The organism is Nitrospirota bacterium, from assembly GCA_023229435.1.
Taxonomy (GTDB): Bacteria; Nitrospirota; UBA9217; order UBA9217; family UBA9217; genus JALNZF01.
The window spans coordinates 1-57,671 of record JALNZF010000004.1; the positions used below are offsets into that span (position 1 = coordinate 1).

Sequence of the window (57,671 nt, forward strand, 5' to 3'; positions counted from 1 at the left end):
GTGTATGAAAATGCGCTGGCAAACCGGCTAAGAAAAACCGGACTCGACGTAAAGCAACAACATCCTCTCACGGTCTATGATGAGGATGGCACGGTGTTAGGCGATTATTTCGCCGATTTACTGATAGATGACCGTCTTATCGTCGAACTGAAGGCATGTCGTGCGTTTGCGGACGAACACATATCTCAATTGCTGGGTTATCTCAAATCGGCCCGAATTGAGCACGGACTTTTAATCAACTTCGGCAGCTACAAATTTCAGATTAAGAAATACGCGTTAAACAAAGACGATAATAAATAAAGCCGCTAAAGACTGTATTTGCATGAATTTCAGGTTTCTCTTTGCGTTCTTTTGCGGCCAACCTTAGCAGTTACTACAGTTCAAGGTTGTAACTGCTGAACCCTGAACCTGTACAATCCTTACAGCTCTATCTCATTTAATGACGTATACACATAGAGGGTAAAGTCGTTCTGTATCAGGTCGTGCCGGAGGGCGATGAAGGGTGACAGGTTTTCGATGGAGAACTTCACCATCTCTTCGGGGGAGGTGAAGTGGAGTTCGGGGTCTTTGACGGGCGTATGCGACGAGAGGGCGTTCAGCGCCAGGCCCTTATTGCAATGTCCAAAGAGCGTGACCAGGGCGTTCTTCATGTCTTCGTCGACACCGGGGACCTGCAGATTGAACACGCCGCAGATGAAGATATAGTCATAGAACCCTTCCAACGGGTCGTCGTCCGCGTTCATGACATGGAATTCGCACTCGGGGTACTTTTTTTTCGCCAGGGTGATGAAGTTTTCGTTGATGTCCACGCCGGTATACTGTACGGAGATGCCGCGACGCTTCAGGAATTTGTAAAAGTCCCCGGTCCCGCACCCGTAGTCGAGCACCGTTGCGTTGTTCAGGTCCCGTGCGGGTGCGATGTCCGCGAGCGTCCGGTATCGCTTGAGCTGGCCTTGCGGCGTCCAGCGGAGCGCCTCGGGCCTGTCGCCGAACTTTTTCAGGTGAAAATTATAGAATGACAGCAGCTGGTCTCTGGAATAGGGGTCCATGTTCTCCTCAATGGCGAGTGATATTCTACTGTATTAATGGAATAAAAACAAGGAGGAAGGAAACAAGAGTTTACTTGACAAAGCAAAAAATAAATGTAAATATGACGACATATGATCTGTTGTTGCCCCTTTTTCTCAATTTTTGCCTGTCAAGACACAGTTAATGTTTTCGTTGTATTAAGAACACGTTGGGCATATTTTACGCTATAATAAAACAGCAAACAACGTAAAGCGAGAAAATAACTTATTGTATACATTTAATTTAGAGAGGCTAACTGTAACTGAATAAAGTGAATGGATTCATGAGGAACGAAGAGGGACAGTGCCTGGTGTGTATGTGTTGGCTATCACTTTAGTGGCGGTTGTCGTAATTCTGCCTGAAGTTCCGGCGGGACTGTTGATAATAAATATAAAAATTTTGGAAACGCAATGCCCAAATGAGCAAACAAAGTTGCCGATTTTATAAAAAGAAGGGAGGTGAAACAGAATGAAGAAATTAATGGAGAAGGTAAAAGGATTTATGAAGAATGAGGAGGGACAGGGACTGGTGGAGTATGCGTTGATTATCGCTTTAATAGCGCTTGTTGTAATAGCAGCCCTGAGGATATTGGGTGGGAGTGTTAATACTAAATATACGGAAATTAATACTCAACTCACTGCAACTCAGTAGTACCAGCACCATAATAGAAATATTATTCGGAGTTGGTTGCCCCTACCGAAAGGTGGGGGCAACACATTATAATCAAGAATTCTGCCATACGCTGAATCATACCATCATAGTATTGAGTATTATTTGTTCACTCCATAGCACAACTTTAATGTGCTGACCGGACAATGAAAATAAACGCGAATGCGATATTGATAGTTGTAATAATTATTGCGGCCATCTTTGATTATAGATTTAAAAAGGTCCCGAATATTATTACTTTTCCAGCTATGGCGGCAGGGATATTCATGGCTTTCATGGAGAACGGTTTTATAGGAATTTCGGTTTCAATAGTGGGGCTTTTTATCGGGATGGCACTGCTCTATCTCCCGTATGCCGCAGGCGGGATGGGGGCGGGAGATGTGAAACTGTTGGGGGCCATAGGCGCTATCAAAGGACCGTGGTTCGTCTTTATCACATTCCTTGCAATGGCAATAATAGGCGGGCTCATGGCTATCTTCAGGATAGCTTTTGTATTGAAGAGGGCTGATATGAGGACATTAGGCGAGTCTGTCAGGACCGCTTACTATACCCGGAGCTTATCGGCCCTGGAAATTTCTGAGTATGCGAGGAAGGAAAAGATTCCCTATGCATTGGCAATTTCAGCAGGGGCAGCGGTGTCAATGATGTTGGTTTAGGGTTTAGGTCATTCGACTTTCGCTCATGATGGTGAGCGTGAGTCGAACCAGTTCAAGGTTTAGGGTTTAAGGTTCAGCGGTTACAACCTTGAACCGTGAACGACTCGACTGAGTTCGTCGAAGTCTCGCCGAAGTCTTTGAACCCGAGAGGTTTCCATTTATGAAAGACTTACTCTCAACATTGAAAAATGAAAAGGGCCAGAGCGCGGTGGAATTTGCTCTTGTAGCCATACTGCTGTTCCTTTTGGTTTTCGGCATCATGGAATTCGGCAGGGCATGGTACAGGGCGGACCTTCTTAAGGGGGCTGCCAACATTGCGGCGAGGAGCTATGCCGTGACAAAGGATACTAGTAAAGCATTAAGTGCAGCCCAGACAGTAATACCGACGTTGTCGTTGGCTAGCGTCATAATAGATACTACGATTCCAGACCAGGTGACCGTTACGGTCACGGAACCGTTCATACCTGTGGTCCCCGTTTTGCTTCCGATGCTGAAAAACATAACGCTAACGAGGACAGCAACGTACCGTATGGAGTAATGAAATAATCTTCATTGACAATACAACAGAACTTATATCAAGGGGGATACTATGGACCGACGGAGAATGTTAATAGTGGTACTGATCGTAGCTATTGTGCTTGCCGGCATAGCTACTTTTTCTATCTGGAGCTATCTTCAGTCCAAGCAGCAGGAGGTGGCAAGTGCGAAGGTAGATCTGATGGAGGTTGTGGCGGCGTCTGAAAATATCCCCCTTGGTTCAACCCTTGAGCAGAGGCAATTAAAAAAAGTCCTATGGCCCAGGGCTAACGTCCCGCCAGGGTACTTCCAGGACCCGGGTCTGCTGGTCGGAAGGACGGTTGTGAGCAATATCTTCACGGGAGAACCTCTGATGGAGGCAAAGCTTGCTTCCGGCGATTCCCGGTCAGGCGTCATGGCATACATCATTCCGGAAGGTCACCGGGCCATGGCGGTCGCGGTGAACGACGTGGCAGGAGTGGCGGGTTTCGTCCTCCCCAATAGCACGGTTGATGTTATCGTTACCACCACATCACCCCAGGGACAGCGAATCAGCAAGATCGTTCTTCAAAACCTGAGGGTTCTGGCCGTGGGGCAGAAGATGGAGGAAAAAGAAGGGAAGGCCATTCAGGTCCCGACCGTCACTGTTTCCATTACTCCGGAGGAGGCTGAAAGATTGGCCCTGGCAAGTAATGTCGGGACCCTGCAACTCCTTTTACGCGGCGCAAAGGACAATACCCCTGCATCAACAAGAGGCGCTTCGACTGCCAACCTGCTGAGCGGCAGCAGTCGGCCTGCCGCGGCTGGCCGCGGGACCAAAGCCGTATCTGTTCAGGAAAATGAAGAAGTGAATATCACCTTGATAAAATCCGGCAAGGACGGGACACAGCGGACCCAGGAAAGGCTTGTTGAAGAGAACGGCTTCTGGAGAAGAAGCGAGGTGTCAAAATGAAACGTGAAAACGTCTTGAACATAACGGGGGTGGATATGGCGGCGAGGCAAACATTCAACTATGTCAAGTGGCTGAAAACCGTGTTCTCGACAGGGGCGCTTGTCATCTTCTTGTCCGGTCAGTCTTCGGCCGAAGCCCCGGCTATAAATGTTGCCGTGGAAACAGGGCAGTCCCAGATACTGACAGTCGGGACCGATATAAGAAAGGCGGCCATCAGCAACAGGGAAATAGCGGATATCGAGACAATAACTCCCCGGCAGTTGTTGATCATCGGGAAAAATCCCGGCAGTACAAATCTCATTATATGGGACGCCGCGGGTCAGCATACCTTCTTTAATCTGGACGTGGCCGCCCACCAGCACCAGCAGGTTGTGCTGCAGGTGAAGGTGGCCGAGGTAGGCAGGTCCGCCCTGAGAGATCTCGGCATAAACTTCAGCGCTCTTGGCAAGGACTGGGGCGGGGCCAGCTTCTCCGGTGGAAATTTTGCGGCTCCGAGAACGGTGGGAGCAACCTCTGGTTCGGCTATAGGTGATGTTGTCAGCCCGGGACTTACGTTGGGTTCTGAAGTAACAGCGGCCCTCGTTCAATACCCGTCAAATATTAATGTAATGATAAAGGCACTGGACAAGAAAGGGCTTTTCAAGACCCTGGCAGAACCAAATCTGGTAGTTAAGAGCGGTGAAAAGGGGAAATTTATTGCCGGCCAGAAGATACCTTTTTCTATGTCGGCTGTTGGTGCCACCGGTGGAAGCACATCCGATATTCGGTTTGAGGAGGTTGGTGTGAAGTTGGATTTTGCACCGACAGTCCTCAGGGACGGATATATAAATCTGAAGATCGATCCCGTGGAGGTGAGTACCATAGATCCTTCAACTCCGACGGTGCTTTCACAGGGACAGTTCCCGATTATCAATAAACGTTCCACCAGCACCGTGGTGGACCTGAAAGAGGGTGAAAGCCTGGTCCTTGCGGGATTAATATCAAGTGACGCCAGCAGGGCAATATCCAAGTTCCCGTTGCTCGGTGACATACCGATCATCGGCGCTCTTTTCAGGAGCAAGAATTTTCAGAACCGTGAGACTGAGCTTATCGTGATCATCACCCCATTCCTCAAAAAACCCCTTGGCAAGGGTGAGGAGCCGGATCTTAAGGCGATGACGACCATAACACCCGGCGAAGAGAACAAGATGCGCTGGATTCCCTTACTGCCGGATATGAGCGAAGATGTTGTTAAGGAAGAGAAGTAAGAGGAAGGGGAAAAAGAAGAAGTGAAAAAAGAGTAATTATCAACGGTCTCATAATAGTGTGTACATCCATATATCATAAAATCCCTCCTAACCTCCCTTTTCCAAAGGGAGGGATGCCCCTCTTTGGCAAAGAGGGGATGGGGAGATTTTTGATTATGACGTTTCTATTTTGAGACGATTTCTAATATTTGATTCGCAGCAACAGCTTTTGTGGTTTCTCGCTCTCTTTTCTTCGTGAATGAGGGATGTTACATGGTTAATCCAAAAAATAATAGAGGTCAGATACTGGTCCTTGTGGCCCTTTCCCTGATCGTTCTGCTGGGCTTTGCCGCTCTGGCCATTGATATTGGTTATTTCTACCACACAAAAAACCAGCTCCAGGGCGCGGCGGATGCGGCGGCATTGGCGGGGGCCGCCAAGCTGGATATATATAGTACTCCAACTTCAATAGCTCCAAGGGCAGAGGCCCTCAAATACGCCAATTTAAACAGCGCATCTGGAAGCCCGGTTCAGTTAATTATTGATTATAACAGCAATGCATTATCCAGTAGCAATGATATTACTCTTGGTTCTTGGGTTTCAAATATGTTTGACCCGGAAGGAACACCCGTAAATGCTGTACGGGTGAAGGCGCGAAAGACAGATAAGGATACTGCCGGTTTCCCGAGGCTTTTTGGCAAGATATTCGACAGCACAAATCAAAACATAAGCGCCGAAGCTATCGCCACGGTCCAGATCCTAAAGAAACCGACCATCGCCCTATGCGATAGCATCTGCGGAACCACGACGCCGCTCACGAGTACCCCGCCGGGTACACAATTTTGTATATCAAATGGCGCGTGCCCCTCTGGCTTGCCGCGCACCGCATGGACAGGATGGGAGGCAGGACACGGCGCTTCGCACATAAGCGATTACTGGAAAGGGGAAGGTGATGTTACGAACAAGAACTTGCCTGCACAACAGTATTGTGAAAAGCATATTGATACAAACAATGGTGAAGTTGCCTCGGTATTCGATACGGTAAGCGACATCGTTTTAACAGGCAGCATGACTTACCTGGTCAATGGAGTAGATGTGATAGGGTATAAGGTCCTGATTCCGGTCTTTTCCGAGTGTGCCGATCCCGGAAGTCCAAGCGGCTATCATCCCATTACAAAGCTGACCGTAGGTATATTCACCAAAGTTGAAAAAAGTGGTAGTGATGCCTATTTTTATATTGTCGGAGCAGAAAACGCAGACCCGGGTTATTCGGTTTTTACTTGTTATGAGTGCGGCACACCTGAAGGAAGCAAATTGGAATCCACGGCGGTCCGACTGGTGAAATAGTGGGCATGGTTCCCATGTGCGCCCAACCGGCGCGCTTGCTCACCATTTGCTGTTGATGAAAGGCCCTCGTGCCGGCGGACTCCACCGGCAGCGGGCGGGCCAATGTAAACGAAGGAGATTAAAATATGTCTCATCTCTCAGCGCTGATAATAGACCGGGACTCAACATCCATGGAGGTGATCGCAGGATACCTGAAAGGCATGGATATCGATCAGGTACTGAGGGCATCGGATCTGAAATCAGGCGACGTGATGCTTTCCCATCGCAGGCCGACTGTTGCGCTTCTGGTCATTGTGGAGATGAAGCTGTCCGATAAAGGCAATATCCTCGCATTTGTAGAGAGCGTAAAGAAAAAATATCCTCTCACCTCAGTTTTTATCACGTGCGATGAAAAAGAGTCGGACCTTATCCTCGAAACCATGCGCGCGGGAGCGGATGATTACCTGCCGAGACCCGTCAACAAGCTCGAACTTGCCAGGGCCATCGAGAAGGTGACCCGGCAGGTCCTTGTCAGCAGGTCTGCCCCCGAACCCGGGGCGGTGGAAGGAAAGACGATCTCCGTATTGGGCAGTAAGGACGGGTACGGCAAAACCACTGTGGCGGTGAATCTGGCGGCCTGCATGGCGCTGCGGAAAGACCGGCCGGTGATGATCATCGATCTGGACCTGCAGGGAGGCGACGTTTCGACCTTCCTCAATATACAACCCAACTACACCATAGCGGATGTCGCAAGGAACGTGAACAGGATCGACGCCAATTACGTTAGAGGCGCCATGTACAGGCATGAATCAGGCCTGTATATGCTCGCCGAGCCCAAGAATGTTTCAGAGGTTGAAGAGATCACCGCGCCGAAGATAAAGGCGGTGCTGAACCTCCTTAAGGGGATGGGCGGGTATATCGTTGTGGATGGCGGATATTCCTTTGATGAACGGGCACTGACGGTCATGGATATGTCCGATATGATAATACTGGTGGGGGTCCTGACCCTCCCGGCCATCCGTACTATTCAGAAGAGCCTTTCGGTTTTCCGCGACCTGGGTTACGGAAAGGACAAGGTAAAGCTGATCATAAACAGGAATGGGGCGAACGAGGACATCAAGGCGGATTATGCGGAGAAGGCGTTAAATTATCCGATCTCATGGCTGATCCCGAACGAATACCAAACCGTGGTTACCTCCATAAACCGGGGCATCCCGCTGGTGACCCTTGCCCCGGCGTCCAATATAACCAAAAGCATAGAGGACATTGTCAGGGGCATAAATAAGTCGTTTTATCCGCAGTTGGTTGAAGAAGGAAAAGAAGAAAAAAAGTCATTGTTCAAGAACTTTTTTAAAAAAGACTAAATTTAATTTTGATGGATCCGCAATAAGTCGAATTTAACCGCCGAGACGCAGAGGCGCAGAGAAGGTCCTTATTGTTTTCAGTATGCATTTTTCAGTGTCTCCACGCCATGGCGTGGTAGATTATGATTTTTTTACGAGATCGGCAAATTTTATCTGTGTGCTCTGTGGTAAATCTTTTCATTATGGGTAGATAAGGCAGAAGGAGCGAACATGAGTCTAAAAGATCGCCTGATGGGGATTAAGAGGTCGGAGGATACAGCCAGAGAAGCCGCGAAAAAAGAAGATGGCTCCTCCACTCTGATATTGAAAAGGCCTGTTCAGACGGACCCGTACCAGGAGCTGAAGGCAAGGATCCACAGAAAGCTGGTGGAAAGGCTGGACCTTTCCGCTTTGAACGATATCGGCAGGGACAGGCTTGAAGAGGAGATAAAACTTATAACCGAGGACCTGATCAATGAGGAGGGCGTTCCCTTGAGCGGGACGGACAGAGATCGCCTGCTTATGGAGATCCTCCATGAGACCCTGGGTCTCGGACCGCTGGAACCTCTCTTGCACGATATGGACATAACCGACATCCTCGTGAACGGACCGGGCAGCGTATATATAGAAAAGTTCGGGAAGCTTGAGAAGACGAACACCGTGTTCAGGAATGACGCGCACCTGATGCAGATCATAGACCGGATCATATCCAAGGTCGGCAGGAGGATCGATGAGGCGTCTCCTTACGTTGACGCGCGGCTGCCCGACGGGTCACGGGTCAACGCCATTATCCCTCCGATTGCCCTGGACGGCCCTTCCATTTCAATACGACGGTTCGGCAAAGAATATCTGACGATGAGCGACCTCCTGTCCTTCGGGTCCCTGAGTCCCCAGGCGGCCGAGGTGTTGACCGGGGCTGTGAAGGCCAGGATCAACATGATTATATCGGGCGGCACCGGGAGCGGCAAGACCACCATGCTGAATATCCTGTCCGAAGGCATCCCGAGCAGGGAGAGGATCGTAACCATTGAAGACTCGGCTGAATTGCATCTGAAGCAGGACCACGTGGTAAGGCTTGAGACGAGGCCGCCCAATATAGAGGGAAGGGGAGAGGTTACGCAGAGAAATCTTGTTAAAAACTCCCTCAGGATGAGGCCCGACAGGATCATCGTGGGCGAGGTCAGGGGTGAAGAGGCGCTGGACATGCTGCAGGCCATGAATACAGGCCATGACGGTTCCATCTCCACGGTCCACGCAAACAGCCCGAGAGACGCCCTCTCCCGTCTGGAGACCATGGTGCTGATGGCCGGGATGGACCTGCCGCAAAGGGCCATACGGGAACAGATCGCTTCGGCCATAGGCATCGTGGTACAGCTTGCCAGGCTGAGCGATGGGGCCAGGAAGGTAGTCGGCGTTTCAGAGATAGTAGGCATGGAGGGGGACGTCATCTCCATGCAGGAGATATTCCACTACCATATATCCGGCGTCAATGAAGAGGGGAAGGTACTGGGCGAATTCAAGTCGAACGGGATCTGGCCCAAGTTCGCGGACAGGCTGGCGAAGGCGGGGATCCATCTCTCGCCAAAGACATTCGAGATCTAGCACACGAATACAGGTTGTCGGGTTCACGGTTCAAGGTTCACGGTTTATTGTTCAGAGTTCAGGGGAAATGGCTATTCTTCACAGTTTTTTCCCAACCTTGAACCGTGAACTTGGAACCCTGCACCCTTAATTAATAATGAGGCTTCCATGAACATAGTTGTGATCATAATTCTCACTTTCATGGCAATCGCGACAGGCATCATCTCCCTTTACTTGATGATTGGCGGATTCAGGCAGTCGTCGAGGTCCGCGATAAAAGCGAGGCTGGCGAATATGGAGACCGGTCATCCCGGGAGCTTGAGCATGCCGGGATTGTTGCGTGAAGAGCTTTTGAGCGAGATCCCCGCCGTGAACAGGATACTGTATAAATTTCCAGTAATGGAGAAGCTTGCTGTCCTTATCGAGCAGGCAAACGTGCAGATAAAAGTGGGGCAATTGCTATTCCTTACCCTTACCATAGGCATGACCGGTTGGCTTACAGGCATTCTTATCAACAGGGGAGTGTTATTTACCATCGGCCTGGGTCTCTTTCTGGCCGCAGCGCCGTACCTGTACATAAAATGGCGCAAAAAGCAGAGGATCATCAAATTTGAGGAACAGTTCCCGGAAACCCTGAATACCATTGCCAGGTCTCTCAATGCAGGGCACTCTTTTACCGCTGCCCAGCAATACGCCGCGCAGGAGTCGGCTGACCCTGTCGGCACCCTCTTTACCACCGCCATCGAGGAACAATCTTTAGGCCTCAGTCACTATGACTCTCTGAGAAGGATGGCTTACCGGATGGACAGCATGGATCTGGTCTTCTTCATAACCGCGGTAAACATCCAGAGGGTGACAGGGGGGAACCTGGTGGAGATATTGAGAAACCTTTCCGATATCATTAAGGAGAGGTTGAAGTTAAAGAGGCAGGTGCGGGTATATACCGCGCAAGGACGCTTCTCAGGATATATCCTGGCCGCCCTCCCGATCGTAATGATGTTTCTCCTGAACATGCTGAATCCTGATTATATCAGCCTCCTTTTTCGGGAGACGGTGGGCCATTATCTTTTGGCTGCCGCGGTGATCCTTCAGGCCATAGGTTTTCTGTTCATACGAAAGATAGTAAATATCAAGATATAGGTGACTACTCAGGGTTCATGGTTTGTGGTTCAGGTCATTCGACTTTCGCTCATGATGGTAAGCATGAATCGAACCAGTTCATGGTTCACGGTTAAGAAATGTTTTTTAAAATTATTAAATCTTCACGGCTTTCCAGCCTTGAACTGTGAACTTGGAACCTGTTAAAACCTATCAAAAAGAGGGAGAGACGGCATGTCTGTCTATATATTATTACTGTTATTTGTCAGCATCGTGGGGATCATATGGTCCATTGCCCTTCTTATGCCGGGCAGAAAAGATGTGGTGGCCGAGCGTTTGGAGCAGATGAAAACTTCCCGGCCGCTTCCGAAGAAAAAAGAAGGATTGTCGTTATTGAAGTATATCGTCAAGTTTATTGCCGACATTTCACCTTCTCCAAGGGAGAAGCAGAAGTCCCGCTATCGCACTCTCCTTACTCATGCCGGTTTCAGGCAGGAACAGAGCTTGATGTTTTGTTACGGTCTTAAGCTGATCCTTACCGCAGCCTTGCCCCTGCTCTTCCTGTCAATTGGTTTCAGATTTTTTGATTTTAATATGGGAGTTGTAGCGACCGTGCTTCTTGCCGTTGTGGGCTTCCTTATCGTTGACGGCTATCTTGCTTATAAGGCCCGAACGAGGCAGGAGGAGATATTCCATAACATGCCGGATGTGCTGGACCTTCTTGCGATCATCGTGGAGGCCGGCATGGGGATCGACTCGGCCATAAGGAAGGTGAGCGAAGAGCAGGTCCTTGCAAAGACCCCCCTTGCCCTGGAGTTAAAGCAGATAGTCAGCGAGATCGGGGTAGGCCTGCCGAGGACCGATGCCTTCAGGAACCTTTACACCAGGACGGGATTGCAGGATATAAAGTCATTTACCGATATGATGATCCAGTCGGAGAAGTTCGGAACAAGCCTGGCTCAGGCCCTCAAGGCTTTTTCCGAAGGCCTGCGCACGAGAAGGAGGCAGCTTGCGGAGGAAGCGGCGGCAAAGACAACGATAAAGCTGGTGTTCCCTCTGGTCTTATGCATCTTTCCCGCCCTCTTTATCGTGATCCTCGGCCCCGCCGTGATATCTATATTCAAGGCGTTTTGATAGATCATACTATTGATGACTGGAAGGAGGTGAAGATTATGACGACATTTGAAATGCTGAATCTCGTTTTGCTTGTAGCCGCTAATATTCAACTTGCTCTTATTGTTCTGAGAATGGCGGCCAAGAAGGGATAAGTGGTGAGGGCGCTCAATGTTTCAAAGGAAACCATCATAGCCTCTGACTTGAAAGAGGCGGCTGGTTTTCTCCCGAGGCTTCTGGGGCTTATTGGACGGGACAGCCTGGAGGAAAATGAAGGCCTGTGGATGGCCCGATGCAGGGCCATCCATACATTTTGGATGAGGTTTCCCCTGGACGTGGTTTTCCTGGACAGGGACGGAATCGTAAAAAAAACAGTAAAGGGTCTGCGCCCTTTCCGTCCTGTGGTCTCATGCCGGCATGCGCAGGGCGTCCTTGAGTTGCCCGAAGGGACCATTGAAAGGGCACGAATCCAGATAGGAGACAGGGTAAAAATAATCTGAAGTTCCATTGTGAATATTATGCGAGATACGGCAGCGCCTGATGATGACCTGTTTTTCCCCACGTTGCTCTTTCTGTTGACCATCATTACAAGAGTTCCCTTTACGAGCAAGCTTCTGTATCATATGGATTCCGTCCAGCCTACCCTTGCCTTGGGGAAATAGTCCGTGACCGTGCATCAGCCCGATAAAAAAGACCAAATTACTTTATGACAAACGTTTATATTATTATATATATTGTTTGCCTTACTGCACACATCGGGGTAGTTTGGTTATTGCCCTATATCCCGACGCAGGACGGCCCCAGTCATATTTATAATCTTGTCATTCTCAAGGATCTGTTAAACGGGGGAAGGGAGTGGGGCGATTATTTTACAGTGCACTTGCGTGCCGTGCCCAATATGGGATTTCATCTTATTGCTTATCCGCTCCTGTCCGTCTTTCCTCCATTGATTGTGGAAAAGATATTCATCTCCTGCTATATGGTTCTCATGGGGGTGAGTGTCCCTCTTTTACTGCGTACCTTCAACAGGCCTGTACTTCCCCTTGCATATCTTGTCTTTCCCGTTCTCTTTAATTTCACCTTATTGATGGGGTTTTACAGTTACGCAATAACCGTCCCCCTTTTCATCCTTGCATTCGCCCTGAGTTGGGAGATTCGCAATAGATCGATATATGTAAAATTTATTTGTCTCAATGCTGCAGGGTTTGTACTCTTTTATTTTCATCTGATCCCGTTCATCTTCTTTCTCATGTCCCTGGTGACCATCATCATGGCCGAAGCTGCTGGTTACAAAAGAAAAATCCGTGAGCTATTCATGTTGGCAGTTTTAATACTTCCGTCTTTACTGAATCTATTTTACTACCTGGGCCAGGGAACAGGAGGCTTTTCCCCCGATTCGTTGTATCTCTTCTCCATTTCGCGTCTTCTTGAGCTGATCGTGGATCTTTCATTCTTTTCCACGGTAAATGTATTGCCCTGGCAACTGGTCCCTGCTTCCCTTTTTATGTTTCTGATCGTTGTGTTTGGCCTTGTATCATTAAAAGATATCCGGACGAAGTGGTCGCGGTCCGAGGATATCCCGACGTCGGAAAAAACGCTCATCTATCTGGCGGCGGCCCTTATTGCAATCTATCTATTTGCACCATCTTATATTGGGGCAGGTGCCTACTTGAACCAGCGTATCCCATGGGTGATCCTCTTGATCATGGTGCCCCTTCTGCAAATGCCCGACACGGTGTTCTTTAAGCGTTTCGGCCAAGTCGTGATAGTAAGCGTTGTTGTTATTTTTTTTGTATTCAACTCAGCCCTCCTGTGGAACCAGAATCTCGAGGTAAAAAAGTTTCTCAGCGGATTGGATGCGCAGATGCCGAGAGGGGCTTTTGTGATGACCTTCAAGCCTGAGGTTTCCGAAAAGTTTCGTGTCGATGTCTTGCTTCATGCGGCTTCGTATTATGGAATTTTTAAAGGGTGTGTAGATATAGGGAATTATGAAACAGCTTTTTCTTATTTTCCCGTGCACTACAAAAAGGGTCTGCCAGCATTTCCTTCTCAATATCAAATATTCTACAATCCGACAAGCATAGATTGGTCTCTCTATCCATCCATTCACTATCTTCTGGGATGGGAGCTCGAGAACAGGAATAAAGAAAAACTGCTAAAAAATTTCAATTTGGTAGAGGAAGAGATATCTTTCACCCTGTGGCGAAGAAATCAACCCGATATATAAAATGGCTCAAGAAGAATACCATTGCGCATAACCGTTGTTATTTCGTTTACGTGGAAGCGAAAAACGGTTCAATTGAAAATCATTTCATAAAATCATAATGGAGGCTTGATTGTTTGTGCATATACAAGACGATGAAAGAACGGTCAGATTTATTGGCTTCAATCTTTTTATCTTCTTTGTTGCAACCTATCTATTGACCGCCTCGGGAGCCGCCTTTTCCGATGTAGCCCAGATGAGAGTAGAAGTTGCAAGATCAATAATAGAGCGGATGGATCTCAATGTCCCCTCTGGTACGGGCATGATCGGCGCCGACGGCAGGGAGTACTCCTGGTTTGGCATCGGTTCGGTTGTTTTGTTCATTCCGATATTTCTCTTCGGGAAATTAGCAGGGCTCCCTCCGGAAAATGTAGTTTCTGTTATGAATCATTTCTTCGGTGCAGCCACTGCTGTTCTGGTTTTTCTCGTTTCCATTTCTCTGGGCTATTCCAGGAGAGCCTCTGTTCTTGTCTCGATGATCTATGGTCTTGGCACTATGGCATGGTATTACTCAAAGGATTCCGGTGACCATACAATAGAAACATTCTTTATACTTTTCTCCATTTATTCCATGCACCGATACACTGCTCATCAAAAAACCTCGCATCTCCTCCTTTCCGCCCTCTCTTTTGGCTTTTCCCTGATAACGCGTCCGACTGCAATACTTATTATGCCGACGTTATTTATCATGCTCTTTTTCCGCAACATAAAAAAGGTGAATTATAAAATCTCGTTAAATCGGCCGGCGAAAGACATTTTCCTCTTCTTCATCGTCCTGATTCCCTTTATCGTCCTGATTTTTTGGTATAACCACTATCGCTTCGGTTCCCTATTTGAGTCAGGATATGCCTTAATGGCCGCACGTCTGGGGGTTGATTATTTCAGCGGCACGTCTCTTCTTGCCGGTATCCGAGGCTTTCTGGCAAGTCCGGGGAAAGGTTTTTTTTATTATTCGCCCATAACCGTTCTCTTTTTCTTTTCCATCAGGTCCTTCAGTAAAAAATATCCTGTAACTGCCTTATGCTTTATCCTTCTCATGCTATCGTATCTCCTTTTGTACTCCAAATATCTTTTTTGGCATGGGGCCTCCGGGTGGGGGCCCCGATTTCTGTTTATGATAACGCCATATCTCATTATCCCGATAGCGGAGCTGTTCGATTCCGCTGACTGGCGGGCTAAAAAATCATTGCGGGTGTTTGTATATACGGTTTTTGCAGTAAGCCTGATCGTTCAGCTTGCGTCGGTATCAGTAAGTCCGAATAAATATCGTCATTATTTACAGCTTGACGAAAAGGTAAAATTTTCCGTAGCTGCAGGAGACGGTGTTCAACCGATCGTTGGCCCTCCCCTCGAAACCTACTTTGATTGGAATCTTTCACCCATTCTGACGCAGTTCAAGTTTATTCGAGAAATGACCTTAAATTTAAAAGAATACACTCACGTGCAACCGTCAAAAGTGACCTTGACCGTTGAAACAATCAGATCAGCACCGGAGATGAATGTCTTTGACTTTTGGTGGCTATATAGATACGTTATAGAAGGCAGTTATTCAGGATTTTTTGCGGCGCTGTTACTTCTCTTCATCTCCCTGTTCAGTGCAACAAGGGCATGGAGGGCTGTTAGGTAATGTGAGGGCGTTTCTATCATGTGGAATAAGTCAAGGCTCGTCCTGCCAGCCATCGCGGACCGTTTGTTTGCGATCTCTTTTCTTTGCTGGCATTTTACTTGGACATACTTGGACAACGGTCTGGTGGAGGAAGGAGATACAGGATACCATGGCCGGGCAGGTGAGTTCATACTTGATTCTTTTCCCACTTTCTTTTATCAGCAAATAACGTTAAAATCGGTTTTACTTTCATGGTGACCAACGCTTTTGAAAATTAGAACTATCGTTCTTCCGCAGCCGGATTATTATGAAATCTCATACGAATACATTCTCCAGATGCACCTCATCCTCTGACCTGGTGTTCTCCTTTGGGCTCTCAATCGTGATGCATGCCGTTCTCCTGCTGGTTGACCCTTTAGGACACTTTAACGTCAGCGATCGGTTGAAAGAACAACAAAACGGGATCATCATGGTAAACCTGAAGAATGGGGTGGATAAAGGACAAGGGAAAGGCGGGCGGCCATCGCGGCTGGCAGTTGTAAAGAAGGTATCGCAGGAAAAAGGAGAGAAGAAAAAGAAGAAGAGAGAGGCTGGACCTAATAACCAGCCATTATTAAAGCGCAAGGCTCCCACAGCAATAGCCAAACCCGTCAGCCCGGTTCAAAAACCTGTTCACGTAACGAAGGCTTCTCAGGTGGATAGCGCGCCGGTCTCACCTGTACCCGTACCTGTTGTGTCTTCTGATGCACCCCCTTCCGGAGAGATGGCCACAAAAACCAAGGCAGTGCTTCCCGTACCGGCTCAGAAAAAAGTCCGTGAACCCGACCAACCGCCGATCATTGCACCGGATGAACCGGACATCACCGTAATGGATAACCTAAAACCAAAACCGGATATCGTTAAGCCGGTTGATAAGCCGCATGTCCGGCCTTCAGGCGACCTGCGGAAAGAAGAGATCGAGAGGGAGGATGCAGGCGAGAAAATTTCCACTCCTGCTCTTCAAGAAGTGAAAGAACCAATAAAACCAGAGGTCGCGCCTCCTGCTCCTGTTGCAGCCGCACCGACTGTTCATGAAGAAAGTCATGCAACTCCTGTCAAAGAGGCGCCCGCAAAGGCCTATGAACAGCCTGTTGCTTCTCCTGTTCAAGACGTTCAAGAGCCAATAAAACCGGAGTCCCAGCCTTTCGCGCCAGTTGTGGCCGCGGCGGCTTTGCCTGAAGAAAGAGATGCTGCCCCTGTCAATGAGGCGCCTGCAAAGGCCGAGGAACAGCCCGTTGTATCGCCCACCCACAAAGAGGCGTTGCAGAATATCCCTCTGTCAGAAAAGACTGTCGAGGTGAAAGCGGAAGAGTCATTACCACTGTCGGTGATTGCCGATCCCCCTGATGTTAAAAAAGAGGAGAAGGAAAAGGGAGGGGTCGATCAGGCGAAGGATAGGGATCTCTCTGCAAAGAGCGCCCCTGCCCCTGTGGAACCGGCGATTACCGCCGAAATGGCCAGGGGAAAAGCCGCGGAGACGTTGCGTAAGGTTGTCGAGCCGAAGGCCGCGGCGTTGGTCAGAAAGAAGACGATATCGCTGACCCTGCTGAAAAGGCTGGAGTCTGGAACTGACCCCATACGGATAGGCATTCCCATCAGCAGGCCGTCGGTCAAGATCACGACCCCTGCGGCGAAGAAGATCAAAAACAGGGTCCAGAAGATCGCCGGGCAGGTTAAAGGAAACGGGATCACGCGGGTCATTCTTTCTCTGAACGATGATTCCGTGACCGTCCCCGTTGAACGCGACGCCTTCAACTGGGAAGGCGCGCTCAAAGAAGGTAAAAATACGATCATTGCCACGGTATGGGACAGGAACAGGTATTCCGCCGTTGATAAGATCATCGTTGAGGTAATACCCGCAAAGAACAGCTTTTCACTTTCGATCGATGAGCCCGGAGCGGGAGAAGTTGAATCCCCCGTCATAACGGTAAAGGGGAAAGTCGGGGACAGTACCGTTGAAACGGTGAGACTGATCCTGAACAAGGGGGCCATCGAGGTTGTTGCGAAGGACGATGGAGGGTTTGAGAAGACGGTCTTATTCAGGGATGGGGAAAATTCTTTGCAGGCCGAGGCGGTCAATGCGACCGGCGCCTCGGCCAGGAGCGGAATCCTGAACGTAACGGTAAAGAACCAGAAAACACCCGATATCCTGGTGCACCTCATTTGGAATGATCCGGACAGCGAGCTGAGGGCGACCGTGGCGAGAAAGAACAGGGAGGGTCTCGATCAGGAGAACGGCGCTGTTTCCAATATTGATGTTGCGGAAAAAATGTCGGTTCGTGAAGGTTACCGGGAACGGATATTCGCGGTCTATGGGGCAAAGGCGGGGGCGCACCTCATATCGGTATCCGGGGGGAAGAAAACAAAATGTCTTGTCATCGTGACCATCCCGTCAAAGCAAAAGACAAGACTGTTCGGACCCGTGCTGATCGGGGAGGAAGGGACGATGATCGGCCGCCTGCTCATGCCTGAAGGCGTATACTGGGATGAGGATGAATGGTTTACCGGCAAGATCGAGAACGGGGACAGTATTACCAAATATAATTCTCCGGAAGGGATGTCATGGAAAGAGACAAAGTAGGCGGTTTCAAGACACCCGTGAAGAACACACCTCCCTGGGCACATTGGCTGCTTCCCTCCCTGCAGGATGCCCTTTTCATCGTCGTGTTCCTGTTCCTTATTTTGGGCGGGAAAGATCTTTTAGGCGACGCGGACACCGGATGGCACATAGGGGCAGGCAGATATATTCTGGAGACCGGCACGGTCCCCGATACGGGTATCTATTCGTACACTGCGGCAAAAATGCCCTGGATGGCGCATGAATGGCTTACAGAACTACTATTCGCCATAATTCACAAGGTTGCGGGTCTGAACGGCATCGTTCTTCTCGCGGCCCTGGCCATTGCTTTCACTCATTCCATTTTCTACGGTTTTCTCCTTTCCCGGGGAGTAAGTACGGTCCTGGCGCTTATCCTGACGATAGCCGCAATGGCCGCTACCTCTGTCCACTGGCTTGCCAGGCCCCATATCTTGTCAATGCCCATTCTGCTTTTCTGGTATATGGCTTTGGAAGAGTACCGGCTGCGGGGAAGGCGATACATCTACCTGCTGCCTGTCGTAACCATCATCTGGGTCAATCTTCACGGCGGTTTCATGGCAGGCCTCCTCCTTGTCGCGGTCTACTGGCTGGGAAGCCTGGCGGAATTCTTTTTTTCAAAGGATGAAAAGGCACGGGCGGACCAGAAGAAACAGGTCATCAACTATGGCAAGGTCGGCTTGCTGGCGACCGCCGCCGCATTAGTAAACCCGCATGGCTATCAGGCCCTCCTGTTTCCATTCCGTATCATGGGGCAGGAGTTGAACGTGGGAAGGATAAACGAGTGGCTTTCTCCCAACTTCCACGGGGTCCTTCCTTACGAATATGTGTTGCTCGCACTGATCGCGGTGCTCGGTTTTTCCCTGTTGCGGTTCGGTTTCATAGAGGCGGGCCTCGTCATCCTCTGGACCCACCTTTCCCTCCATTCGGTGCGTTATGGCCCGATCTTTGCCATCATTGTCATTCCCCTCATGGCAATAAGGCTGGAAGCGCTGATGAAGGATGGGCGAGCGGGAGGCAGCAGGCTGGTCCGCGGCGTCTCTGTGTTTTCAGAACGGCTTCAACAAACCAGCGCATCCTTGAAAGGGCATGCTTTGCAGATCATCGTAATACTCTCGGTGACGGCAATAACCATTACCGGAGGAAGCGTCCTGGGTACGCCTCTTTTAACACATGAATTCGACAAGAAAAATCTGCCTGTAGCGGCGGTGGAATTTGCCGAACGAAGCGGGATACAGGGAAGGCTGTTCAACACGTATCACTTCGGGGGATACCTGATCTACAAGGGGTTCCCCAAAGACGGCGTATTCGTGGACGGACGCGCCGACATGTATAATGAATTTCTGAAAAATTATTTCGATGTCGTGGACGTGAAGCCGGAATGGAAGGACATCCTTGCCAGGTTCGACATCGATTGGCTGCTGATCACCGCGAATTCCCCGCTGTCGGTCCTCCTTCTCGAAACCGATACGTGGAGCCTTGTGTACGCGGACAAGGTGGCGAATGTATTTGTAAGGAACGGATCAGTGAATGCGGGATTGACAGAAAAGTATAAGAACGTTAAACTGGCGCCGGTTGATGAAAAAAAACAGTAACTACTTCGGTTGTCAGGTTGACGGTTCAAGGTTCATGGTTTAGGCTGAAAAAACCACAAGAGCTTTGACTCCATCATAATATCATTTTTTTAAATTCGTTCAGTGATGTTTACTTGTCATAGTGTCCAAATTTCACGGCTTTCCAACCTTGAACGGCTCGACTGAGCGACACGACTGAGCTCGTCGAAGTCTCGCCGAAGTCTTTGAACCTGAGTAATTTTAGATCATCATTGTCCGATTATGGTATATTAAATGATATGGAAAAGACTGTGGAAGACTTACAGCTCCTTGACCTGATCCCCAGGGACAGGCTGACCAGGTATCTTTATTCGACCTCGATGTTTTTAAAGATGCCGCTGAGGATCCTTGACCTTTCGGGCGCCACGGCACTGGAGTCGTCCCTGGCGGCTGGTCCGAATATGAATGAGGGGAATTTCATCCCGCCGGCTGCGTGGGCCGGGGCCGGTGAGGTGATGCGAGACCGGCCTGTGGGACGCATGAGCGCTGATGGATTCTATCTCATGGCGGCTCCGATTCATTACAAGAACCGACCGCGCGGTTATCTCGCGGCATGCGTAAACGGTAAAGACGGCGCTGGTGACCGCGCCCTGCCGCTCCTCTCCTTGTCAGCGTCCCACCTTGAGGTCCTTGCGGAGGCGGGTATTGAGGTGGAGAGCCTGTCGGGTGAGGTGGTCAAAGTCTACGAGGAGCTTGCGCTCATCTATGGATTAACCGCGCGGTTGGGCGCGAAGGTGGACATCGCGGAGATTTGTCGCATCGTGATGTACGAGGTAAAAGGTGTGCTTGACCCGACGGATATAGTTTTTCAACTCGCGGACTTCGAGGCAGGTGTGTTCCGCACCATACTGGCGTCCGGTTCGCATGAGGAGCTGGCGTCCGATTTTGCACCTGGCCTTGAGGAGGGGCTGATCGGCCAGGCGTATATCGAACACCGGTCCGTGCTTGTCTGCGAAGTGGCGGAAACCAGACACCACAAACCCTGGCCATTTCCTATCAGGAGACTTCTTGCGGTGCCGCTTATGGCCGAGGGTAAAGTCATCGGGATGATTTCCGCGACCGACAAGAAGGACGGCGATGAATTCAACTCCCGCGAGGAGAAACTGATATCCGCAATAACGTCCGTGGCTGCCATCGCGATAAAGAACGCCCAGCTCTACTCCGAAATCAAGGGCCTTTTCGAGGGATTTATTGATGCGACCATAACGGCGGTCGAGTCCAGGGATCCGACGACGGCGGGTCATTCGAAGCGAGTGGCTCTCTTGACCGTCGAGCTGGCAAAAAAAGTCTCGGAATCAGACCTGCCTGCCTTCAAGGGCATCTCGTTCTCGCGGGAACAACTGCTCGAACTGCGGTACGCCGGCCTCCTGCATGACTTCGGAAAGGTGGGGGTAAGGGAATTCGTGCTCCTGAAGGCGTCCAAGCTGCCGTATGGCGGGATTGAAGAAGTCAGGTACCGGTTCGACTACATCAGGCTGCTGAAAAAGTTGGAGGTACTCGAGAAAAAACACGCGGTCCTCCTGCGTGAAGGGACGGGAAACTACCTCAAGGCCATCCCTGAAATTGACTCGGCGCTGGCGCTTGATCTCGAAGAGCTGGACAGGTACCAGAAACTTATCGAGTTCTCAAACAATCCCCGGGTGCTCAATAAGGACCTGCCGGAACTCGCCGGTTTGTCAGAGGCGGCGAAAAAGTGCTATCATGGTTCCGACGGGGAACTCCATCCGTACCTTACCTCGTTCGAATTCAACTACCTGCATGTGCTTACGGGTTCACTAAGCCCGGATGAGCGCCGCGAGATAGAGCTGCACGTAACCCACAGCCACAACTTCCTGTCCAGGATACCCTGGACCGCTAATTTCCCCAATATCACAGAGATAATATACACACACCACGAGAGGATGGATGGGAGCGGCTATCCAAGGAGGCTTAAACAGAACGAGATACCGCTTCAAGCGCGGATGATGGCGATAGCGGACACCTTTGATGCGCTGACCGCCTTGGACAGGCCATACAAGAAGTCAGTATCCACAGAAAAGGCCCTGTTTATACTGGAGATGGAGGCATCGGAAGGCAGACTCGATTCGCAACTGGTACAGCTCTTCAGGGACGAGAAGGTTTACAAATTGATTGCCGGAACAAAGTCGTCCGTACGGAACGGAAGCGAGGTTTAGCTATGACGCAAAGAAAGATACTCCTTGCTGACGATGAACCCTATATGGTGCTTGCGCTTTCATTCGTGCTCCGCAAGGAGGGCTATGAGGTGGAATGCGCGTCGGACGGCGAGGAGGCCCTGAGGAAGTTCCTGGAGTTCAATCCCGAGGTTGTATTCCTTGACCTCATGATGCCCAAAAAGGACGGTTTCGAAGTTTGCCATGCCCTGAGGAACGACCAGCAATACAGGGGGCGCTCACCCTATATCATCATGCTGACATGCAAGGGCCAGGATGTGGACCGCTACAAGGGCTATCTGGAGGGTGCGGACGAATACCTGACCAAACCGTTTTCTCCGGCGGCCGTAGTACGCAAGTTGAAAGAACACTTCATGGAAAATACCGAACGGTCTCCATAAAAAATCGTGGGAAGAGATATGGAAAACGACATCCCCCTTGAGGCACTTTCCGATATGCCTTCCGAAGGTGAAAATGCATGGTATTCGCAAGAGGCCGGTCTTCGACTCCTGTTGCTGGCCCTGGTATTTCTGACCGGCAATTTCTTTATACCCCAGCGGGAAAGCCTGGTCCCCATTAATGTTGTTCTCGCCCTGGCGCTTCTCTTCAACCTTGCCGTCATATTTCTAAACCGAAGATATGGCCGTATGCCGGCCGTCCCTGCCGTCATCTTGACCGGTGATCTTTTATTCATGGTGATGCTTTGCCATTTCACGGGCGGCGCGGACAGTCCGGTTGCCTACCTTGGTATTTCCTATCTGTACCTGATCGTCTCACGGATGGGGGAGAACAAAGTGAAATGGTTTCTCCTGGCCTATGCATCGGCCATCCTGCTCCTCCCGGCGCTGGACCGGCATAAGCTGACCTACCTGGCCTTCAAGGAATACCTGCTGCCGGCCCTGATGAACCTCGCCCTGATCTGCGCGTTAGGATGGCCGGCGGTGCTGCTTGCAGCGAAGATCCGGAAGGAGCACGGGCTGCAAAAGGCGACCGAGTCCACCTTTCACGCATTTCACAACGCACTGCACCTCAGGACACAGAACCTGCAGTCCGCGCTTGAAGCGCTCACCGAAGCACACGAGCAGCTTAAAAAACTTGACAAAACAAAGACCGCCAACTTCTCGAATCTTACCCACGAATTCAGGACCCCGCTTGCATCAATAAAATCATTCGCCGAGATACTTTCCACCTACGAAGATCTTGACAGGGCCACCCAGAAGGAATTTCTGGAGATTATAACCAAGGAGTCCATGCGCCTTACTCAATTGATAAACGGCATATTGGACCTGGCAAAAATTGAGTCGGGAACGGTAACAAAAAATCATGTGAAAGTAGACATGGTGAAGGTGATAACGGACAGCATGAAGGCCCTGAAACCGCTGGCCAGGGAGAAGGGACTGTCCCTTGAGTTCGTGCAGCCGGACGAACCGCTTCCCCTCGTCAAGGGCGACAATCTTCAACTCCCCCTGGTCATGGTGAACCTCTTGAATAATGCCATCAAGTTCACCGCTCAGGGCGGTATTACGGTAACCGCGAAAAAGGACAGGGAATACCTGCAGGTGGCGGTGAAGGATACCGGTGAAGGCATCTTCCCGGAAGAACAGAAGGTCATCTTTGAGGAGTTTTACCGGATTGCGGACAACATCGCGGGACGTCCGAAGGGCTCCGGGCTTGGCCTGACCATTTCGAAGAAGATCATTGAGTACCACGGCGGGACCATCTGGGCGGAAAGCGAACTCGGAAAGGGCAGCACGTTCACGTTCAGACTGCCGATCGACCTTGATGAGATGGCTCTGATACCGGAACGACAGGCCGCCGGCGCACGCAGGGCCAGGATCAGGAAAAACACCAGCCTCATTCTCGTCCTTGAACGTGACATAGCAGTCCGCCAGTTCCTGAGAGAACGGCTTGAGGCACTGGGGTACAGCACGATCGGCGCGGAGCCCGACAAGTCGGGGCTCACCATTGCGATGCAAGAGGACGTGGACCTTGTCCTCTCGGGTATTATAAACTACCAGGACACTGACGTGAATTTTCTCAAGGAACTGAACACAAAAGAGAAGACCTCAACCATCCCGATACTGATAACCTGCCTGTTGGCAGACCCCAAGCAGGGACTGCAGCTGGCGGCGAACGGTTTTTTATCAAAGCCGATAGACCGCTTTGACCTCCTGAAAGCAGTAGAGGAGGTGTCTCCGTCGGGTAAGGGGCCGTTCATCGGCATATGTCATGACCGTCTCGAGGGCAGGACGATCCAGCTGCTGTTTGGCGCGGAAAACCAGCCGTTTCTGCTTGCGGATGAATCTGCCGGCGTGGACGCCTGCCGCAGGGAAAAGCCTTCGCTCATATTCCTGGACACGACCCCTCCGATTTATTCCTGGCGGCATATACTCTCCGATTTACGCCAGGGCACGATCACATCCCAAATCCCGGTGATCCTGATAACTGACATGCTTATTACGCACGGGAATATCAGGACCGCAGCGCTGGGCAAGGGGACCTACGCTCCGGAACGAGGACATATCGAGCCCCTGCTGATGGCTATCGAGCAGATCATCGATCCTGAGAGGGCCCGAATGGAATGAAGCCCGGGACGGACGAAGGCCTTAGGGAAACCAAACTTTCTATAGTCATACCCGCATACAATGAAGCGCTGCGTATCGGTAAAACACTGGATAGTATCCGTGATTATATGAAGGTATGCGGATATTCCCATGAGATCATCGTGGTGGATGACGGCAGCAGCGACGATACGGCAATGGTGGTAAGAAAAGCCGCGGAGAAGCATCCCGCCATTGTCCTTCTCCAGAATGGCATGAATAGGGGGAAGGGGTATTCCGTTAAACAAGGGGTCCTTTTTTCCCGGGGACGCTTCGTACTGATGTCGGACGCCGATCTCTCCACTCCCATTGCAGAGCTCGGGAAATTATTCAAAGAGCTGGAAGAGGGAAATGATATTGCCATCGGTTCACGGTCTGTTTCAGGATCGATGGTTCTCAAAAGACAGAAGTGGTTTCGGCAGCTCATGGGAAAGACCTTCAATAAGCTCGTTCAGGCAATTGCCGTGTTTGGGATCCGTGATACCCAGTGCGGCTTCAAACTGTTCACCGCGGACGCGGCAAGGAGCGTGTTCTCCCTGCAAAGGATCGAGCGGTTCGCCTTTGATGTAGAGGCACTTTATCTTGCACGGAAGATGGATTTCGGGATCAGGGAGGTGCCGGTCATATGGGTGAATTCCCCCGACTCAAGGGTCAGCATCTTCAGGGATTCCCTTCAGATGCTCCGGGACCTTTTCAGAATACGATTTTATCATTACCGGCCGGAACGAGGAAAGTCTTAATCTTTGGAACTACTCAGGTCAAAATATTGTCCGCAGATTACGCAGATTTCACAGATTATTAACGGTCTCATAATAGGATTGACATAACACTTTGTGTCATCCCCGGATGCTCCTATCGGGGATATGGTTTTAACACCGGATTCCCGATTACACCTTCGGGAATGACAGTTTGATCGTATTGTTTCTATTTTGAGACGATTAATAAATCGAACCCGATTTTTTTTAATAAATCTGCGTCCATCTGCGAAATCTGCGGATAAAAAGGGTTGTGTCCTGTGTAACACTCTTTTAGATTCAGACGTACTGAATAGCTACAATTTTCTTTATACAATGAGAAGGAGGTATTGCGATATGGAAAATGTACTGGGTAAGAGAATGATCGATGAAGGGCTTGTTACCGAGGAGCAGCTTGAAAAAGCGCTGGACAGACAAAAAAGCAAAGGAGGAAGACTCGGTGAGAGCCTCGTTGCCCTCGGCTTGATAAAGGAGGACAAGCTCGCCACCTTTTTTAAGAATATCCCCCGTGAACCCAAAAATCTTGAGGAAACAGGCCTTGATCCCGGATTCATATCCGACCTGACCATGAAGCACATATACTTCATGGGAAGTTTTACGCTGAAAGACCTGGTTGATGCGATCAAACTGCCGACCTTGATCATGGACCAGACGGTCCAGTCCCTGAGAAAGGACAAGATGTGCGAAGTAAAGGGAGGGACCGGTTACGAGGCCACTACGTATCAATTCTCCATAACCGAGCTGGGAAGAAAAAGGGCACAGGAAGCGCTCGCTCTCTGCAATTACATTGGCGCGGCCCCTGTCATCCTTGCTGATTATACCAAACAGATGGAGTATCAGTCGGTGAAAAGCGTACTCGTGAACGAAGGGGTCATACAAAAGGCATTTTCCCACCTTGTCATCAGCGGTACCCTCATTGACCAGCTTGGCCCGGCGGTGAACTCGGGCAAATCCATTTTTTTATACGGTCCCCCGGGAAACGGAAAGACCGCAATAGCAGAGGCAATCGGCTCCCTGCTGCCCGGTGATGTCTGCATCCCCCATGCAGTGATCGTTGATCGTCAGGTGATAAAGGTCTTTGATCCTGTTAATCACAAACCGGTCATGGAAGAGATCCATGGGGATGCCAGATGGGTCCGGTGCAAACGGCCGATCATCATGGTGGGAGGGGAACTTACCCTCAAGATGCTGGACCTGGATTTTGACGAGGTGTTCAAATTCTATGAGGCCCCTCTTCAGATGAAGGCAAATGGGGGTATTTTTATCATTGACGACTTCGGTCGGCAGATGGTGAGGCCCATAGACCTCCTGAACCGATGGATCGTTCCCCTGGAGAGAGGAACGGATTTCCTCACCCTGCATACGGGCAAGAAGTTTGAGGTCCCGTTCGACGAGATCATCATATTTTCGACCAACATAGAGCCCAAGCAACTGGTGGATGAGGCCTTTCTGAGGAGGATCAGATACAAGATCATGATCGACCATCCGCCGGTGGAAGAGTATCGCCAGATATTCCAAAGGGTGGCCGAACATAAAGGGCTGGAACTCAGGAAAGATGTACTTGACTACCTGCTGAAGGAACACTATGAAAAGACAGGCGTCAAGTTGAATGCCTGCCACCCGAGGGATATCATCGATCAGATAATCGACATCGCCCGATACCGGGAGACCCCCCCGGTCATGACCAAAGAGATCATCGACGGGGCATGGGCGAATTATTTTGTAGAGCTTTAGCAACTGCTCGGGTCATATTTTGACGAGGGAAAATTATTCAGCGCGCGCGAAGAAACAACGGAAAATAATGATACTCACACAAGCATGGTTGCCGAAATATCATAGAGCCTCTTGCAAATGTCCCAATTCCGTCATTCCCGCCCCGGCTTTAATCATGCTGGGGCAGGCTTGAGCGGGAATCTGATTCTCACTGTTCGAAAAACCATATCCCCGATAGAGGCCCCCCGATTAAAACATTCGAGGGCAAGATTCGGGGCCTGCCCCCGCATGAATCAAGCGGGGGATGACAAACAGTTATGGAGGGCCTCCGTATTGTATTAATTTTAAAAAACCGCTCGCGCTATTTCTTATAGATAAGTAAGAAAAATTAATATCAAACAACGTTTGTCCTGTTTATGTTTTTCTTGACAAAGTTATGGCGTTGGCTTATCATTCACACGTTTTTAAAACACTTGTTAATGATAATTTTTCATCTTCTGCAGGGAGAGGCGTATGAGCCCCGGCACCTATCTTCCGGAACACTTTCTACCCGTGGTTGTTTTTTTGCTGCTCGGCGCCGCCGTCGGCATAGGGATGCTTGTCGTCGGCTGGATACTCCGGCCCCGGAATCCTTATCCCGAAAAGTTGCTGACGTACGAGTCCGGCATCACCCCCTTCATGGACGCCCACCAGAAATTCTCGATTCGCTATTACATCATCGCCATGCTGTTCCTCATATTCGACATCGAGGCCGTCTTTCTCTATCCCTGGGCCGTGGCCTATAACCACATCGGCCTGTACGGTTTTGTGGAAATGGTGTTCTTCATTGCCATCCTCCTCGTCGGGTATTTCTATGCCTGGAAAAAGGGGGCCCTCGAATGGGAATGATCCAGAATGTATTTGAAGAAGGATATATCTCGACGACCATCGACGGGTTCTTGAACTATTGCCGGTCGTGCTCCATCTGGCCCATGTCATTCGGGCTCGCATGCTGCGCCATTGAGATGATCCAGTATTATGCCGCGCCTCAGCATGATTTCGATCGCTTCGGCACGGTACCGCGCCCGTCGCCGCGACAGTCGGACCTGCTCCTGGTGGCCGGGACGCTTACAAAAAAGATGGCCCCGGTCGTACGGCGCGTATACGATCAGATGCCCGAACCGCGGTATGTCATCGCCATGGGAAGCTGCGCCGCTTCCGGCGGCATTTTCAATACCTACAGCGTGGTACAGGGTGTGGACAATATCATTCCGGTGGATGTGTACATCCCTGGTTGCCCGCCGCGGCCCGAGGCACTGATGAACGGGATCATCAAGCTGCAGGAAAAGATCAGAAAAGAGCACTACATTCGAAAATAGCTCCAGCGCGACACATTCAATACTCCGTTTTATCGTTCCAGCGGCACCGATCCACCCAGCATCAGTTTGCCTCATCAATCGTGAACAGTATATTTTATACCTGTGAGTTCTGAGGACGAATGGATCCCTTACAGATCGCCAAAATCATAGAAGAAAAATTTGCGGGCCAGGTGCTCGGCACGACAACCCATGCAGGGCAGGTGGGCGTGTCGCTCAAGAAGGACATGATCAGGGACATTTGCCTCTTCCTGCGCGACGAGACCGCGATACACATGGACCACCTTGCAGATCTCACGGCAGTCGATTATTCCCGGTATCCGGGAGATACCGGTCCGCGGTTCGAGGTCGTGTATACGATGATATCGATCGTACACCGCCATCGCATACGATTAAAGGTAAGAGTGCCGGAAGAAGACCCGCGGGTGGACTCGGTCACCCCGGTTTGGCAAACGGCGAACTGGCATGAGCGCGAGACCTACGACCTCATGGGGATCAAGTTCGATGGACATCCTGATCTTCGCAGGATACTTATGCCCGAGGACTGGGAAGGGCACCCGCTGAGGAAAGAATATCCGCTGAAAGGTTATTAACAGCAGGGTTTAGGGTTCTGGGTACAGGGTTCAGGAACTAATTGTTGTTTTGCCTGGACCCTGGCCCCTGTACCCTGACCCCGTTTTCATGGTGAATATTATGTCCGCTGCCGAGACAAAAGAAAGAGTACAAAAAGAAATAACGCTCAACATGGGTCCGCAGCACCCCAGCACGCACGGGGTGCTCCGTCTGGTATTGGACCTCCAGGGCGAGACCATTGTCAGCATCGATCCGCAGATCGGTTACCTCCATCGGGGGATCGAGAAGTGGATGGAGAGCAAGACCTACCACCAGGTCATTCCGATGACCGACCGGCTGGACTACATCTCATGCATGTGCAACAACCTCGGATATGTGACCGCGGTCGAAAAACTGGCTGAGATCGTTGTACCCGAACGGGCGCAGTTCCTCCGGACGCTTACCGCGGAGCTTACCCGCATCAGTTCACATCTCATCTGGCTCGGCACCAGCGCGGTGGACATCGGCGCCATGACGGTCCTGTTGTACGCGGCGAGAGAACGGGAGCTTATCCTCGATCTCCTCGAAATGGCGACCGGCGCGAGACTGACCGTGAGCTATGCGCGCATCGGCGGGGTGCGGAATGACGTCCCCCGTGACTTCCTTGATAAATGCCGTGAGTTCACCGAGCTCTTCCCCAAGAGGCTCGAGGAGTACGATACCCTGATCCGGGAAAACCGTATCTGGCTCAAACGCACCAAAGGCATCGGCGTAATGACCGCCGGAGAAGCGATACAGTACGGGCTTACCGGGGCCTCACTGAGAGGATCGGGCGTCAACTATGATCTGCGCAAGGTCGAGCCGTACGCTGCCTACGATAAGGTGGATTTTGATATCCCCCTGGGGAAGAACGGCGACGTGTACGACCGGTACGTCGTGCGTCTCGGCGAACTCCGCCAGAGCAACCGCATTATCAAACAATGCCTTGATATGATGCAGCCCGGACCGGTCGTGACCGATGACCCGCGCTACGCCATTCCCGATAAGATGAAGGTCATGCAGGACATGCAAACGCTGGCCCATCAGTTCGTGCTGATGAGCAAATGGGTCCCCATGCCCAAGGGCGAGGTGTACGTGGCCACGGAAGGCCCGAAGGGCGAGCTTGGCTTCTATATTGTAAGCGACGGGAGCGGCAGACCGTATCGGATCAAGATCCGCGCCCCCTCGTATGTGAACCTGAGCGCCCTTTCGAAGATGGTGACCGGCCATATGATGGCGGATGTTGTCGCCTGTATCGGGACGATCGATATTGTGCTCGGCGAGTGCGACCGATAGGGGAGAGGCACCCGGATGAAACTGAGAGAAATCATTAAACTTCTGCAGGCCGATGTTCTTGTCGGGGATGATCTGATCGATGAGATCGAGGTGGACAGCTGTTTCAGCGCCGACCTCATGAGCGACGTGCTCGGCCGTGCTCACGCGAACGGCATCATGATCACCGGGATCACGAATCCCCAGGCGGTACGGACCGCGGATATTGCCGATATCAAGGCAGTCTGCCTGGTGCGCAGAAAGCTGCCGGAGGCGGAGACCCTGGCCCTGGCAAAACAGAAACAGATCCCGCTCTTCACGACCAAGCTGACCATGTTCGAGGCGTGCGGCATTCTATACATGAACGGGCTCAGGGGAGTGGCCGAGCGGCAATAGGCGATGACACAGCAGGGTAAAGAGCAGGGGTCCCAGGACCGGGTTACCAAGACCCAGGAGATGGTCTACGAGATCACCGTGGGCGAGGTCATGGCCACCAAGGTGTTTACCGTGCGGCCGGAACAGACCATGTCGGAGCTCAGGCTCATCATGCGGGACAACCGGATTTCCGGCACACCGGTGGTCGAGCACGGGAAGCTGGTGGGCATGGTCAGCATCGAAGACCTGATCAACGCCTTGAATGACAACGAGCTCAACGCCCCCATCCGGTCGAAGATGACGACCAATGTGGACTGCCTGTACATGGACGAGCCCCTGGTACACTGTATTGCCAAGTTTTCCCGGTACGGTCATACGCGGTATCCGGTTGTGGACCGAAAGGGGCTTCTGGTCGGCATCATCACCAAAGGGAACATCGTCGAAGGACTGCTCAGGAAGCTTGAGATCGAATACGCGCGGACCGAGACGAAGGTAAACGAAGCGCGTCAGCGGCCCACGATGCGGCAATTCTTTGAGGATGTCACTGCCGATGAGATCAGTTTCAGCTTCAAGTACTATATTGCCGGCCAGACCCTGAAGGATGCGGGCAAGGCGGCGAGCGAACTCAAGCACGCGCTCAAAAAACTGGGAGTCTGTCCGCCGATCCTCAGGCGGATCGGGGTCGCCACCTACGAGGCGGAGATCAATCTCGCCTCGTACACCAAGGGCGGCGAGATCTACGCTCAGGTGGAGAAGTGGGGGGTCATCGTCGAGGCGATCGACAGCGGCCCGGGGATCCCCGATGTCGAGCTCGCGATGAAGCCCGGATATTCCACAGCGTCCGACTGGGTGAGGGAACTCGGTTTTGGCGCGGGCATGGGTCTGGTTAATATCCAGAAATGCGCCGACGAGATGGACCTGAAATCAACCGTGCCCGGCGGAACACACCTGACCATGCGGTTCTACTATACGAGTTGACAGGGACCAGACAATGAACCTGAATGACCTTGTAAAAGAATTCGGTCTTGAAGTAAAGACCGCTTCCGATCAGCTTGACCGTGAGGTGAAGAGCGGATACGTGAGCGACCTCCTGTCGGATGTCCTTGCCCACGCGGATGAAGGGACACTCTGGGTCACGCTTCACATCCACCAGAACATCGTGGCCGTGGCATTGCACAAGGACCTTGCGGGTATCATTCTGGTGCAGAGCAGGCAGCCGGAAAAGGACACCATCGTCAAGGCCGAGGAAGAGAATATTCCGATATTGGTGAGCAGCCTTTCAGCATTCGAGCTGGTCGGAAGATTATACAAGGCGGGGATCCGTGGCGCTGAGGCGCATTAAGGCCGACCTGCACGTGCATACGTGTCTGTCTCCCTGCTCCGGACTGGACATGTCGCCCCTGGGGATCGTTCACGAGGCCCTTCGAAAAGGGCTCGACCTCATCGGCATCTGTGATCATAATTCCGCCGAGAACGTCCTGGCCGTCAAGAAGGCGGGCAGGCAGGCCGGGTTGATGGTGCTCGGCGGGATGGAGGTCGCTTCATCGGAAGAAGCGCACCTCCTGGTATTCTTTGACCGGGACGACGACCTGCTCCGGTTCCAGGAGTTCATCTACCGGCATCTGCACGGCAGGAATGATGAGCATGCCTTCGGCCGGCAGGTGATCGCGGATGATGAAGACGGGGTGACCGGTTTCTGCGACCGGCTTTTGATCGGGGCGACCTCGCTGCCGGCCTCGGATATCGTTGAAGCGGCGCGCGCGGCGCACGGTGACAGCCTGGTGATCGCGGCGCATGTGGACCGGGAGTCGTTCAGCATGATAGGACAGCTCGGGTTTATTCCGCCTCAGCTTGCCCTTGATGCTGTCGAGATCTCGCAGCACATGACCGTGGCCCAGGCAGCAGACCGCTTCCCCGATTGCAGGAAGTATCCGGTCATCACCGGTTCGGACGCTCACGGTCCTGAAGACATCGGAAAGCGGTTTACGTGCTTCACGATCGAAGACGGGACCGTGGCCGAGATCAAAAAAGCGTTGGCGGGAAAAGACGGCAGGAAGGCAGCGTGTTGAGACGGTGGAAGACATCTCCCTGCATATCCTCGATATAGCCGAGAATTCGGTCCGCGCCGATGCAAAGACAATTGAGATCATCATCGTTCGCGATACCGCGCACGACCTCCTCCGCATCGAGGTCAACGATGACGGCAGGGGAATGGATGCCGAAACGCTGGCGAAGGTCCGGGACCCTTTCTTCACCACCAAACACAAAAAGACGGGACTGGGGATCCCGCTCCTGTCCCAGGCGGCGGAGCAGGCCGGCGGAATGGTGACGGTGGACTCAGCTCCGGGCAAGGGAACGAAGGTTTCCGGTACGTTTCGCTGGAGCCATGTGGACCGGCCAGCGATCGGCAGCATGGCCGATACCGTGCTCACCCTGATCGCAGGCCACCCCGATCTTGATATCCTCTATGAAGTGCGGGAGGGCGGCCGGGTCTTCCGGCTCGATACGCGTCAGATCAGGAACGACCTTGGAGAGGTGCCGATGAATACTCCGGCGGCCCTTGTTGCGATCAGGGGCATGTTTGAAGAACAGATCAAATTTGAGTAACTGATGAGGCTCTCTCACACAAAGCCACAAAGACACGAAGAAAGGCTTTAAATCTCGGGGTAAAACCAAAAAAGCTAATTAATCTTCAGGCAGGTCTTCGTGTGCTTTGTGCCTTCGTGTGAGCACATGGTTTCAGGGTCCTGAGTAGTTAGAAATTTGAAATGTAACATTGCAAATTGCCAAGAGGTAAACGATGAGTAACGAAGCGGTTGAACAGCAGACTGCCACCAACAACGAGTTCGTGACGCCGGCGATGTACCTGAAGATCGACGGGATCGTCGCGCGGTACAAGGGCAAGCCCGGTTCGCTTATCCCCGTGCTCCAGCAGGCACAGGACGTATGCGGCTATCTGCCGCACGCGGTGCAGCGATACGTAGCCAGGGGGCTCGACATGTCGCCGAGCGTGGTCTTCGGCGTCGCAACCTTTTACTCTTTTTTCACGCTCGTGCCGCGCGGCAAGCACGTGATCCGGGTCTGTCTCGGCACTGCCTGCTATGTGAAGCGGAGCGAGGAGATTCTCGATAAGATCAAGGATGAGCTGGACATCGAGGTTGGAGAAGTGACGAGGGACAAGAAGTATTCCCTTGAGGCCGTGAGGTGCCTCGGCGCGTGTGGTCTTGCGCCGGTGGTCGTTATCGGCCAGGACACCTACGGTGACGTTGCCGCCACGAAGGTGATGGAAATCGTTAATAAGTACGAGTAGCTTCCGCGATTGCGGAGACTTCGACGAGACTTCGGCGTGAGCTCAGTCGAACGCTCAGTCGAGTCGTTCGGATTGCGGATTGCGGAATGAGGATGGGTACCCATGGCAAAACTGACGATCGCTGATCTCAAAAAGATCAAGGAAGAATACCATCAGGGACTGCGCGAGGGCGGGTTTCGGGCAAAGATCACGGTGCACATGGGGACCTGCGGGATCGCCGCGGGCGCCCGGGGCATCATGAACACGATCATGGAAGAGCTGGCCAAATCCAAATTGAAGGATGTCGCGATCACCACGTCCGGATGCGCCGGGCTCTGCAGTCAGGAGCCGATGATCACAATCGAGCTTGCCGGCGAGCCTCCTGTCAAGTACATCGCGTTAACCGATGAAAAAACGAGAAAGATCTTTGCCGGACACGTGATGGGGGGCAAGCCCGTTCCGGAGTATGCGCTGGTTGTCGGGCATGAGACGACGTATTAGAATATCATTGTAAAATGTAAAATGAACAATGCAAAGTTCAAAATGGAAACCAGAAGACGTAATACATTACTTTTGCCTTTTGCAATTTGCATTTTACCTTTTGCATTGTAAATGGAGTTATTAATCGTGGAAACGACGACATACCGTTCCAACATAATGATCTGTGCAGGCACGGGTTGCGTGGCAAACGGATCGCTCAAGGTGAAGGACGCGCTCGAGACCGAGCTTATCAAGCGAAACCTTCAGAACGAGGTCAAGGTCGTGCTGACGGGGTGCAACGGTTTCTGCGCCAAGGGCCCGGTGATCGTGGTCTACCCCGAAGACATCTTCTATCAGGTGGTGAAGCCCGGGGACGTGCCGTACCTCGTGGAAGAACACTTCATCAAGGGGAGACCGGTCCAGAAGTTCCTCTATACGCCGCCGACGGAAAAAAGCACGATTCCCGTGATGAACGATATTCCGTTCTTCAAGCACCAGGTATTGCGGGCGCTTCGGAACCGGAGCCTCATCGATGCGGAGAAGATCGAGGAGTATATTGCCCGCGACGGCTACATGGCCGCGGCCAAGGCGCTCACTGAAATGACGCCCGAGCAGGTCGTGAGCGAGGTGAAGCGTTCGGGACTGCGCGGCCGCGGCGGCGCCGGGTTCCTTACCGGGCTGAAGTGGGAACTCTGCGCGCGGGTCACCGGCGACATCAAGTACATCCTGTGCAACGGCGACGAGGGCGATCCGGGCGCGTTCATGGACCGGAGCGTCATGGAGGCGGACCCGCACTCGGTGCTCGAAGGCATGATCATCGCGGCCAGGGGCATCAACGCCCACTACGGCTATATCTATGTAAGGGCCGAATATCCACTTGCCGTGCACCGTCTCCAGATAGCCATCGATCAGGCCATGGACCGGGGTCTGCTCGGAAAGGACATCCTCGGCACGGGGTTCGACCTCGATATCGAGATCTATCAGGGCGCGGGCGCCTTTGTGTGCGGGGAAGAGACGGCGCTCATGGCGTCCATCGAGGGCAAGCGCGGCATGCCGAGGGCCAAGCCGCCGTTTCCCGCGGTCAAGGGTCTGTGGATGAGGCCGTCGGTGCTGAACAACGTCGAGACCTTTGCGAACGTTCCGCCGATCATCCTGAACGGCGCTGACTGGTTTTCGAGCCTCGGGACCGAAAAGAGCAAGGGCACGAAGGTGTTCGCGCTTTCGGGCGCGCTGAACAACATCGGCCTCGTCGAGGTGCCGATGGGCATCCCGCTCAAGACCGTGATCTTCGACATCGGCGGCGGCATCAAGAACAACCGGAAGTTCAAGGCCGTGCAGATGGGCGGTCCGTCGGGCGGCTGCATCCCCGCCTCGCTCATTGACACCCCGGTGGATTTCGAGAATATCAATAAGACGGGCGCGATCATGGGATCGGGCGGTATGGTGGTGATGGACGAGACCACGTGCATGCCGGCCATGGCAAAATTTTTCCTCGAGTTCACCGAGGACGAGTCCTGCGGCAAGTGCGTGCCCTGCCGAATCGGCAACAAAACGCTTCTTTCGATCCTTACCCGGATCACGAACGGCGAAGGCCGTGAAGGCGATATCGAGCTGCTGCTTGCCCTTTCCCAGCAGATCAAGGACACCTCGCTCTGCGGACTGGGCCAGACCTCGCCCAATCCGGTGCTTACCACGATCAAATATTTCCGCGACGAGTACGAGGCGCACATCAAGGAGCACCGCTGCCCGGCCCGGGTCTGCACGCCCCTCGTCAAGTTCGTGGTGGACAAGGATAAATGCAAGAAGTGCGGCCTGTGCTTCAAGGCCTGTCCGGCCGGGGCGCTCCAGTGGGAAAAGGGGCAGGTCGCCTATATCGATCCGGAAAAGTGCACAAAGTGCAAATCGTGCATCAAGGCGTGCCGGTTCTGGTCGATCGATTAATAATTCTTTCACCACGAAGGCACTAAGACACTAAGAAAAATAAAAGGTTCACTTCGTGACTTTGTGTCTTCGTGGTAAGAAAAAGGTTTGTTTTAAGAAGGTAAAAAAATATGGCGATGATGACCGTAACGGTTGATGGAAAAAAAGTGGAAATACCGGCAGGATCAACGATCCTTGACGCCGCGAACGCGGCCGGTTCGAGGGTCCCCACCCTGTGCCATGACAACAAGCTCCATCCGTTCGGCGCATGCCGGATCTGCCTTGTTGAGGTGGAGGGAACGCCGCGCAAGTTTACACCGTCATGCACCACGCCGGCGATGGACAACATGGTTGTCAGGACATCGACCCCCGCGCTGATCGAGGCGAGACGGATGGTGCTCGAGCTCCTGCTCATCAAGCATCCCCTTGACTGCCCGGTCTGCGACAAGGCGGGCGAATGTCAGCTCCAGGACCTTACGCACGAGTACGGGCTCGGTACGAGCCGGTTCGATGCTGAAAAGGGCTACCTGCCGCCGGATTACGAGAGCGCGATCATCGAGCGGAACATCAGCCGCTGTATTCTCTGCGGAAAATGCGTCAGGATCTGCGATGAGCAGAACGGCGTGGGAGAGTGGGCCTTCACCCGACGCGGTACGAAGGCGCGCATCAGCACCGATTTCGACCGGCCGCTGGACTGCGAGTTCTGCGGCGAATGCACCGAGATCTGCCCCGTGGGGGCGCTCACGACGCGCCAGTTCAAATATAAAGCGCGCTCCTGGAACCTCGAGGGGACCACGTCGGTCTGCAACTACTGCGGCTGCGGCTGCGGCATCAGCTATGAGACGCGCGACGGGAAGATTATGCGCGTGGGTCCGGCACGGGGCAACTACCTGTGCGCGAAGGGCCGTTTCGGCTGGGACGCCGCTCACAGCAGCGAGCGGATCACGACCCCGAAAATGCGGGTCGGCGGCGTGCTCATGGACTGTACCTGGGACGAGGCGCTGTCGGTCATCGCGACCAATCTCAAGGTGATCAAGAACAAACGCGGGCCCGGGAGCATCGGCGGACTTGGTTCGGTCCGGACCACGAACGAGGACAGTTACCTTTTCCAGAAGTTCATGCGCGCCGTGGTCGGGACGAATAATGTCGACATGCTCGCGAGGCTCAAGGCGCCGAAGGGGCTGAATGCCGCCTTCTTTTCGGGTGAATTGAACAAGATCGGCGAGCACCACGTCATTCTCGTGCTTGACAGCAATGTGGGCGAGATCAATCCGCTCACCGGCATCGAGATCGTTCGCGCGGCGCACCAGAAGGACCGGAAGGTCATCCTCGTCAACAGCAGTGAGAGCAATAAGTTCAACCGGCTCGCCTCGGTGGTCATCCCGCTGAGCTCGGAAAAAGCGGTCGAAGAACTGGTTTCCGCTTTCTCTTCCGCGAAGGGCAGGAGCGAGGTGCTGAACGCCGTGGAACTTCTGAAAACGGCCGCGAGCGTCGCGATCATCGTCCCCGCCCGGGTGACCAACAAGGAGTTCGTGAATATCAAGGTCCTCTCGGGACAGCTCAAGAACGTGACGCACTATCCGCTTGTGCGTCGGAGCAACTTCCAGGGATCGCTCGACATGGGAGTGAACCCGGCCTATTACCCGGGGTATCGCAGGGTGGACGCGGACACGACCGCATCGTTCGCGGGCGCGTGGAATGCGATCCTGCCGGACACGCCGGGCATGAATGCCGTCGAGATGATCAATGCCATTGCGCCGGGCAAGCTCGCGGCGCTGTACATCATGGGCGACGATCCGGTGGGGAGCGATCGGCATCTCCGGGAGCCGCTCGACAAACTGGATTTCCTCGTTGTTCAGGATATCTTTATGACCGAGACGGCGAAGATCGCCGATGTGGTGCTCCCGGCGGCGGCGAGCGCGGAGAAGACCGGGACGTTCACCAACCTCGAACGCAGGCTTCAGCAGCTGAACAAGGCGGAGGAGCCGGTCGGCGAGTCACGGCCTGATTGGGAGATCATCATGGATATCGCGAGGCGTATGGGCGGGTCCCTGCAATATGCCTCTCCGCGGGACATCATGAACGAGATCAGGTCCATCGTGCCCCTGTACGCGGACCTCGCGGTCGGCGCATGCTGGCCGCGCGAGAAGTCCCCGCTGATGAACACTGACGTGGACCTTTCACTGTCGTCCGATTCGATCATGAAGCAGGAAGTGATCACTGCCGAGCGGCTGCTCTTCTCTTCAGGCGGTACGATCACGCGCTCCCATGAGATAGGGACCATACGACACCTTAAGATCGAAGTGTAGGAGCAGAACATGCCAGGAATACATCAAATCGTGAATATCGTCACCAGCCTCGTTGTTCCGGTGGTCCTGTTGCTGGCTTTTGTCATGCTGAACGCCGCCTATCTTTCCTATATGGAACGCAAGGTGCTCGCGCACATGCAGGCGAGGCTCGGGCCGATGAGGACCGGATGGCACGGGCTGCTCCAGCCTATTGCGGATGGAATAAAGTTCATGATGAAAGAGGACATCATCCCGGCCAAGGCCGATAAATGGGTGTTCCGCATCGCGCCGCTCATCCTGCTCACCATGGCCTTCGGCGCCATTGTTGTCATCCCCTTCGGTCCGTCCACGGATTTGTTCGGACTTCTCACCAAAAAGGTGCCGCTTTCCGTGTCAAACCTGAACATCGGCGTGCTGTATATCCTCGCATTTGCCAGCGTCGGGACCTATGGCGTGATCATGGCGGGCTGGGCTTCCAATAATAAATATTCCCTCATGGGAGGGTTCCGCTCGGCGGCCCAGATGATCAGCTACGAGATCCCCATGGCTTTCGCCATCATCACCGTGGTGCTCATGGCCGGGTCGCTGAACCTGTCGGATATTGTGAATGCCCAGGAGAACCGGTGGTTCATTGCGGCCTTGCCGGTCGGTCCGGTGGCGTTCTTTCTCTACCTGTTTGCAGGCATCGCCGAAACGAACCGTGTGCCCTTTGACCTGCCCGAGGCGGAGAGCGAGCTTGTGGCCGGGTACTTCACCGAGTACAGCGGCATCCGGTTTGCGTTGTTCTTCATGGCCGAATATATAAGCATGATGGTCGTGTCGCTGCTTGTCTCCATCATGTTCCTCGGGGGGTGGCTGCCGGTGCAGATCCTGCCGCAAACCCTCGGCCATATTGCTCCGATAGCCTGGATAAACCGCCTGCTGGCCGCAGTTCCACCGACGATGTGGCTGCTTGTTAAGCTGTATTTCTTTCTCTTCTTCTATATGTGGCTTCGGGCCACGCTCCCGCGGTATCGGTATGACCAGCTCATGACGCTCTCGTGGAAGTTCCTGCTGCCCCTGTCGCTCGGCACCCTGCTGGTGGCGGCGGGAATGAAACAGATGGGATGGCTGTAGGGGCGGTGAGAAGTGGGATGACGGACGTAGGACGAGGGACGCGGGAAGCAAGGGGTCTACTACGATGAACAAAGTGAAAAAGCTGCTTAAAATGATCTTCCTGGTCGAGATAGCCCAGGGCCTGGCCCTGACGCTCAAGACCATGCTGGCCCCGGCGGTCACCCGGCAGTACCCGACGTTCAAACGCAAGCCGATCCCGGGCTCGCGCGGGCTTCATGCCATGCGGCGGGATGAGAAGGGGAACCCGGCGTGCATCGGGTGCGGTTTGTGCGAGGCGGTCTGTCCGGCCAAGGCCATAACCGTGGTCACCACGGAGGGGCCCGGGCACGAAAAGGTCGTGAACTCCTATGAACTCGACCTGTTCCGGTGCGTGTTCTGCGGATTCTGCATCGATGCGTGTCCGGTGTCCGCGATCCTGATGACGCCCGAATTCGAGCTTGCCTGTTATTCCCGGAAGGACGCGTTCTACACCAGAGACCGTCTCGTTGAAGTGGGGGACAACTATATGGGCAGGAAGGCGGCAAAAAAACCATGATGAACAAGATCATATTCATCTACTTCGCCCTTGTTATCCTAGTATCGGCGCTTCTGACCATCACGCGCCGAAACCCGGTGCACAGCATCATGTTCATGCTGCTCCTGTTTTTCCATATCGCGGGTGTCTTTGTGCTGCTCCATGCCGAGTTCCTCGCTGCAGTGCAGCTCATTGTGTACGCCGGCGCCATCCTGATCCTTTACCTTTTTGTAGTCATGCTTTTGAATGTGGACAAGGAAAGTTCCGCTGCCCGGGCGAACCGGTTCTGGCCCTGGATGATCGCATTCGGCGTGCTTATTGCGGGAGAGATCATGCTGTTGATCTCGCGCGGTTCGTTCCCGGCAGAGGCGGGTCAATCCATGTGGCCTGCCGACATGGGGATCAAGGAACTGGGCATCGTACTCTATCAGAAGTATCTGATCCCGTTCGAGATCGCATCCGTCATCCTCCTCGTGGGGTTGGTGGGCGCTGTTATGCTGGCGAAGAAGCAGGAAAAAGAGTAAATGCAAAGTGCAAAAGGCAAAATGGCAGGGCTGTTGATATAGATTGTACATTTTGAGATTTGAATTTTGCATTTTATTGCTGGAGGTTATATGATACCCCTGTCCTGGTACATAATGCTGAGTGCGGCGCTGTTCACCATCGGTGTCGTCGGCGTGCTTTCCCGGCGCAACATATTCATTATTCTCATGTCCATCGAGCTCATGCTGAACGCGGCGAACATCAACCTGATCGCATTTTCACACTATCTGCAATCGCTCACCGGCCAGATATTCGTGATCTTTGTCGTCACCGTGGCGGCGGCAGAGGCGGCTGTGGCGCTTGCGATCATCATCCTGATCTCGCGGAACCGCGGGACCGTGTACGCGGATGAGTTTACTATCATGAAGGGATAATGCGAAAAAGGCGACGTTTGTCGGTAACGAGGCCCGTATCGTGGACCGGTGATCGGCAACGTTTCACTACGAACCACATGACCGAATAACGAAACGGGCATCGTTGCCGTTACCGCAGATTGATCGGATTTGTTATTTGGAATTTTCATCATAGAGGTGTTTATGCTCAAGTATACCTTGATACCGCTGTTGCCGTTCGCCGGCTTTTTGATCGCGGGTTTGTTCGGTAAATACCTGAAGGAAAAGGCGGCCTATTTTCCCATTGCGGGCGTTATCGGCGCGTTCATCCTGTCCGTCAGCGCATTTTTCGATGTGGTCGGCGGCGTGCAACTCAACGAGAACTTTTACTCCTGGATCTCCATCGGGACCCTCTCGGTGAACGTGGGGTTTCAGATCGATCAGCTTACCGCGGTCATGTTGCTCGTCGTGACCACACTCAGTTCGCTCATCCATATCTACTCCGTGGGCTACATGCACGGCGACAAGGGATATCCCCGGTTTTTCTCCTACCTGGCGCTCTTTACGTTCTTCATGCTCGTGCTGGTGATGGCCAATAACTTTCTGCTCATGTTTGTCGGCTGGGAGGGCGTCGGCCTCTGTTCCTACCTGCTGATCGGATTCTGGTACGAGAAAAAATCCGCCTCGGACGCCGGCATTAAGGCCTTTGTCGTGAACCGCGTCGGTGACTTCGGGTTCGTTCTCGCAGTCCTGCTCATTTTTCTCACCTTCGGAACGCTTGATTTCTCGGAGGTCTTTGCGTCGGTGCCCTCGTTCGTCGGGACCACCACGTACCATCTTTTTGGCGGTGAGATCAGCGTCATAACGCTCATCGCGCTCCTCCTGTTCCTTGGCGCAACGGGCAAGTCCGCCCAGCTGCCGCTCTATGTCTGGCTGCCCGATGCCATGGAAGGTCCGACTCCGGTCAGCGCTCTGATCCACGCCGCGACCATGGTCACCGCCGGCGTGTTCATGATCGCGCGCTGCGCACCGATCTTCTCGCTCTCCGAGACCGCGATGAACACGGTGGCGATCGTCGGCGGCCTGACCGCCGTCTTTGCCGCCACCATCGGCCTGGTGCAGAACGACATCAAGCGCGTGATCGCCTATTCCACGATCAGTCAGCTCGGCTACATGTTCCTCGCGCTGGGGGTCGGCGCGTTCTCGGCCGGCATCTTCCACCTTACGACGCACGCCTTCTTTAAAGGGCTCCTGTTCCTGGCCTCGGGCAGCGTCATCCACGCGCTGTCCGGCGAGCAGGACATGCGCAAGATGGGCGCGCTCAGGTCCAGGATAAAGATCACCCACATCGTTTTCATCATCGGCTCACTGGCGCTCGCCGGCATTTTCCCGTTCGCGGGTTTCTTCAGCAAGGATGAGATCCTCTGGAGCGCCTACAATGCGTCGCCGCTCGGGCGGGCGCTCTGGGTGCTCGGCGTGGTCGGCGCGTTCATGACCGCGTTCTACTCGTTCAGGCTGATCTACCTTGCTTTCTACGGAAAATCACGCGTTGACCACGAGGTCCTGCACCACGTGCACGAATCTCCACAGGTGATGACCGTGCCGCTCGTGATCCTCGCATTTTTTTCCGTGGTCATCGGATGGATCGGCATGCCGGGCGCGATCATTTCGCATGCGAACCTGTTCGGTGATTTTCTTGCGCCGCTCTTCCCCCATGCCGTGCATGCGGGGGAGGAAAGCCACTGGCTTGAGCTCGGGTTGATGTTCTTTTCGGTCATCGTTGCGCTCGGAGGCATCAGACTTGCCTACTCGCTGTATGTCGAAAACACCGCGGTCCCCGATCGCATCGTGAAAAAATTCAAAGGCGCGTACACCCTGCTGCTTAACAAATATTATGTTGACGAGATCTATAACGCCGTCTTCGTGGACGGCGTGGTCCATAAGACGGCGAAGTTCCTCTACACGGTGGGAGATGTCAAAATCATTGATGGTTTTGTCAATGGATTGGCAAATGCCATCGGCAGGGCAAGCCAGAGCGGCAGGAAGCTCCAGACGGGCTATTTACAGCAGTACGCCTTCACCATGGGCCTGGGCCTCGTGGTGCTGCTCGGATTGTACTATGTTTTAAAGTTTTAAAGTAACGTTCAGCGTTCACGGTTCAAGGTTGAATTCTTAACCCCGAACTCCAAACCCTGAACCTTGAACTTTGAACCTCGAACTACTAAGGAGCCCGATCCATGCTCGAACTTAAACTCCACCAGCTCGATTATCCGTTGCTGAGCCTCATGATATTCATCCCGGTGCTCGGCTCGTTCATCCTGCTGTTCATCCGGAAAGCGGCCGCAGTTCGCTGGATCGCGCTCGCCTTCTCGATCGTCGAGCTTGGCCTGTGTGTGCCGCTTCTCCTGAATTTCGACGGCTCCGTGCCGCACATGCAGTTCGGCGAGAGCCTGTCCTGGATCGCGGCATGGGACATCAACTATCGACTCGGCGTTGACGGCATCAGCATTCTGTTCGTGGCACTGACCACGCTGCTCACCACGATCTCCATCATGGTGTCGTGGACAGCCATTCAGGACCGCGTGAGGGAGTTCATGATCGCGATGTTGTTCCTGGAGGCGGCGATCATCGGCGTATTCCTTTCCCTCGACCTGTTCCTCTTCTACCTGTTCTGGGAAGCCATGCTGATCCCCATGTACCTCCTGATCGGCGTGTGGGGCGGCCCGAACCGGCTCTACGCCGCCGTCAAGTTCTTTCTCTACACCCTGGTCGGAAGTGTGCTCATGCTTGTCGCGATCATTGCGGTGTATTTTGCCGCGGGCAATACCTTTGACGTGCTTGCGATCATGAACCACCAGTTCACCCCGGCATTCCAGTTCTGGGCATTCGCGGCGTTCTTTGCGGCGTTCGCGGTCAAAGTGCCGATGTTCCCGGTCCACACCTGGTTGCCGGACGCTCACGTGGAGGCGCCGACGGCGGGCAGCATCATCCTGGCGGGGATCCTCATCAAGATGGGCGCGTACGGCTTCCTCCGGTTCTCGCTGCCTTTTTTCCCGGACGCGGCCATTGCCTGGACACCGGCGATCATGATATTGTCCGTGATCGGCATCATCTACGGCGCCTACATGGCCTTTGCCCAGACGGACTTCAAGAAGCTTATCGCCTATTCGAGCGTGAGCCATATGGGTTTTGTGACGCTCGGCATCTTCGCGATGAACCTCCAGGGCATGGAGGGCGGCATTCTCCAGATGCTGAATCACGGCGTGTCCACCGGAGCGCTGTTCCTTGCCGTGGGCGTGATCTATGAGCGCACGCACACCAGGCTGATCGCCGACTACGGCGGCATTGCGGCAAAGGTTCCGGTCTATGCCACATTCCTGATGATCATCACACTTTCCTCGATCGGTCTGCCCGGCACGAACGGCTTCATCGGCGAGTTCACGATCCTGCTCGGCGCGTTCCTGCATTACAAACCCTATGCCGTGATCGCCTCGCTCGGCATCATCCTTGGCGCGGGATACATGCTCTGGCTCTACCAGCGCGTTGCCTTCGGAACAATCACCAATCCGCACAATGAACACCTCGCGGACATGAACGCGCGTGAGGTGGTCGCGGCGCTACCGCTCGTTGCGCTGGTGTTCATCGTCGGTCTGTACCCGAACGCGGCCTTCGGGGTCATGCACACTTCGGTGGCGAACCTGCTCCAGCACGTGAATGCAAAAATGCAGTCCGCCCCGGCGGTGACGCAGGCGCTGGGCACGCTTATAGGAAATTAAGGTCAAGGAGAACCCGATGTCCAGCATGTATCAGCAGCTTCAGCAAACCATCCTCCCGATACTTCCCGAGCTTGTCGTGATCATCGTGGCGCTTTTGGTGCTTATCTTCGATTTTTTTGTCGATAAGGAGCGCAAGGCCATTCTCGGGTGGTTCAGCCTGTGCGGTATCATCATTGCCGCGTTTGTGAGCTCCAAGTTGATGACGATAAGCGGATCTTTCTTTGAAGGTACGTTCCTTCTCGATCCCTTTTCTTCGTACTTCAAGTTCGTCTTCTATATTGCCTGCGGACTCGGCATCCTGGTGTCCATCAATTATGTGAAGATCGAGGAGATCAACCGCGGCGAATATTACGCGCTGATGCTCTTTTCCACGAGCGGGATGATGATGATGGCGTCGGCAGGCGACCTTATCACCCTGTATCTCGGTCTGGAACTCATGGCCCTCTCTCTCTATATCCTTGCGGGCTTTATGCGGAGGGACAGCCGGTCGAACGAGGCGGCCATCAAGTATCTGGTCCTCGGCGCTTTCTCATCCGCCATCATGGTGTACGGCATGTCGCTTCTGTACGGGCTTTCGGGAACCACAAAAATCGCGGGGATCCTCGCGTTCCTGCGCGACGCGGACCTCATGAATCCCGTTCTCTTCCTGTCCATGATCATGCTGATCGTGAGCTTTGGGTTCAAAGTGGCCGCCGTGCCGTTCCACATGTGGGTTCCCGATGTGTATGAAGGGGCGCCCACACCGGTTACGGCGTTCATGTCCGCAGGGCCCAAGGTCGCCGGCTTCGCCGTCCTGATCCGGATATTTCTCTACACGCTCGAGCCCCTGCACGAGCATTCCACCGCGATCCTCGCCGGCCTTGCCGTGCTGACCATGGCAGTGGGAAATATTCTGGCCCTGTCGCAGACGAACATCAAGCGCATGCTGGCCTATTCGTCCATCGCCCATGCCGGGTACGCCCTCGTCGGTCTTGCGGCGGGCGGGCCGGAAGGCGCGGCGAGCGTGATGCTGTATGTCTGCATCTACGCGCTCATGAACATGGGCGCTTTTGGAGTGGTGATCATGCTGCGGAAGGCGGGGAAACGGGGAGAGGAAATAACGGACTTCGCGGGTCTGGGCAAGACCAACAAGACCGCGGCGTTTCTCATGCTCATCTTCATGTTCTCGCTGACGGGCATACCGCCCCTTGCCGGGTTCGTGGGAAAATTCTACATTTTTAAATCCGCGGTGCAGGCCGGTCTTATCTGGCTTGCCGTCGCGGGCGTGGTGTTCTCGGCCATCAGCGCCTACTTCTATCTCCGGGTCATCATGGTCATGTACATGAGCGAGCCGAAGGCCCCCATCGAGCTCTCAACCGCTCCGTCCCTCGCGCTCGCGCTTGCGATATCGGCAACCGCCGTGATCGTCATCGGCGTGTACCCGACGGACCTCCTGAACTTCGCGCGTGCCTCGATCGCGGGGATCATGTAGCAGGTACCGGCTTGCAAGCTATCAGGCTTGCAGGCTTTCCAGCTTGTTTGCTTGCCATATGATTTGTCTCATAATCCTCCCGTTCTCTTCGTGATATACTTCCTATCATGCGATCTGAGATAAAAGGATATTTCCTGAAGGAGTACGGCGCTTGGAGCGTCCTGATAATCGTTTTCCTGATCGGCGTGGGCGTAAGCCGCGCATTCTCCTGGACCCTGATCCCGCTCTTCCTGTCCCTCGGTCTGCTGATCAATTCCAAACAGGCATTAACAAAATGGCTCCGCCGGACAGAGGACAGAATGTCCCTGGCGATCTTTCTCGGGCAGATTGTCATTGCAACCGTAATTTTGCTTGCGATCTTCAACACGAACATCCCCGGGCTGCTGCCCCTCCTGATCTTTCCGGGCGCTTATCTCTTGATGAACAAGTTCGCGGGCGAGCATTTCATCCTGACCGAGGTCCTGGGTTTCACGCTGATCAGTCTGGCGGCGGTCATCGCTAAATTTCTGATCACGGGCGGCCTCGATGTCCGGCTGTTCGTGGGAGTGGCCCTTTACTTCACTGCCGGCGTGTTCAAGATCAAGGCCATACTTCTCAGAAAGACGAGTGACCGGGTCTTGACCGGATTGCATGTGGTCCTTGCCGCCTACCTGTACTACCATTTTAACATCACCCTCGTCATACTCCTGCCGCTTATCGAGAACCTCGTCATGGCAGCCACGCTCTATAAAGTCCGGCTCCAGACCACGGGCTGGATCGAGGTGGCTAAGAGCCTGACATTCCTTGGCTTGTTCATCGCTTACTTCTGAGGTCGTTGTCAGCGCTTTCTTGGTATTATCCGACAGGATATTCCCCTTGCAACAGCGGCAACATTTCATTAAAGAGACAGAAAATAACCATGAACATGCCTGAACCACAACTGTCCCCCCCGCACTGACCATCCTCATCCATCGGTATCTCAAGAAGGACGAGCAGGGCAGGGTAGTGGAGACTCCGGAAGATATGTTCCGGAGGGCGGCTCACTGAAGCCTTTCTCATGAGGAGTATCCCGGGGCCCCCAAACAACAGCTGGGCAGCTGCGGCGCGCGATATTCCATCGGCATGAATTCCAGCTTCGTCTCCGGCCTGCCCGGGCGAAGCATCTCCAGCATCTCCATTTTTGTCCGGGCGTACGTATTCGAGGAATCGAGCCTCAAGGCCAGATTGTACTGTGCCAGCGCCTTGACCACGAACCCTTTTTCCGCGAACAGGTCGGCGGCGCGGAGATATTCCCGTATCGCCGCATGGTTCCCGTTGAGCTTCCGCCGGGCGTCGCCGATCCTCACCCTGATATGCGGGTCCTGGTCGATGGCGAACAACTTTTCCATCTCGATGATGGCAGCACTCCAGTCTGACTGATCGAGACAGTCCTGGACGTTCTCGGCAATGATCGTTTTATTCGAAGCCATGGCGACCTCCTTTGAAATATAATATTATATTCCTGCGGAAGCCCCCTCACCCAACCCTCTCCCCGCTGGGGAGAGGACTAAGCCCTGAGCAATGACGAAGGGGTGATGGGCAAATCCGTAACTACGCGTGAAGATACACCGGGAGCGTTATCATACGATTGCGGCTTACCGCATAATTTATTCAGGACAAAGTTTTATTGCTTGAGCCCAACGAAAAACACGATGGCACGGAGATGCGGAGGGAACACGACTGCACTGCGCATTTATTGTGCTATGATACTATCCAGGCAAGAAGTGAAATCTACCGGAAAGGCAGGTAAACGGGAATGGGGACGATGGAGACGATTCTTTCACGGAAAAGCATACGCCAATACACGACAAAGCCGGTATCCCGGGAGGTCATCAACGAGATCCTGCATGCGGCAATGAGCGCTCCGTCGGCAGGGAACGAACGACCCTGGCACTTTATCGTTCTGACCGACCGGGCGCTGCTCGATGAGATCCCGAAATTCCATCCCTATTCCGCGATGTTGAAGCAGGCCGGGGTTGCCATCCTCGTGTGCGGAGACACAACGCTCGAGAAATATAAAGGATACTGGGTGCTCGACTGTGCCGCGGCAACGGAGAACATGCTGCTCGCGGTCCACGCCAGGGGACTCGGCGCGGTGTGGTGCGGGGTATATCCCACGGAGGACCGGGTCCTGAACCTCCGCACGCTCCTGAAATTGCCGGACCCTATTGTACCGTTTTCGCTCATCCCGATCGGTTTTCCCGCTGAGGAAAAGACAGCAGGGGACCGCTTCGACGGTTCCCGTGTCCACGAGAATCGTTGGTAAGACGTTTCGTGAATGAAGGTCAGGGGACCTGTGCGTCCATTCGGCTGCGCTCAGGACAAGTCTCGGCGGTGATAAGAGAAGTGAAGGGGCTAAAATAGCACCGTAGAGTCGTGCCAGGAGCCGGAAAAACAATATTTTGCAGACCGTCTTCTTTTTTGCCCGGAGAGCGTCCACCCTGCGGTAAAAACCCTTTCCCGTTGACATCATCCGGCTTGTATGCTATCTTAACGGCAGTTAAACGGAAGCGTGAAAATTCGCCGGCACGTGTTGCATCCTGCCTTTTTCGACAACTATTACAGAGGGACTCTCGTACACTGTTAAGGAGGTTCATGATGAAGAACAAACGTTTTTTCTTGCTTGGTGTAATCGTACTGCTTAGCATGGTTGCCTTTTGGGGCTGCCCCAAGAAGGCGCAGGTGACCGCCTCGCCGGAAACCCCGAAGGGAACGGCCTCTGTTGCCGAGCCCGCGACAGGAGAGGGAGAGACGAAGGACGAACAGGCGGCGAAGCAGAGGGCAAAAGAGGAAGACATGGAGCGCGCCGCAACCGCCGCAGCGGGTCTGCAGCCAATCTACTTCGACTACGACCGGTCCGTTGTTCGTGATGACGCCAGGGCCGTGATGTCGGCGAATGCGCAGTGGCTCAAGGCCAATCCCAGCGTGAAGATCAGGATCGAGGGGAATTGCGATGATCGCGGCACCAAGGAATACAACCAGGCCCTCGGGCAACGCCGCGCAACAGGCGCAAAGAAGTATCTTGTCGATATGGGCATTTCCGCGAAACGGATTTCGCTCGTCAGCTACGGAAAGGAAAAACCCGTCTGCGGCGAGGCCAGTGAAGGCTGTTGGCAGAAAAACCGGAGAGACGATTTCATTGCAGAGACACCGTAGGATCGGCATGCTCATGAGACGGGGAAGGGGAATTCGGCGGGACATCTTCGGATTTTTCTTCCCTTCTCTTTTCTGCGACGCAGATTCCCGTACGCTATCATTTTATTACTATTCGGAAAAGACACGATGACGACCAAGCCCTTTCTTGCCATCACCAGCTTTCTCCTGCTGCTGGCCGCCTGCGTTCCCCAGGCGGAAATCGTAAAGATCAGCACCGACATGTCCGAGCAGCGCGAGGATACGAGGGCCACGAAGGATCAGGTCATGTATCTGCAGAAGCGCCTTGATATCCTCGATGCAAACGTCAAGGGGACGGTCGACATGCAGAAGGCGTTGGCCGATTACGGCGCAAAATCGGACCAGCTGTCCACGGATATCCAGATCCTCCAGGGCAAGCTCGAGGAAAATAACTTCCGTATCGCGGAAGTTGCGCAGAAACTTGATGATAAGAGCGTCAAAATAGCGGAACTCAATGTGCGGATCGAAGAACTCGAGGCAAAGGTCAGGTTGTCGAACGCGGGGACCCCGATGGCGGCGACCGTTCAGTCCGGGACCGCGTCTGACAGTCATAAAAAATCCACGCTAAAGACCATTGAACCTTCGGAGGCCTATCGCCAGGCAAAGAACGATTTCGACAAGGGGAATTACGATCTTGCGCTCGCCGGTTTTCAAAATTATATCGTTCAGTTTTCGGACACCAGCCTGGCGGCCGGCGCCCAGTACTGGATCGGCGAGTGTTACGCCTCAAAGAAGGACTTCACCAGGGCCATCGAGGCCTTTGGATTGGTTATCACATCCTATCCCCGCAGCGAAAAGGTGCCCGGGGCCAAGCTCAAGATCGGCCTGTCCTATCTGAACGCGAAGAACACTGAAAAGGCCAGGGAATATCTCAACAAGGTCATTAAAGAACATCACGGTACTGCCGAGGCGGACATTGCAACGGACCGCTTGAGCAAAATCGGCCAGTAAATCTGTTGACGTGCCCGTTATAATTCCGCGTATCGATTGCAAGCGAAACCTCTTCCCTATCGGCCGCTCACTCAACCCTTCAACTATTCGGAACAAAACAGGATATATTTCTGCTCAGCGTTGATGATCGTGTTATAAAAGACAATAGGGTATAAGAAAAGAAGCTGAAGACTTTCCGATAAACCCGCAGGTTAGCGACGGGGCCGCATAAATTATTTGCGGAAAAGGGCCTTGTGTGCCATAATCATAAATCTGGAGTAATTATAGCAAACGCAATAATTGTTGTTATCTCTTTTGTAGGGCAACCCTTCAGGGTTGCTTAAAGCTCTTTTGTAGGGCAATCCTTCAGGGTTGCTTAAAGCAAGGCTAAAGCCTTGCCCTACATGTAACAGTATCTTATGCGTTTGTATTGATAGGGAGGGCATCCTATTGAAAAAGAGCAGTGTCAAGAGAATATTCAGCCTCGCAGCAGCGGTCGCGCTGTTTCTTGGGGGCATGATCATGATGGTTCCCCTGCGGGCGGGGGCCGCTGAACCAGTTGAACAAACGAGACAGGTTTGGACGGCCGCCGAAGCGGAGATGGCGCGGGAAGTTGACGAGGGAGTACCGCTGAAAGATATCTTCAATAGTTCCGTGACCTCGGGAAAAGGCATCCATGAGGTCATTGCCGAGGCCATTAAGGTCGGTGTTGATCCATCCTTGGTGGTATATACATGCATTAACGAAGGCTACACTGCGGAAATCGTTATCAAAGCCGCTCTCAAGGCGGGCGCTCCCTTTGATATTGTGCTGAACTCAGCCACGAATGCGGGACTGACCAAAAAATTCGTCTATGTCGGGGATGTCGTGGCCGCGGCCATTAAGACAGGGATTGATCCTTCTCTGGTGGTGCATACCGCCATCGGCGAAGGGTACCCGGCTCAAATCGTTGTCAAGACAGCCCTGAAGGCAGGCGCTCCGTTGGATGTCGTGGTGAAGTCAGCCCTCGATGCGGGAGCTGATAAAAAAACCATTTATGTCGGGGCCGCGGATGCAGGAAAGTCACCCAGCGCAGTGGAACGCGCCTTGTTGACCGCCAGTACCGTCGGAAAGACCCCTGAGAAAATTCCGGAGAAGCCGATTTTCAGCCCTTCAACCTTTTCAAAAGTCGCTTTAACCCCCCATTCTCTTGAGCCCCCTCCGGCGATCTTCGGAATGGGCGGCGTGGTGCTCACGCGGCTCCCCTCATTATCACAGACGCCGCAACTATTCTTGATCGGGCCCCTGAAGATCAATCCGTTTTTTGCACTCTCCGAGACGTTCAGCGACAACATTTTTTTTACGGCCGATGATCGAAAAAGGGATGCGATCACCACGATCACGCCGGGGATCCGGGTGAAACTGCCGTTCCAGTCCCATTTCGCGGAACTGGAATATTATTCCGTCATTACCCGATATGGGAAGAAGTTCAGAAGCGAGGACATCAACGATCACCACGTGAATGCGGCCATGGACCTCAATTTCGGCGACCGCTTCGGCATGCGATTCTCCGATAAACTTGATTGTGACCATGAGCCGCGCAGTTCATCCGTTTCGGGGAACAGTGAGGTTTTTCACGCCAATGCGGCTGCCGTATCGGCTGCATACCGGTTCTCGGACCGTGCCAGGATACACCTTGATTATACGAAGTCCAACTGGCGGTACCTTACCGGTCATTTCAGGGACCGCGAAGAAGGCGAGCTTTCGGGCGCAGTCTTCTACCGGGTCCTTCCCCGGGCGTCGGTGTTCATCGAGTACGGCCGCCGGAACATTGCCTATTCCGAAGATACACTCGAACTCGACAGCAGCGTCGACACGATGCAGGCCGGGGCAACCTGGGATTTCTCCACCTGGTCCAAGGGCACGATCAAAGCCGGTCTGGCACGGAAAAACTTCACATCCTCCACCAGGACCAACGGCACGGTAAAGGTGGGGTCCGCTGATGTGCGCCATAATTTTACCAGCGACATGACAATCGTTCTAACGGCCCGGCGCAGCATGAATGAACCGGATATCCCGGGCGGCAATTATTTCATAACGACCGGGGGCTATGCAGAGTTCACGCATCGGTTTATCAAGGAGTGGGCCTATGTGTTTCGCGGCGCCACGGTTCATGACCTTTATTTTTCCAGGACCGATCGGACGATCCTCGGCGGGATCGGCCTCAGGTACCAGGCAAAGGACTGGCTCGAGTTCGCCGTTGATCACAATTGGCAGGGACGGCATTCCAGCATTCCCGGGAACAATTACACGGAACATTCTTCCATCATTATGGTGAATGTATCGCTGTAGCAAGGCGAACAAGCAGGTTCAAGTTTCAGGGTTCAAGGTTCTAGGTTCGGAGTTCAGGGTTTAACATTGAACATTGAACTTTGAACTTTTTTAACATTGAACGCATAACTGACTCTAAGAGCGCCTGCAAGCCTGCGAGAAGGACGGTATTGGTTCTCAGATGAAATTTACTCATTTCCCCAAAAAAAGCATGGTATTGATGGCAGGGGATATCGGCATCATCGCCTTCTCCTACGGGCTGTCGCTGCTGATCTGGTTCGGCCCGTCCATCCGGTACAACATCATTGCCGTGATATCGGGCCTCTCCTTTCTTATTGTCTCTCTTTTTATTTTTTATCTGCTGGATTCCTACAACATCGAGCTTATCTCCCAGCGCGTCAAATACCTGTTCCGGCACGTGACCGGCGTGGTCATAACCGCGGGGCTGCTCGCGCTGTACTTCTTTTTCCGGCCGGACCTGAGGTCAGGCAGGGGGGTGTTCCTGTTATGCTTTACGCTGGCCGGCGCCGGCACCTACTACTGGCGGCTTGCCTTTCTTTCAATGTTCAAAAAGAGATTGATAAATCCGAAGAAGCTCCTGATCATCGGCGCGGGCAGGTCGGGCGAGGCGCTGCTGCATATCACGGACAACAATCCGGACTATCGTATGCTCGGATGCATAACCGACGACAGCTCCCCCCTGTGGCAATCATCCGATGTTCACGGGGGCTCCGGCAGACACGCGACCTTGCGGCAGATGAGCAGGGCATTGGGGGTAAATGTCCTGGTCCTTGCCAACAGCCACTTTCGTGACCCCGAACTCCTCAGGTCCGCGTTGGACTGCAAGCTCGACGGCATCACGATCTATGATATGCCGACCTTTTATGAAAAGACGACGGGCAAGGTCCCCGTGGAACATGTGACCGACTCCTGGCTTGTCTTTACGCCGTTATTGGGAGTCAACAAGAACGTGTACAACAATAAGTTGAAACGCGCCCTCGATTTCACCCTGTCCCTGCTTGGCCTGGCCTTCACCCTGCCCCTTGCCCTGGTTATCGCCGTTGTGGTCAAGCTTGATTCCTTTGGTCCCGTTTTGTACCGGCAACAGCGCGTGGGATTGAACGGCAAAACATTCACGCTGCTCAAGTTCCGCTCCATGGAGAACGGGATGGACCACGAGCGACTGCACGCCGGCGAAAGGAACGACCCGCGCATAACCAGGGTCGGAAAGATCATCAGGCAGTTCAGGATGGACGAACTGCCGCAGCTCTGGAATGTCCTGAAAGGGGAACTCAGTTTCATCGGCCCCCGGGCGTTGGTGGAGGAGGAGGTCAGGGAGTTCGAAGCCAAGATCCCTTACTTCTCGCTCCGCCATTCGATCAGGCCGGGGATCACCGGCTGGGCCCAGATCAATTACCGGCATGGGGTGACCGTTGAAGACGGCCTGGAAAAGCTCCAGTACGATCTTTTCTATGTAAAAAATCTTTCACCCTTCCTGGATTTTCTCATCTTCATCAAGACCGTCAAGGTCGTGTTGTCCAGAAAAGGGGCGAGGTGACGGGGCAGAGAGCAGAGAGCTCCTACCCTATGCACCATGCGCTATGCGTTTAATTAAACCCTGAACCTTGAACTTTGAACTGGTTTCGACTCATGCTCACCATCATGAGCGATAGTCGAATGACCTGAACCTTTTTCGGAGAGCGCATGAACAAAACCTCAAAAATCTTCGTCGCCGGCCATAACGGCATGGTCGGGTCCGCGATCGTCAGACGGCTCAAAACAGAAGGCTATGGCGGGATCATCGGGCGAACGAGAAAAGAACTGGACCTGCTGGATCAAAAGGCCGTGGCCTCTTTTTTCGACCAGGAACGTCCGGAATACGTTTTTCTTGCCGCCGCCAAGGTCGGCGGGATCCGGGCCAATACCTTGTACAAGGCCGATTTCATCTACGAGAACCTGGAAGTGCAGAACAATGTCATCCATGCGGCGTGGAGATCCGGCGTAAAAAAACTCCTGTTCCTGGGGAGCTCCTGCATTTACCCGAGGCTCTGCCCCCAGCCGATCAGGGAAGATTATTTCCTGTCGGGCCCGCTTGAGGAAACCAATGATGCCTACGCGATCTCCAAGATAGCCGGCATCAAAATGTGCCAGAGCTTCAATGCGCAGTACCAGACCAATTTCATCTCCGTCATGCCGACGAACCTGTACGGCCCGAACGATAATTTCGAGCTTCAGAACTCCCATGTGCTTCCCGCGCTGATCCGAAAATTTCACGATGCGAAGATCGCGGGGGACAGGGAGGTCGTGGTATGGGGAACGGGTTCCGCGAAACGGGAATTTCTCCATGTTGATGATCTGGCGGACGCGGTCGTGTACCTGATGAGCACGTATGACGGCTCCGATATCGTCAATATCGGCACGGGCGAAGACCTGAGCATCAAAGAATTAGCTGAACTCATCAAAAAATTGATCGGCTACGATGGAGCTGTCACATGGGACACATCAAAGCCCGATGGAACGCCGCGAAAACTGCTGGATGTCACCAGGCTCCACCAGCTCGGCTGGAAGCACCGGTATTCGCTTCCCGAGGGGTTGAGGATGACGATCGACTGGTTCGTCAAAAATCGCGGCAAAATCACGAGAATGTGATTTTGGCTTGTCGGCCTGCATTCTTGTTCTGCCGGATTAATTATGGTAACATGCATTTGATGATAAGACGGTTTATGTGAAGGAGACATCGCATGGAAGAAAAGGATTTTGATCGGCTCAAGCAGATGGTAACGCATATCGTGGACAGCAAACTGGAGCGCCAGAGGGAAACGACCAATGAGGATTTCAAACATCATATCGGCATCCTTACCGAGGATTTTCAGCACAAACTTCAGATTGTTGCCGAAGGACATCAGATGCTTTCCGAAAAGCTAGACCGGGTAGAGGAAAATCTGGAGAAAAAGATCGATGCTGTCGCGGTGGATCTTGCCGCCCACCGCATTGATACCGAAGGCCACAAGAAGGGATACATGGTTAGTGAGCCGTGATCGCGCGACTTCACCGGTCTTGACCCTGACCCCTGACCCCTGACCCCTGGACCCTGAACTCTGAACTCTGAACCCTGAACTCCGAACTCTGAACTCTGAACTCTGAACTCCGAACACTGTCCCCTAGCCCTTGAACCCTGAATCTCATGTGCGGAATAGTCTCCCTATTTGCCTACCATCAAAGCGCGCAACCCATTGACCGGGACGAGCTGCTGCGGATCCGCGACCGGATGATCACGCGCGGCCCGGACGGGGCAGGGGAGTGGTATTCAGAGAACAAGCGAGTTGCCATGGGTCACCGGCGTCTTGCCATCATCGACCTGTCCGAGCATGGGGCCCAGCCCATGCGGAACCAGGACAACAGTGTGGTGATCGTGTTCAACGGGGAAATTTACAATTACCGGGAACTGAGAAAAGGGCTTGAGAATAAGGGCCATCAGTTCCGATCCACCAGCGATACTGAGGTACTGCTTCATCTCTATAAGGACAAAGGGCGGGACATGGTCCATGAGCTCCGCGGCATGTACGTCTTTGCCCTATGGGACGCGCGGAAAAAGGGGATGTTCCTCGCGCGTGACCCTTTCGGCATCAAGCCGCTTTACTACGCGGACAATGGCAAGACCTTTCGCGCTGCCTCGCAGGTCAAGGCGCTATTGGCAGGCGGGCAGGTGGACACGGCGACCGAGCCCGCGGGACACGTGGGGTTTTTTCTCTGGGGCCATGTGCCGGAGCCTTACACCCTGTATCGCGGCATAAGGGCGCTGCCGGCGGGTACGAGTCTGTGGGTTGATGCGAACGGCGCCGGGGAATCGGCAACATTCTGCAGTATCAGCGATGAACTGGCCAAGGCGTCTATCAACCCGCCCGCAATGACGCGCGAAGAGATGCAGATACAGCTCAGGGAGTCCCTTCTCGACAGCGTCCGTCATCATCTTATCGCCGATGTTCCGGTTGGCGTCTTCCTGTCGTCCGGTCTTGATTCAACGACCCTGACGGCACTGGCCGCGGAAGCCGGGGGAAATCTTAATACCGTTACTCTGGGATTTGAAGAATTTCGCGGCACGGAACATGATGAAGTGCCGTTGGCTGAACTTATTGCCAAACAGTATGGGGCGCGGCATCAGACCATCTGGGTAAAAAAGTCCGACTTTATCGCGGAACGCGAACGGCTCCTGGATGTGATGGACCAGCCGTCCACCGACGGGGTGAACACCTATTTCGTCAGTCTCGCCGCGGCAAAGGCGGGGATGAAGGTCGCCATTTCGGGACTGGGAGGCGACGAGCTGTTCGGCAGTTATCCCAGTTTTAGCCAGCTCCCGCGCATGGTGAACGCGTTCAAGCCATTCAACAAAGTCCCCGTTCTGGGCAAAGCTCTTCGCTCTCTATCGTCACCAATCTTAAAAACCATCACGTCGCCCAAGTATGCCGGTCTTGTTGAATATGGTGGCAGTTGGGCCGGGGCCTATATGCTGCGGCGCGGCATGTTCATGCCGTGGGAGATGGAGAGACTGCTGGACAAAGACATGGTGCGGGAAGGATTGCAGGAACTTCAATCGCTCGAACGGCTGGAGCAGACGGTTGGGCATATTGATAATGACTATCTGAAGGTCTCCGGCCTTGAGTTAAACTGGTACATGCGCAATCAACTGCTCCGCGATACGGACTGGGCAGGCATGGCCCATTCCCTTGAAATTCGCGTTCCCTTTCTGGACCTGGAATTCCTGAGATCGGTGGCCCCCATGCTTTGCTCGGAAAACAGGCCAGACAAACGCGCCCTGGCCTCGACACCCGCAAAACCCCTTCCCGCATCGGTTCTTGAGCGCGGGAAAACCGGCTTTACTGTTCCCGTGCGTGAATGGCTCATTGAGAGCAATGGCGGTAGAAAAACAGAAAGGGGTCTCAGGGGCTGGGCAAAGATCATTGATCGGGCCTTCCATGCGGAGAAAAAAAGGATACTGGTCCTTGTGCCCGACGC

General features: G+C 53.3%; 52 protein-coding genes and 2 pseudogenes (1 of these 54 running past the window's edge). 52 read left to right on the forward strand and 2 right to left on the reverse strand.

The genetic code is table 11. The annotated features are described in order from the left end of the window. Positions 1-300: GxxExxY protein (locus M0R70_04120; protein MCK9418551.1), on the forward strand; the 300-nt coding region annotated here is incomplete at its 5' end. A gap of 119 nt (positions 301-419) precedes the next feature. Here M0R70_04120 and M0R70_04125 read toward each other — a convergent pair. After that, a complete protein-coding gene (locus M0R70_04125) occupies positions 420-1,049 on the reverse strand; it encodes a methyltransferase domain-containing protein (GenBank protein MCK9418552.1) in 630 nt (209 codons plus the stop codon). A 487-nt stretch (positions 1,050-1,536) separates the two neighbouring features. Here M0R70_04125 and M0R70_04130 point away from each other — a divergent pair, with 487 nt between their 5' ends. From M0R70_04130 to M0R70_04340, 43 genes and pseudogenes are all read left to right on the forward strand, one after another. After that, positions 1,537-1,719: a Flp family type IVb pilin gene (locus tag M0R70_04130; GenBank protein MCK9418553.1), complete on the forward strand. Its 183-nt coding sequence runs from the start codon at positions 1,537-1,539 to the stop codon at positions 1,717-1,719. A gap of 164 nt (positions 1,720-1,883) precedes the next feature. Further along, positions 1,884-2,393, forward strand: coding sequence for an A24 family peptidase (locus tag M0R70_04135; protein ID MCK9418554.1), 510 nt, complete (start codon positions 1,884-1,886; stop codon positions 2,391-2,393). A 160-nt stretch (positions 2,394-2,553) separates the two neighbouring features. Further along, positions 2,554-2,931, forward strand: a complete 378-nt coding sequence (locus tag M0R70_04140) for a pilus assembly protein (GenBank protein MCK9418555.1) — start codon at positions 2,554-2,556, stop codon at positions 2,929-2,931. Positions 2,932-2,982: 51 nt separating this feature from the next. Further along, positions 2,983-3,861 carry a Flp pilus assembly protein CpaB gene (gene cpaB / locus M0R70_04145; GenBank protein MCK9418556.1) on the forward strand — a complete coding sequence of 293 codons (879 nt, stop codon included), beginning with the start codon at positions 2,983-2,985 and terminating at the stop codon, positions 3,859-3,861. Between the two features lie 35 nt (positions 3,862-3,896). Further along, the gene (locus M0R70_04150) at positions 3,897-5,108 is read left to right on the forward strand and encodes a pilus assembly protein N-terminal domain-containing protein (GenBank protein ID MCK9418557.1); all 1,212 of its coding nucleotides are present in this window, start codon (positions 3,897-3,899) and stop codon (positions 5,106-5,108) included. Positions 5,109-5,360: 252 nt separating this feature from the next. Next, entirely contained in the window at positions 5,361-6,434 is a 1,074-nt protein-coding gene (locus M0R70_04155) for a pilus assembly protein TadG-related protein (protein ID MCK9418558.1), read from the forward strand. A 125-nt stretch (positions 6,435-6,559) separates the two neighbouring features. Beyond that, complete coding sequence (locus M0R70_04160; GenBank protein MCK9418559.1) at positions 6,560-7,777, forward strand: AAA family ATPase; 1,218 nt, start codon at positions 6,560-6,562, stop codon at positions 7,775-7,777. A gap of 210 nt (positions 7,778-7,987) precedes the next feature. Further along, a complete protein-coding gene (locus M0R70_04165; GenBank protein MCK9418560.1) occupies positions 7,988-9,358 on the forward strand; it encodes a CpaF family protein in 1,371 nt (456 codons plus the stop codon). Positions 9,359-9,505: 147 nt separating this feature from the next. Then, positions 9,506-10,477, forward strand: a complete 972-nt coding sequence (locus tag M0R70_04170) for a type II secretion system F family protein (protein ID MCK9418561.1) — start codon at positions 9,506-9,508, stop codon at positions 10,475-10,477. A gap of 192 nt (positions 10,478-10,669) precedes the next feature. Then, the gene (locus tag M0R70_04175; protein MCK9418562.1) at positions 10,670-11,569 is read left to right on the forward strand and encodes a type II secretion system F family protein; all 900 of its coding nucleotides are present in this window, start codon (positions 10,670-10,672) and stop codon (positions 11,567-11,569) included. Positions 11,570-11,703: 134 nt separating this feature from the next. Further along, positions 11,704-12,048, forward strand: a complete 345-nt coding sequence (locus M0R70_04180) for a DUF192 domain-containing protein (GenBank protein MCK9418563.1) — start codon at positions 11,704-11,706, stop codon at positions 12,046-12,048. A 206-nt stretch (positions 12,049-12,254) separates the two neighbouring features. Beyond that, positions 12,255-13,775: a hypothetical protein gene (locus M0R70_04185; GenBank protein ID MCK9418564.1), complete on the forward strand. Its 1,521-nt coding sequence runs from the start codon at positions 12,255-12,257 to the stop codon at positions 13,773-13,775. A 115-nt stretch (positions 13,776-13,890) separates the two neighbouring features. Then, on the forward strand, positions 13,891-15,438 hold the full coding sequence (locus tag M0R70_04190; GenBank protein ID MCK9418565.1) for a glycosyltransferase family 39 protein: 1,548 nt from the start codon (positions 13,891-13,893) through the stop codon (positions 15,436-15,438). Positions 15,439-15,724: 286 nt separating this feature from the next. After that, the gene (locus tag M0R70_04195; GenBank protein MCK9418566.1) at positions 15,725-18,037 is read left to right on the forward strand and encodes a hypothetical protein; all 2,313 of its coding nucleotides are present in this window, start codon (positions 15,725-15,727) and stop codon (positions 18,035-18,037) included. Continuing rightward, positions 18,019-19,647 carry a hypothetical protein gene (locus M0R70_04200; GenBank protein MCK9418567.1) on the forward strand — a complete coding sequence of 543 codons (1,629 nt, stop codon included), beginning with the start codon at positions 18,019-18,021 and terminating at the stop codon, positions 19,645-19,647. The genes M0R70_04195 and M0R70_04200 overlap by 19 nt, the downstream gene beginning before the upstream one ends. A gap of 782 nt (positions 19,648-20,429) precedes the next feature. Beyond that, positions 20,430-21,035, forward strand: a pseudogene (locus tag M0R70_04205) (GAF domain-containing protein). A gap of 390 nt (positions 21,036-21,425) precedes the next feature. Next, positions 21,426-21,686: pseudogene (locus M0R70_04210) on the forward strand (HD domain-containing protein). Positions 21,687-21,841: 155 nt separating this feature from the next. Next, entirely contained in the window at positions 21,842-22,237 is a 396-nt protein-coding gene (locus M0R70_04215) for a response regulator (GenBank protein ID MCK9418568.1), read from the forward strand. Between the two features lie 18 nt (positions 22,238-22,255). Continuing rightward, positions 22,256-24,421 (forward strand): ATP-binding protein, encoded by a 2,166-nt coding sequence (locus M0R70_04220; protein ID MCK9418569.1) that lies wholly within the window; start codon positions 22,256-22,258, stop codon positions 24,419-24,421. Further along, positions 24,418-25,176: a glycosyltransferase family 2 protein gene (locus tag M0R70_04225; protein MCK9418570.1), complete on the forward strand. Its 759-nt coding sequence runs from the start codon at positions 24,418-24,420 to the stop codon at positions 25,174-25,176. Before M0R70_04220 ends, M0R70_04225 begins: the two co-directional genes overlap by 4 nt. A 351-nt stretch (positions 25,177-25,527) precedes the next feature. Further along, positions 25,528-26,925, forward strand: coding sequence for an ATPase (locus M0R70_04230; protein ID MCK9418571.1), 1,398 nt, complete (start codon positions 25,528-25,530; stop codon positions 26,923-26,925). A 492-nt stretch (positions 26,926-27,417) separates the two neighbouring features. Continuing rightward, positions 27,418-27,792 (forward strand): NADH-quinone oxidoreductase subunit A, encoded by a 375-nt coding sequence (locus M0R70_04235; protein MCK9418572.1) that lies wholly within the window; start codon positions 27,418-27,420, stop codon positions 27,790-27,792. Further along, on the forward strand, positions 27,783-28,262 hold the full coding sequence (locus tag M0R70_04240; GenBank protein MCK9418573.1) for an NADH-quinone oxidoreductase subunit B: 480 nt from the start codon (positions 27,783-27,785) through the stop codon (positions 28,260-28,262). The genes M0R70_04235 and M0R70_04240 overlap by 10 nt, the downstream gene beginning before the upstream one ends. A gap of 119 nt (positions 28,263-28,381) precedes the next feature. Then, positions 28,382-28,852: an NADH-quinone oxidoreductase subunit C gene (locus M0R70_04245; GenBank protein MCK9418574.1), complete on the forward strand. Its 471-nt coding sequence runs from the start codon at positions 28,382-28,384 to the stop codon at positions 28,850-28,852. Positions 28,853-28,952: 100 nt separating this feature from the next. Next, positions 28,953-30,146, forward strand: a complete 1,194-nt coding sequence (gene nuoD, locus M0R70_04250; protein MCK9418575.1) for an NADH dehydrogenase (quinone) subunit D — start codon at positions 28,953-28,955, stop codon at positions 30,144-30,146. 15 nt (positions 30,147-30,161) lie between these two features. Further along, positions 30,162-30,518 carry a hypothetical protein gene (locus tag M0R70_04255; GenBank protein MCK9418576.1) on the forward strand — a complete coding sequence of 119 codons (357 nt, stop codon included), beginning with the start codon at positions 30,162-30,164 and terminating at the stop codon, positions 30,516-30,518. Positions 30,519-30,521: 3 nt separating this feature from the next. Next, positions 30,522-31,475: a CBS domain-containing protein gene (locus M0R70_04260; protein MCK9418577.1), complete on the forward strand. Its 954-nt coding sequence runs from the start codon at positions 30,522-30,524 to the stop codon at positions 31,473-31,475. Between the two features lie 13 nt (positions 31,476-31,488). Next, positions 31,489-31,839, forward strand: a complete 351-nt coding sequence (locus tag M0R70_04265) for a DRTGG domain-containing protein (protein ID MCK9418578.1) — start codon at positions 31,489-31,491, stop codon at positions 31,837-31,839. Further along, positions 31,820-32,566, forward strand: a complete 747-nt coding sequence (locus M0R70_04270; protein MCK9418579.1) for a PHP domain-containing protein — start codon at positions 31,820-31,822, stop codon at positions 32,564-32,566. Before M0R70_04265 ends, M0R70_04270 begins: the two co-directional genes overlap by 20 nt. Positions 32,567-32,570: 4 nt before the next feature. Beyond that, complete coding sequence (locus tag M0R70_04275) at positions 32,571-33,104, forward strand: ATP-binding protein (GenBank protein ID MCK9418580.1); 534 nt, start codon at positions 32,571-32,573, stop codon at positions 33,102-33,104. A gap of 253 nt (positions 33,105-33,357) precedes the next feature. Then, positions 33,358-33,807, forward strand: a complete 450-nt coding sequence (locus M0R70_04280; protein ID MCK9418581.1) for an NAD(P)H-dependent oxidoreductase subunit E — start codon at positions 33,358-33,360, stop codon at positions 33,805-33,807. A gap of 102 nt (positions 33,808-33,909) precedes the next feature. Beyond that, positions 33,910-34,287, forward strand: coding sequence for a (2Fe-2S) ferredoxin domain-containing protein (locus M0R70_04285; GenBank protein ID MCK9418582.1), 378 nt, complete (start codon positions 33,910-33,912; stop codon positions 34,285-34,287). A 156-nt stretch (positions 34,288-34,443) separates the two neighbouring features. Beyond that, positions 34,444-36,207 carry an NADH-quinone oxidoreductase subunit NuoF gene (nuoF, locus tag M0R70_04290; protein MCK9418583.1) on the forward strand — a complete coding sequence of 588 codons (1,764 nt, stop codon included), beginning with the start codon at positions 34,444-34,446 and terminating at the stop codon, positions 36,205-36,207. Positions 36,208-36,317: 110 nt separating this feature from the next. Beyond that, positions 36,318-38,495, forward strand: a complete 2,178-nt coding sequence (locus tag M0R70_04295; protein ID MCK9418584.1) for a molybdopterin-dependent oxidoreductase — start codon at positions 36,318-36,320, stop codon at positions 38,493-38,495. A 9-nt stretch (positions 38,496-38,504) separates the two neighbouring features. Then, on the forward strand, positions 38,505-39,590 hold the full coding sequence (nuoH, locus tag M0R70_04300) for an NADH-quinone oxidoreductase subunit NuoH (GenBank protein MCK9418585.1): 1,086 nt from the start codon (positions 38,505-38,507) through the stop codon (positions 39,588-39,590). A gap of 64 nt (positions 39,591-39,654) precedes the next feature. After that, positions 39,655-40,125 carry an NADH-quinone oxidoreductase subunit NuoI gene (nuoI, locus tag M0R70_04305; GenBank protein MCK9418586.1) on the forward strand — a complete coding sequence of 157 codons (471 nt, stop codon included), beginning with the start codon at positions 39,655-39,657 and terminating at the stop codon, positions 40,123-40,125. Continuing rightward, on the forward strand, positions 40,122-40,628 hold the full coding sequence (locus M0R70_04310; GenBank protein MCK9418587.1) for an NADH-quinone oxidoreductase subunit J: 507 nt from the start codon (positions 40,122-40,124) through the stop codon (positions 40,626-40,628). The genes nuoI and M0R70_04310 overlap by 4 nt, the downstream gene beginning before the upstream one ends. A 90-nt stretch (positions 40,629-40,718) precedes the next feature. Beyond that, positions 40,719-41,021, forward strand: a complete 303-nt coding sequence (gene nuoK, locus M0R70_04315) for an NADH-quinone oxidoreductase subunit NuoK (GenBank protein MCK9418588.1) — start codon at positions 40,719-40,721, stop codon at positions 41,019-41,021. 162 nt (positions 41,022-41,183) lie between these two features. Beyond that, on the forward strand, positions 41,184-43,115 hold the full coding sequence (nuoL, locus tag M0R70_04320; protein MCK9418589.1) for an NADH-quinone oxidoreductase subunit L: 1,932 nt from the start codon (positions 41,184-41,186) through the stop codon (positions 43,113-43,115). 101 nt (positions 43,116-43,216) lie between these two features. Then, the gene (locus M0R70_04325) at positions 43,217-44,755 is read left to right on the forward strand and encodes an NADH-quinone oxidoreductase subunit M (GenBank protein ID MCK9418590.1); all 1,539 of its coding nucleotides are present in this window, start codon (positions 43,217-43,219) and stop codon (positions 44,753-44,755) included. A 16-nt stretch (positions 44,756-44,771) separates the two neighbouring features. Continuing rightward, positions 44,772-46,226, forward strand: a complete 1,455-nt coding sequence (locus M0R70_04330) for an NADH-quinone oxidoreductase subunit N (GenBank protein MCK9418591.1) — start codon at positions 44,772-44,774, stop codon at positions 46,224-46,226. A gap of 107 nt (positions 46,227-46,333) precedes the next feature. Continuing rightward, the gene (locus tag M0R70_04335; GenBank protein MCK9418592.1) at positions 46,334-47,035 is read left to right on the forward strand and encodes a hypothetical protein; all 702 of its coding nucleotides are present in this window, start codon (positions 46,334-46,336) and stop codon (positions 47,033-47,035) included. 136 nt (positions 47,036-47,171) lie between these two features. Continuing rightward, positions 47,172-47,252, forward strand: coding sequence for a hypothetical protein (locus tag M0R70_04340; GenBank protein MCK9418593.1), 81 nt, complete (start codon positions 47,172-47,174; stop codon positions 47,250-47,252). An 8-nt stretch (positions 47,253-47,260) separates the two neighbouring features. On the opposite strand, the gene M0R70_04345 is transcribed toward M0R70_04340, so the two are convergent. Further along, the gene (locus M0R70_04345) at positions 47,261-47,674 is read right to left on the reverse strand and encodes a hypothetical protein (protein ID MCK9418594.1); all 414 of its coding nucleotides are present in this window, start codon (positions 47,672-47,674) and stop codon (positions 47,261-47,263) included. Between the two features lie 335 nt (positions 47,675-48,009). On the opposite strand from M0R70_04345, the gene M0R70_04350 reads away from it, so the two are divergent. The 8 genes from M0R70_04350 to asnB form a co-directional block, all read left to right on the forward strand. Further along, positions 48,010-48,510, forward strand: a complete 501-nt coding sequence (locus M0R70_04350) for a nitroreductase family protein (GenBank protein MCK9418595.1) — start codon at positions 48,010-48,012, stop codon at positions 48,508-48,510. Between the two features lie 329 nt (positions 48,511-48,839). Then, positions 48,840-49,400 carry a peptidoglycan-associated lipoprotein Pal gene (gene pal / locus M0R70_04355; protein ID MCK9418596.1) on the forward strand — a complete coding sequence of 187 codons (561 nt, stop codon included), beginning with the start codon at positions 48,840-48,842 and terminating at the stop codon, positions 49,398-49,400. Positions 49,401-49,526: 126 nt separating this feature from the next. After that, on the forward strand, positions 49,527-50,369 hold the full coding sequence (ybgF, locus tag M0R70_04360) for a tol-pal system protein YbgF (GenBank protein MCK9418597.1): 843 nt from the start codon (positions 49,527-49,529) through the stop codon (positions 50,367-50,369). Between the two features lie 429 nt (positions 50,370-50,798). After that, positions 50,799-52,679 (forward strand): outer membrane beta-barrel protein, encoded by a 1,881-nt coding sequence (locus M0R70_04365; GenBank protein ID MCK9418598.1) that lies wholly within the window; start codon positions 50,799-50,801, stop codon positions 52,677-52,679. Between the two features lie 160 nt (positions 52,680-52,839). After that, entirely contained in the window at positions 52,840-54,216 is a 1,377-nt protein-coding gene (locus tag M0R70_04370; GenBank protein ID MCK9418599.1) for a sugar transferase, read from the forward strand. A 146-nt stretch (positions 54,217-54,362) separates the two neighbouring features. Further along, positions 54,363-55,307 carry a GDP-L-fucose synthase gene (locus M0R70_04375; GenBank protein ID MCK9418600.1) on the forward strand — a complete coding sequence of 315 codons (945 nt, stop codon included), beginning with the start codon at positions 54,363-54,365 and terminating at the stop codon, positions 55,305-55,307. A 92-nt stretch (positions 55,308-55,399) separates the two neighbouring features. Then, positions 55,400-55,696, forward strand: coding sequence for a hypothetical protein (locus M0R70_04380; protein MCK9418601.1), 297 nt, complete (start codon positions 55,400-55,402; stop codon positions 55,694-55,696). Positions 55,697-55,842: 146 nt separating this feature from the next. Further along, on the forward strand, positions 55,843-57,671 hold the 5' portion of the coding sequence (gene asnB, locus M0R70_04385; GenBank protein ID MCK9418602.1) for an asparagine synthase (glutamine-hydrolyzing). The gene runs 1,093 nt beyond the window's last position; only the first 1,829 of its 2,922 coding nucleotides appear in the window; its start codon is at positions 55,843-55,845; its stop codon lies off the right edge, out of view.

Coding starts and splice junctions, on each gene's coding strand:
- M0R70_04280 (MCK9418581.1), top strand. CDS start 33,358: ATGTACCTGAAGATCGACGGGATCGTCGCGCGGTACAAGGGCAAGCCC.
- nuoF (MCK9418583.1), top strand. CDS start 34,444: ATGATCTGTGCAGGCACGGGTTGCGTGGCAAACGGATCGCTCAAGGTG.
- M0R70_04330 (MCK9418591.1), top strand. CDS start 44,772: ATGTCCAGCATGTATCAGCAGCTTCAGCAAACCATCCTCCCGATACTT.
- M0R70_04150 (MCK9418557.1), top strand. CDS start 3,897: ATGGCGGCGAGGCAAACATTCAACTATGTCAAGTGGCTGAAAACCGTG.
- M0R70_04185 (MCK9418564.1), top strand. CDS start 12,255: ATGACAAACGTTTATATTATTATATATATTGTTTGCCTTACTGCACAC.
- M0R70_04140 (MCK9418555.1), top strand. CDS start 2,554: ATGAAAGACTTACTCTCAACATTGAAAAATGAAAAGGGCCAGAGCGCG.
- M0R70_04240 (MCK9418573.1), top strand. CDS start 27,783: ATGGGAATGATCCAGAATGTATTTGAAGAAGGATATATCTCGACGACC.
- M0R70_04295 (MCK9418584.1), top strand. CDS start 36,318: ATGGCGATGATGACCGTAACGGTTGATGGAAAAAAAGTGGAAATACCG.
- M0R70_04325 (MCK9418590.1), top strand. CDS start 43,217: ATGCTCGAACTTAAACTCCACCAGCTCGATTATCCGTTGCTGAGCCTC.
- M0R70_04345 (MCK9418594.1), bottom strand. CDS start 47,674: ATGGCTTCGAATAAAACGATCATTGCCGAGAACGTCCAGGACTGTCTC.
- M0R70_04350 (MCK9418595.1), top strand. CDS start 48,010: ATGGAGACGATTCTTTCACGGAAAAGCATACGCCAATACACGACAAAG.
- M0R70_04155 (MCK9418558.1), top strand. CDS start 5,361: ATGGTTAATCCAAAAAATAATAGAGGTCAGATACTGGTCCTTGTGGCC.
- M0R70_04215 (MCK9418568.1), top strand. CDS start 21,842: ATGACGCAAAGAAAGATACTCCTTGCTGACGATGAACCCTATATGGTG.
- nuoI (MCK9418586.1), top strand. CDS start 39,655: ATGAACAAAGTGAAAAAGCTGCTTAAAATGATCTTCCTGGTCGAGATA.
- M0R70_04175 (MCK9418562.1), top strand. CDS start 10,670: ATGTCTGTCTATATATTATTACTGTTATTTGTCAGCATCGTGGGGATC.
- M0R70_04380 (MCK9418601.1), top strand. CDS start 55,400: ATGGAAGAAAAGGATTTTGATCGGCTCAAGCAGATGGTAACGCATATC.
- M0R70_04310 (MCK9418587.1), top strand. CDS start 40,122: ATGATGAACAAGATCATATTCATCTACTTCGCCCTTGTTATCCTAGTA.
- M0R70_04375 (MCK9418600.1), top strand. CDS start 54,363: ATGAACAAAACCTCAAAAATCTTCGTCGCCGGCCATAACGGCATGGTC.
- ybgF (MCK9418597.1), top strand. CDS start 49,527: ATGACGACCAAGCCCTTTCTTGCCATCACCAGCTTTCTCCTGCTGCTG.
- nuoH (MCK9418585.1), top strand. CDS start 38,505: ATGCCAGGAATACATCAAATCGTGAATATCGTCACCAGCCTCGTTGTT.
- M0R70_04130 (MCK9418553.1), top strand. CDS start 1,537: ATGAAGAAATTAATGGAGAAGGTAAAAGGATTTATGAAGAATGAGGAG.
- M0R70_04160 (MCK9418559.1), top strand. CDS start 6,560: ATGTCTCATCTCTCAGCGCTGATAATAGACCGGGACTCAACATCCATG.
- M0R70_04220 (MCK9418569.1), top strand. CDS start 22,256: ATGGAAAACGACATCCCCCTTGAGGCACTTTCCGATATGCCTTCCGAA.
- M0R70_04200 (MCK9418567.1), top strand. CDS start 18,019: ATGGAAAGAGACAAAGTAGGCGGTTTCAAGACACCCGTGAAGAACACA.
- M0R70_04255 (MCK9418576.1), top strand. CDS start 30,162: ATGAAACTGAGAGAAATCATTAAACTTCTGCAGGCCGATGTTCTTGTC.
- M0R70_04370 (MCK9418599.1), top strand. CDS start 52,840: ATGAAATTTACTCATTTCCCCAAAAAAAGCATGGTATTGATGGCAGGG.
- cpaB (MCK9418556.1), top strand. CDS start 2,983: ATGGACCGACGGAGAATGTTAATAGTGGTACTGATCGTAGCTATTGTG.
- M0R70_04165 (MCK9418560.1), top strand. CDS start 7,988: ATGAGTCTAAAAGATCGCCTGATGGGGATTAAGAGGTCGGAGGATACA.
- nuoD (MCK9418575.1), top strand. CDS start 28,953: ATGTCCGCTGCCGAGACAAAAGAAAGAGTACAAAAAGAAATAACGCTC.
- M0R70_04230 (MCK9418571.1), top strand. CDS start 25,528: ATGGAAAATGTACTGGGTAAGAGAATGATCGATGAAGGGCTTGTTACC.
- M0R70_04335 (MCK9418592.1), top strand. CDS start 46,334: ATGCGATCTGAGATAAAAGGATATTTCCTGAAGGAGTACGGCGCTTGG.
- nuoL (MCK9418589.1), top strand. CDS start 41,184: ATGCTCAAGTATACCTTGATACCGCTGTTGCCGTTCGCCGGCTTTTTG.
- M0R70_04235 (MCK9418572.1), top strand. CDS start 27,418: ATGAGCCCCGGCACCTATCTTCCGGAACACTTTCTACCCGTGGTTGTT.
- nuoK (MCK9418588.1), top strand. CDS start 40,719: ATGATACCCCTGTCCTGGTACATAATGCTGAGTGCGGCGCTGTTCACC.
- pal (MCK9418596.1), top strand. CDS start 48,840: ATGATGAAGAACAAACGTTTTTTCTTGCTTGGTGTAATCGTACTGCTT.
- M0R70_04245 (MCK9418574.1), top strand. CDS start 28,382: ATGGATCCCTTACAGATCGCCAAAATCATAGAAGAAAAATTTGCGGGC.
- M0R70_04225 (MCK9418570.1), top strand. CDS start 24,418: ATGAAGCCCGGGACGGACGAAGGCCTTAGGGAAACCAAACTTTCTATA.
- M0R70_04170 (MCK9418561.1), top strand. CDS start 9,506: ATGAACATAGTTGTGATCATAATTCTCACTTTCATGGCAATCGCGACA.
- M0R70_04195 (MCK9418566.1), top strand. CDS start 15,725: ATGAAATCTCATACGAATACATTCTCCAGATGCACCTCATCCTCTGAC.
- M0R70_04285 (MCK9418582.1), top strand. CDS start 33,910: ATGGCAAAACTGACGATCGCTGATCTCAAAAAGATCAAGGAAGAATAC.
- M0R70_04125 (MCK9418552.1), bottom strand. CDS start 1,049: ATGGACCCCTATTCCAGAGACCAGCTGCTGTCATTCTATAATTTTCAC.
- M0R70_04265 (MCK9418578.1), top strand. CDS start 31,489: ATGAACCTGAATGACCTTGTAAAAGAATTCGGTCTTGAAGTAAAGACC.
- M0R70_04135 (MCK9418554.1), top strand. CDS start 1,884: ATGAAAATAAACGCGAATGCGATATTGATAGTTGTAATAATTATTGCG.
- M0R70_04260 (MCK9418577.1), top strand. CDS start 30,522: ATGACACAGCAGGGTAAAGAGCAGGGGTCCCAGGACCGGGTTACCAAG.